Annotated in this window: 52 protein-coding genes (1 of these 52 only partly in view); 11 read left to right on the top strand and 41 right to left on the bottom strand. The window is 70.1% G+C overall.

The annotated features are described in order from the left end of the window. Positions 1-317: the 3' portion of a YbjN domain-containing protein gene (locus ACT3UL_RS00245; protein ID WP_444575991.1), read on the top strand. It extends 169 nt beyond the left edge of the window; 317 of the gene's 486 nt are visible here — the last part of the coding sequence; its start codon lies off the left edge, out of view; the stop codon is at positions 315-317. Between the two features lie 85 nt (positions 318-402). On the opposite strand, the gene miaB is transcribed toward ACT3UL_RS00245, so the two are convergent. Continuing rightward, positions 403-1995, bottom strand: a complete 1593-nt coding sequence (miaB, locus tag ACT3UL_RS00250) for a tRNA (N6-isopentenyl adenosine(37)-C2)-methylthiotransferase MiaB (RefSeq protein WP_444575992.1) — start codon at positions 1993-1995, stop codon at positions 403-405. Positions 1996-2075: 80 nt separating this feature from the next. Here miaB and ACT3UL_RS00255 point away from each other — a divergent pair, with 80 nt between their 5' ends. The 4 genes from ACT3UL_RS00255 (at position 2076) to ACT3UL_RS00270 (ending at position 5426) form a co-directional block, all read left to right on the top strand. Continuing rightward, positions 2076-2795, top strand: coding sequence for an amino acid ABC transporter ATP-binding protein (locus ACT3UL_RS00255; RefSeq protein WP_444576543.1), 720 nt, complete (start codon positions 2076-2078; stop codon positions 2793-2795). A gap of 95 nt (positions 2796-2890) precedes the next feature. Continuing rightward, positions 2891-3778 (top strand): glutamate ABC transporter substrate-binding protein, encoded by an 888-nt coding sequence (locus ACT3UL_RS00260; RefSeq protein WP_444575993.1) that lies wholly within the window; start codon positions 2891-2893, stop codon positions 3776-3778. A gap of 156 nt (positions 3779-3934) precedes the next feature. After that, entirely contained in the window at positions 3935-4555 is a 621-nt protein-coding gene (locus ACT3UL_RS00265; protein ID WP_444576544.1) for an amino acid ABC transporter permease, read from the top strand. 67 nt (positions 4556-4622) lie between these two features. After that, positions 4623-5426: an amino acid ABC transporter permease gene (locus ACT3UL_RS00270; protein WP_444575994.1), complete on the top strand. Its 804-nt coding sequence runs from the start codon at positions 4623-4625 to the stop codon at positions 5424-5426. Positions 5427-5545: 119 nt separating this feature from the next. Here the strand turns inward: ACT3UL_RS00270 and ACT3UL_RS00275 are convergent, their stop codons facing one another. The 10 genes from ACT3UL_RS00275 to ACT3UL_RS00320 all read right to left on the bottom strand — a co-directional run bounded on the left by ACT3UL_RS00275 (position 5546) and on the right by ACT3UL_RS00320 (position 17255). Beyond that, a complete protein-coding gene (locus ACT3UL_RS00275; RefSeq protein ID WP_444575995.1) occupies positions 5546-6229 on the bottom strand; it encodes a regulatory protein RecX in 684 nt (227 codons plus the stop codon). A gap of 3 nt (positions 6230-6232) precedes the next feature. Beyond that, positions 6233-7369 (bottom strand): recombinase RecA, encoded by a 1137-nt coding sequence (gene recA / locus ACT3UL_RS00280; protein WP_444575996.1) that lies wholly within the window; start codon positions 7367-7369, stop codon positions 6233-6235. Between the two features lie 266 nt (positions 7370-7635). Beyond that, complete coding sequence (locus ACT3UL_RS00285; RefSeq protein WP_444576545.1) at positions 7636-7860, bottom strand: DUF3046 domain-containing protein; 225 nt, start codon at positions 7858-7860, stop codon at positions 7636-7638. Between the two features lies 1 nt (position 7861). Further along, complete coding sequence (locus ACT3UL_RS00290; RefSeq protein ID WP_193116355.1) at positions 7862-8167, bottom strand: helix-turn-helix domain-containing protein; 306 nt, start codon at positions 8165-8167, stop codon at positions 7862-7864. 205 nt (positions 8168-8372) lie between these two features. Beyond that, complete coding sequence (locus tag ACT3UL_RS00295) at positions 8373-8849, bottom strand: CinA family protein (RefSeq protein ID WP_444575997.1); 477 nt, start codon at positions 8847-8849, stop codon at positions 8373-8375. After that, positions 8846-9439: a CDP-diacylglycerol--glycerol-3-phosphate 3-phosphatidyltransferase gene (gene pgsA / locus ACT3UL_RS00300; protein WP_444575998.1), complete on the bottom strand. Its 594-nt coding sequence runs from the start codon at positions 9437-9439 to the stop codon at positions 8846-8848. The genes ACT3UL_RS00295 and pgsA overlap by 4 nt, the downstream gene beginning before the upstream one ends. Before the next feature lie 85 nt (positions 9440-9524). Next, positions 9525-12329 (bottom strand): DNA translocase FtsK 4TM domain-containing protein, encoded by a 2805-nt coding sequence (locus ACT3UL_RS00305; RefSeq protein WP_444575999.1) that lies wholly within the window; start codon positions 12327-12329, stop codon positions 9525-9527. 263 nt (positions 12330-12592) lie between these two features. Then, on the bottom strand, positions 12593-13534 hold the full coding sequence (dapA, locus tag ACT3UL_RS00310) for a 4-hydroxy-tetrahydrodipicolinate synthase (protein ID WP_444576000.1): 942 nt from the start codon (positions 13532-13534) through the stop codon (positions 12593-12595). Positions 13535-13589: 55 nt separating this feature from the next. After that, complete coding sequence (gene asnB / locus ACT3UL_RS00315) at positions 13590-16361, bottom strand: asparagine synthase (glutamine-hydrolyzing) (RefSeq protein ID WP_444576001.1); 2772 nt, start codon at positions 16359-16361, stop codon at positions 13590-13592. A gap of 165 nt (positions 16362-16526) precedes the next feature. Further along, positions 16527-17255 carry an HAD-IA family hydrolase gene (locus tag ACT3UL_RS00320; protein ID WP_444576002.1) on the bottom strand — a complete coding sequence of 243 codons (729 nt, stop codon included), beginning with the start codon at positions 17253-17255 and terminating at the stop codon, positions 16527-16529. A gap of 74 nt (positions 17256-17329) precedes the next feature. On the opposite strand from ACT3UL_RS00320, the gene ACT3UL_RS00325 reads away from it, so the two are divergent. Continuing rightward, positions 17330-18163: an AzlC family ABC transporter permease gene (locus ACT3UL_RS00325; RefSeq protein WP_444576003.1), complete on the top strand. Its 834-nt coding sequence runs from the start codon at positions 17330-17332 to the stop codon at positions 18161-18163. Beyond that, the gene (locus ACT3UL_RS00330; RefSeq protein ID WP_444576004.1) at positions 18160-18474 is read left to right on the top strand and encodes an AzlD domain-containing protein; all 315 of its coding nucleotides are present in this window, start codon (positions 18160-18162) and stop codon (positions 18472-18474) included. Before ACT3UL_RS00325 ends, ACT3UL_RS00330 begins: the two co-directional genes overlap by 4 nt. Before the next feature lie 22 nt (positions 18475-18496). Here ACT3UL_RS00330 and ACT3UL_RS00335 read toward each other — a convergent pair whose 3' ends face one another. From ACT3UL_RS00335 to ACT3UL_RS00360, 6 genes are all read right to left on the bottom strand, one after another. After that, a complete protein-coding gene (locus ACT3UL_RS00335) occupies positions 18497-19027 on the bottom strand; it encodes a hypothetical protein (protein WP_444576005.1) in 531 nt (176 codons plus the stop codon). A gap of 12 nt (positions 19028-19039) precedes the next feature. Then, positions 19040-19810, bottom strand: a complete 771-nt coding sequence (dapB, locus tag ACT3UL_RS00340) for a 4-hydroxy-tetrahydrodipicolinate reductase (protein ID WP_444576007.1) — start codon at positions 19808-19810, stop codon at positions 19040-19042. A 92-nt stretch (positions 19811-19902) separates the two neighbouring features. Next, entirely contained in the window at positions 19903-21240 is a 1338-nt protein-coding gene (locus ACT3UL_RS00345; protein WP_444576009.1) for a M16 family metallopeptidase, read from the bottom strand. A gap of 246 nt (positions 21241-21486) precedes the next feature. Further along, entirely contained in the window at positions 21487-23727 is a 2241-nt protein-coding gene (locus ACT3UL_RS00350; RefSeq protein ID WP_444576010.1) for a polyribonucleotide nucleotidyltransferase, read from the bottom strand. A 209-nt stretch (positions 23728-23936) separates the two neighbouring features. Next, positions 23937-24206 carry a 30S ribosomal protein S15 gene (gene rpsO, locus ACT3UL_RS00355; protein WP_444576012.1) on the bottom strand — a complete coding sequence of 90 codons (270 nt, stop codon included), beginning with the start codon at positions 24204-24206 and terminating at the stop codon, positions 23937-23939. Positions 24207-24373: 167 nt separating this feature from the next. Then, positions 24374-25390 (bottom strand): bifunctional riboflavin kinase/FAD synthetase, encoded by a 1017-nt coding sequence (locus tag ACT3UL_RS00360; protein WP_444576014.1) that lies wholly within the window; start codon positions 25388-25390, stop codon positions 24374-24376. A 336-nt stretch (positions 25391-25726) separates the two neighbouring features. Between ACT3UL_RS00360 and ACT3UL_RS00365 the strand changes: the two genes are divergently transcribed. Continuing rightward, positions 25727-27319, top strand: coding sequence for a L,D-transpeptidase (locus ACT3UL_RS00365; RefSeq protein ID WP_444576015.1), 1593 nt, complete (start codon positions 25727-25729; stop codon positions 27317-27319). A gap of 294 nt (positions 27320-27613) precedes the next feature. On the opposite strand, the gene ACT3UL_RS00370 is transcribed toward ACT3UL_RS00365, so the two are convergent. From ACT3UL_RS00370 to rimP, 7 genes are all read right to left on the bottom strand, one after another. Then, positions 27614-28720: an IS110 family transposase gene (locus tag ACT3UL_RS00370; RefSeq protein WP_444576017.1), complete on the bottom strand. Its 1107-nt coding sequence runs from the start codon at positions 28718-28720 to the stop codon at positions 27614-27616. A gap of 283 nt (positions 28721-29003) precedes the next feature. After that, positions 29004-29966 carry a tRNA pseudouridine(55) synthase TruB gene (gene truB / locus ACT3UL_RS00375; RefSeq protein ID WP_444576019.1) on the bottom strand — a complete coding sequence of 321 codons (963 nt, stop codon included), beginning with the start codon at positions 29964-29966 and terminating at the stop codon, positions 29004-29006. After that, positions 29963-30514, bottom strand: a complete 552-nt coding sequence (gene rbfA, locus ACT3UL_RS00380; RefSeq protein WP_444576021.1) for a 30S ribosome-binding factor RbfA — start codon at positions 30512-30514, stop codon at positions 29963-29965. Before rbfA ends, truB begins: the two co-directional genes overlap by 4 nt. A gap of 220 nt (positions 30515-30734) precedes the next feature. Then, complete coding sequence (infB, locus tag ACT3UL_RS00385) at positions 30735-33698, bottom strand: translation initiation factor IF-2 (RefSeq protein ID WP_444576023.1); 2964 nt, start codon at positions 33696-33698, stop codon at positions 30735-30737. A 95-nt stretch (positions 33699-33793) separates the two neighbouring features. Beyond that, positions 33794-34099, bottom strand: coding sequence for a YlxR family protein (locus ACT3UL_RS00390; RefSeq protein ID WP_444576024.1), 306 nt, complete (start codon positions 34097-34099; stop codon positions 33794-33796). Between the two features lie 163 nt (positions 34100-34262). Next, the gene (gene nusA / locus ACT3UL_RS00395; RefSeq protein WP_444576025.1) at positions 34263-35369 is read right to left on the bottom strand and encodes a transcription termination factor NusA; all 1107 of its coding nucleotides are present in this window, start codon (positions 35367-35369) and stop codon (positions 34263-34265) included. 1 nt (position 35370) lies between these two features. Next, positions 35371-35958 carry a ribosome maturation factor RimP gene (rimP, locus tag ACT3UL_RS00400; protein WP_444576027.1) on the bottom strand — a complete coding sequence of 196 codons (588 nt, stop codon included), beginning with the start codon at positions 35956-35958 and terminating at the stop codon, positions 35371-35373. A gap of 132 nt (positions 35959-36090) precedes the next feature. Between rimP and ACT3UL_RS00405 the strand changes: the two genes are divergently transcribed. Next, positions 36091-37191 carry a DUF4439 domain-containing protein gene (locus ACT3UL_RS00405; RefSeq protein WP_444576029.1) on the top strand — a complete coding sequence of 367 codons (1101 nt, stop codon included), beginning with the start codon at positions 36091-36093 and terminating at the stop codon, positions 37189-37191. Between the two features lie 4 nt (positions 37192-37195). On the opposite strand, the gene ACT3UL_RS00410 is transcribed toward ACT3UL_RS00405, so the two are convergent. After that, on the bottom strand, positions 37196-38980 hold the full coding sequence (locus ACT3UL_RS00410; RefSeq protein WP_444576031.1) for a proline--tRNA ligase: 1785 nt from the start codon (positions 38978-38980) through the stop codon (positions 37196-37198). A 99-nt stretch (positions 38981-39079) separates the two neighbouring features. Here ACT3UL_RS00410 and ACT3UL_RS00415 point away from each other — a divergent pair, with 99 nt between their 5' ends. After that, positions 39080-40456, top strand: coding sequence for a hypothetical protein (locus tag ACT3UL_RS00415; RefSeq protein WP_444576033.1), 1377 nt, complete (start codon positions 39080-39082; stop codon positions 40454-40456). 29 nt (positions 40457-40485) lie between these two features. On the opposite strand, the gene ACT3UL_RS00420 is transcribed toward ACT3UL_RS00415, so the two are convergent. From ACT3UL_RS00420 to rpsB, 12 genes are all read right to left on the bottom strand, one after another. Continuing rightward, positions 40486-41211, bottom strand: a complete 726-nt coding sequence (locus ACT3UL_RS00420; RefSeq protein ID WP_444576035.1) for a GNAT family N-acetyltransferase — start codon at positions 41209-41211, stop codon at positions 40486-40488. Positions 41212-41334: 123 nt separating this feature from the next. Next, positions 41335-42498: a flavodoxin-dependent (E)-4-hydroxy-3-methylbut-2-enyl-diphosphate synthase gene (ispG, locus tag ACT3UL_RS00425; protein ID WP_444576036.1), complete on the bottom strand. Its 1164-nt coding sequence runs from the start codon at positions 42496-42498 to the stop codon at positions 41335-41337. Positions 42499-42615: 117 nt separating this feature from the next. Further along, positions 42616-43965 carry a M50 family metallopeptidase gene (locus tag ACT3UL_RS00430; protein ID WP_444576038.1) on the bottom strand — a complete coding sequence of 450 codons (1350 nt, stop codon included), beginning with the start codon at positions 43963-43965 and terminating at the stop codon, positions 42616-42618. Further along, entirely contained in the window at positions 43962-45200 is a 1239-nt protein-coding gene (gene dxr / locus ACT3UL_RS00435; RefSeq protein ID WP_444576039.1) for a 1-deoxy-D-xylulose-5-phosphate reductoisomerase, read from the bottom strand. Before dxr ends, ACT3UL_RS00430 begins: the two co-directional genes overlap by 4 nt. Continuing rightward, on the bottom strand, positions 45197-45745 hold the full coding sequence (locus tag ACT3UL_RS00440; RefSeq protein WP_444576041.1) for a DivIVA domain-containing protein: 549 nt from the start codon (positions 45743-45745) through the stop codon (positions 45197-45199). The genes dxr and ACT3UL_RS00440 overlap by 4 nt, the downstream gene beginning before the upstream one ends. 123 nt (positions 45746-45868) lie before the next feature. Continuing rightward, positions 45869-46252, bottom strand: a complete 384-nt coding sequence (locus ACT3UL_RS00445; RefSeq protein WP_444576043.1) for a DivIVA domain-containing protein — start codon at positions 46250-46252, stop codon at positions 45869-45871. 10 nt (positions 46253-46262) lie between these two features. Beyond that, a complete protein-coding gene (gene rlmN, locus ACT3UL_RS00450; protein ID WP_444576044.1) occupies positions 46263-47543 on the bottom strand; it encodes a 23S rRNA (adenine(2503)-C(2))-methyltransferase RlmN in 1281 nt (426 codons plus the stop codon). After that, entirely contained in the window at positions 47540-48289 is a 750-nt protein-coding gene (locus ACT3UL_RS00455) for a phosphatidate cytidylyltransferase (RefSeq protein WP_444576046.1), read from the bottom strand. Before ACT3UL_RS00455 ends, rlmN begins: the two co-directional genes overlap by 4 nt. 132 nt (positions 48290-48421) lie before the next feature. Next, entirely contained in the window at positions 48422-48988 is a 567-nt protein-coding gene (frr, locus tag ACT3UL_RS00460) for a ribosome recycling factor (RefSeq protein ID WP_444576048.1), read from the bottom strand. Positions 48989-49142: 154 nt separating this feature from the next. Then, on the bottom strand, positions 49143-49898 hold the full coding sequence (gene pyrH, locus ACT3UL_RS00465; protein WP_193116323.1) for a UMP kinase: 756 nt from the start codon (positions 49896-49898) through the stop codon (positions 49143-49145). Positions 49899-50032: 134 nt separating this feature from the next. Next, positions 50033-50857, bottom strand: coding sequence for a translation elongation factor Ts (tsf, locus tag ACT3UL_RS00470; RefSeq protein ID WP_444576050.1), 825 nt, complete (start codon positions 50855-50857; stop codon positions 50033-50035). Between the two features lie 105 nt (positions 50858-50962). Then, positions 50963-51904, bottom strand: a complete 942-nt coding sequence (gene rpsB, locus ACT3UL_RS00475) for a 30S ribosomal protein S2 (RefSeq protein WP_444576052.1) — start codon at positions 51902-51904, stop codon at positions 50963-50965. A 386-nt stretch (positions 51905-52290) separates the two neighbouring features. Between rpsB and ACT3UL_RS00480 the strand changes: the two genes are divergently transcribed. Continuing rightward, a complete protein-coding gene (locus tag ACT3UL_RS00480; protein ID WP_444576054.1) occupies positions 52291-53001 on the top strand; it encodes a murein hydrolase activator EnvC family protein in 711 nt (236 codons plus the stop codon). A 4-nt stretch (positions 53002-53005) separates the two neighbouring features. Here the strand turns inward: ACT3UL_RS00480 and ACT3UL_RS00485 are convergent, their stop codons facing one another. The 4 genes from ACT3UL_RS00485 to ACT3UL_RS00500 are packed head-to-tail and all read right to left on the bottom strand — an operon-like array spanning position 53006 to position 57249. After that, entirely contained in the window at positions 53006-54112 is a 1107-nt protein-coding gene (locus tag ACT3UL_RS00485; protein ID WP_444576055.1) for a tyrosine recombinase XerC, read from the bottom strand. Positions 54113-54149: 37 nt separating this feature from the next. Next, positions 54150-55355, bottom strand: coding sequence for a DNA-processing protein DprA (gene dprA / locus ACT3UL_RS00490; RefSeq protein ID WP_444576057.1), 1206 nt, complete (start codon positions 55353-55355; stop codon positions 54150-54152). Then, positions 55352-56896 (bottom strand): YifB family Mg chelatase-like AAA ATPase, encoded by a 1545-nt coding sequence (locus ACT3UL_RS00495; RefSeq protein WP_444576059.1) that lies wholly within the window; start codon positions 56894-56896, stop codon positions 55352-55354. Before ACT3UL_RS00495 ends, dprA begins: the two co-directional genes overlap by 4 nt. A gap of 2 nt (positions 56897-56898) precedes the next feature. After that, positions 56899-57249, bottom strand: a complete 351-nt coding sequence (locus tag ACT3UL_RS00500) for a YraN family protein (RefSeq protein ID WP_444576060.1) — start codon at positions 57247-57249, stop codon at positions 56899-56901. Between the last annotated feature and the right edge of the window lie 422 nt (positions 57250-57671).

Raw genomic sequence — 57671 nt, forward strand, 5'->3', positions numbered from 1 at the left:
TCATGCTGTCCGGCGAGGAGCAGGCTGTTCTGCAGACCCGTGGCCGCTGGAGCCATTCGGTGGACTTCTCCCGCAAGGTCGAGATGGTCAAGCTCTGCAACGAGTGGAACATGAACCGGATCTGGCCCAAGGTCTACGTGCGTCGTGAGTCCGAGGGGCTCCTCGGCGTCTACGGCGAGCTCGCAGCGGACTTCCGCGCGGGCGCTCTGGACTCCCAGGTCGACAGCGCGATCAAGTGCGGGCTGAGCACCGTGATCGCGTTCTTCCACAGCCTCGAGGAGCGGCTCGGCGCCGAGCTGGACGAGCTCGACGTCTGAGCCTGCGGTCCGCGGTTCCCACGGGCTCCGCACGCACACGAACGGCCGACGCCCTGCGGGGCGCCGGCCGTTCGTGTGCGTGGGCTCAGGGACGACGCAGGCTCGGCATGCCCAGGGTGATGGGCCCGGATGCCACGACGGCGCCACCCGTCCCGCATGAGGATCCGCCGCCCGCTCCGTCCGTCCCGGACTCCCAGGCATCCCCGGAGCGGGTCCGACGCACCGAGAACTGCTCCGGACCGGGCGATCCGCCCTCGGCGGCGAGCGCGCTGTCCGCGATGAGGTAGTAGGGCGCTGCGCGGGTGACCGTGGCGGTGACGAGATCCCCCGGGCGCGGCCTGTCCGCAGCGGGCAGATCGGGCGGGAGCGCGAGGTGGACCAGTCGATGATCGCGGGAGCGGCCGGAGAGGCGATGGGTCGTGCGATCCCGCTCCCCCTCCCCCTCGGCGACGAGCACCTCGACCACGCTGCCCTCGAGGCGGGAGTTCTCCTCGTAGGTGATCCGGTCCTGCAGCGCGGTGAGTCGCTCGTAGCGCTCCTGGACGACCTCCTTGGGGATCTGGTCCTCCATGGTCGCGGCAGGGGTGCCGGGGCGGATCGAGTACTGGAAGGTGAAGGCGCTGGAGAAGCGTGACGCCTCGACGACCTCGAGCGTGCGCTGGAAATCGTCCTCCGTCTCCCCGGGGAAGCCGACGATGATGTCGGTCGTGATCGCGGCCTCGGGGATCCGCTCGCGCACGCGCTCGAGGATGCCGAGGAACTTCCGGCTGCGATAGGAGCGCTTCATCTGGCGCAGCACGTCGTCGGATCCGGACTGGAGCGGCATGTGCAGCTGGGGCATGACGGTCGGGGTCTCGGCCATGGCGTCGATGACGTCGTCGGTGAACATGGCCGGATGAGGGGACGTGAAGCGCACCCGCTCGAGCCCGTCGACCTCCCCGCACGCCCGCAGCAGCTTCGCGAAGGCCCCGCGGTCGCCGAACTCGACGCCGTAGGAGTTCACGTTCTGCCCGAGCAGCGTGACCTCCAGGGCGCCGGAGGCCACCACGTCGCGCACCTCGGCGAGGATCTCCCCCGGCCTGCGATCCTTCTCCTTCCCGCGCAGCGAGGGCACGATGCAGAAGGTGCAGGTGTTGTTGCAGCCGACGCTGATCGAGACCCACGCCGCGTAGGAGGACTCCCGACGGGTGGGCAGCGTGGACGGGAACACCTCGAGGGATTCGAGGATCTCCACCTGCGCCTCGGTATTGTGGCGGGCGCGGTCCAGCAGGACGGGGAGCGAGCCGAGGTTGTGGGTGCCGAAGACGACGTCGACCCAGGGGGCGCGCTCGACGATCGCGGCGCGATCCTTCTGTGCCAGGCAGCCTCCGACCGCGATCTGCATCCCCGGGTTCGCATCCTTCGCCGGGCGCAGCGAGCCGAGGGTCCCGTAGAGCTTCTTGTCGGCGTTCTCGCGCACCGCACAGGTGTTGAAGACGATCACGTCGACCTCGCCGCGGCGGGCGTCGGCGCCCGGAGGTGCCGCCACGAACCCGGACTCCTCGAGCATCCCGGTGAGGCGCTCGGAGTCGTGGACGTTCATCTGGCAGCCGAACGTGCGCACCTGGTACGTGCCCCGCGGGGCACTGCGGGGGCCGACGGGCACGGCGGGGTCGAAGGCGAGGGAGCTGAGGGGCATAGTGCATCCAGGATACGGCGCATGCTCATGCCGATGAGGTCGACGCCTCCGGCGGCGCCCTCGTCACGCCGCTCGTCTCCCTGTCCGGCGTCCAGAAGCATTTCGGTGATCTGCATGCCCTCCAGGACATCGATCTCGAGGTGGCGGCCGGAGAAGTCGTGGTCGTGCTGGGCCCGTCCGGTTCCGGGAAGTCCACGCTGTGCCGCACCATCAACCGGCTCGAGACCACCGACGCGGGCGAGATCCGGATCGATGGCGAGCTCCTGCCCACGTCCGGGCCCGGGCTCGCGCGGCTGCGCTCCGAGGTCGGCATGGTGTTCCAGTCCTTCAACCTCTTCGCCCACAAGACCGTGCTGCAGAACATCACCGTGGCCCCCATCAAGGTCAAGGGGATCGGCCGCAAGGAGGCCGAGCGCACCGGCATGGAGCTGCTGGAGCGGGTGGGCGTCGCCGATCAGGCCGACAAGCTCCCCGCGCAGCTCTCCGGCGTGCAGCAGCAGCGCGTCGCGATCGCTCGCTCCCTGGCCATGGCTCCGAAGTTGATGCTCTTCGACGAGCCGACGTCCGCCCTGGATCCCGAGATGATCAGCGAGGTCATCGAGGTGATGACCGGGCTCGCGAAGGACGGCATGACGATGATCGTCGTCACGCACGAGATGGGCTTCGCTCGCCGCACCGCGGATCGTGTCGTGCTCATGGACGCCGGCCGCATCGTCGAAGTGCGCTCTCCCGGGGCGTTCTTCTCCGCTCCCGAGACGGAGCGCGCCAGGAACTTCCTCGGCAAGATCCTCGACCACTGACCCCTCGTCGGCCGCTCCCGCTCCCGTCCTCGTTCCCGCTCCACAGCACCAGCCACAGCACCCGCACCCGCACTGACCCTACGAAGGAGAACATCATGAGCAGGTCCCTGAACCGTCGTCTCTTCCTGACCGGCACCGTCGGCACCGTCGCTGCGGCCACCCTCGCCGCCTGTGGCGGCAGCGAGAAGGACGACGTCTCCGTCGCCGACGTCGAGGCCGGCGACTTCCCGGAGGGTTCGACCATGGCGAAGCTCAACGAGGCCGGCAGCATCAAGATCGGCACCAAGTACGATCAGCCGCTCTTCGGCCAGGCCGGCCCCGACGGCAAGCCGCTCGGCTTCGACGTCGAGATGGGCAAGATCATCGCCGGCGCGCTCGGCATCGACCCGGAGAAGATCGAATGGTCCGAGACCGTCTCCGCGAACCGCGAGCCGTTCCTCGAGGGCGGCCAGGTCGACATCGTCGTGGCGACCTATTCGATCACCGACACCCGCAAGGAGGTCGTGGACTTCGCCGGGCCGTACTACGTGGCAGGCCAGGCGCTCCTGGTGCTCGCGGACAACGAGGACGTCACCGGCGAGGACTCACTCGCCGGGAAGAAGGTCGCCTCCGTGGACGGGTCCACCCCGGCCCAGTACATCCTGGACAACCACCCCGACGCCGAGCTGGTCCCCTTCGACACCTACTCCAAGTGCGTCGCGGCGCTGACCAACGGCCAGGTCGACGTCGTCACCACCGACAACGTCATCCTCGCGGGGTTCAAGGAGGCGGATCCTGACAAGCTCAAGCTCGTCAACGACGGCGAGACCTTCACCGAGGAGCCGTACGGCATCGGCCTGGCGAAGGGCGACGACGACTTCCGAGCCTTCCTCAACGACACCATCCAGGCGGCCTACGACGACAGGTCCTGGGCGAAGGCCTGGGAGGGCACCGCCGGTTCCGTGCTCCCGACCCCGGAGCCGCCGGAGCTCGACCGCTACTGACCGCTGCTGACCGGTCCGTCCCTGTCCCCTCCCGCCCTGTTCCTTCCTTTTCCCATCCCCATCCCAACCCATCCCCATCCCATCGGGCCGGCCTTCTGAGCCGGCCCGACGACCTGCCAGGAGTCGCCCGTGGGTACCTTCGTCATCGAGCACGAGATGCTGTGGACCGCGTTCACCACGACGCTGACCCTCGCCGCGCTCTCCGGCGTCATCTCGTTGGTGGCCGGAACGCTGATCGCCGGGACGCGGGTCTCGCCGTATGCCCCGCTGCGGGCACTTGCGACCGGCTACACGGAGCTCCTGCGGAACACACCGCTGACGATCGTGTTCTTCTTCTACGTGTTCGTGACCCCGTCGATGGGGTTCACCGTGGGCTACAAGGTGGCGGCGGTGATCGCACTGTCCTGCTACACCACGGCGTTCGTCGCCGAGGCAGTGCGCTCGGGCATCAACTCGGTCGCGGTGGGTCAGGCGGAGGCGGCCCGCTCCCTGGGCATGTCGTTCCGGCAGAACCTGACCATCGTGGTGCTCCCCCAGGCCCTCCGGACCGCGATCCCGCCACTGATCAGCGTCTTCATCGCACTGGTGAAGAACACCTCGGTGGCAGGCGCCTTCAGCGTCTTCGAGCTGTTCGCGATGTCACGCCGCCTGACCAACGTGTACTCCGCCGATGTCCTCGCGATCCTGCTCGGGGTGGCCCTGTGCTACCTCGTCATCTGCATCCCGCTGGGCCAGCTGGCCGGGCACCTCGAGCGGAAGGTGGCGTTCGCCCGATGAGCACCAGCGGACCTGTTCTCTATGACTCGCCGGTCCCGAGGAGCGGGCGCGTGAGCGCCGCATCTCCGTGGTCCTGACCATCGTGCTGGTGGCGATCGCCGTCGCGATCATCGTCCTCTTCGCCCGCAACGGCGTGTTCGATGACCGGTGGATGGTGCTGGTCGACGTCCCCACGAACTTCGCAGGGTTCGAGACCCGGCACGTGTGGCAGGCGATCTTCCGCGGCCTGGGCAACACGCTGCTGGCAGCGGTCATCGCCCTTCCGCTGGCTGCGCTGCTGGCGGTGGCGCTCGTGTCCGTGCGCGCCTCGAGGTTCGCCCCGCTGCGCTGGACGGCCACGGGGATCATCGAGGTGTTCCGTGGCCTGCCCGTCATCCTGGTGATGTTCTTCGGGATCCTGGTGCTCCCCGGGGCGAGCCCGTTGATGGCGGTGGTGTTCGGCCTGGTCCTGTACAACAGCGCGGTGTTCGCGGAGATCCTCCGTGCCGGAATCACGGCCCTGCCCGCAGGGCAGACCGAAGCCGCGCAGTCCGTGGGGATGGGCTCGTTCCTGATCTATCGCGACATCCAGCTCCCGCAGGCCGTGCGCATGATGCTCCCGTCGCTGATCGCCCAGGGAGTCGTGCTGGTCAAGGACTCCTCGCTCGGCTACATCGTGGGCTATGCAGAGCTGCTGCGTGGGGTGAGCCGGGTCTCGGACGCCCTGACGAATGCGGCCTACCTGCTCCCGTTGCTGGCGGTCGGTGCGGCGGTGTACATCGCGCTGAACATCTCCCTCTCGCGCCTCGCGGTGTGGGTGCAGCGTCGCAGCAGCCTCGCCCGCAGGGCTCCGGCCCGAGCCGCCGTCGTCGGCGCGCCGCCCGTGCCGTGAGTCCGGCACCTGCGGCGATGGGACCAGTCGCCGGCAGGATCAGTCGCCAGCAGAGTCAGTCGCCAGCAGGATCAGTCGCCGGCAGGGCCAGTCGCCAGCAGGACCAGACGCCAGCAGAGTCAGTCGCCGGCGGGGTCTGCTGCCGCTCGCAGCTCCGCGGCGATGACCTGCACCGCCAGGGAGCCTGGGTAGCCCTTCCGGGTGAGCAGCGCATCGAGGCGGCGGGAGAGCCGCCGACGATGGCTGCCGTCGCGTTCGCTGCGCAGCTGCTCGCGATCGCGGTACCCGATCCGCGAGCGCACCAGGTCCCGGCAACGCATCTCCTCGTCGTCCTCCCCGCTGCCCAGGGCGTCCTCGATGAGGTCGGACTCCACACGCCTCCGGGCGAGCTCCCGGCGCAGCGCCTCGTCCCCCAGGGCGCGCACAGAGCGCCGCTGTGTCACCCACTCGCGGGCGAAGGCGGCATCGTCGATGAGATCTGCTCGCTCGATGCGCGCCATGACCTCGTGGGCGATGTCTGCGGGGACCTCGCGCTGGACGAGCCGGTCACGCATCTCCCCGGCAGACCGCTTGCGCAGCGACAGCAGGCGCATGAGATATCGGCACTCGTGGACGATCGCCTTCTCCCGCGCGGCATCGTACGGGTCGGGCGCCTGCCGCGGGGCGTCGAGGATCTGCCGCGTCCGCTGGGAGAGATCGCCGCGGATCTCCGAGGCGGTCTGCATCTCACCAGGATCGGCAGCGGTGGGAGTCATGCCCTTCTGAGCACGACTCCCGCCGACGTCGACCTGCGAGTACGCCATGGATCAGATCGTGGCGGGGACGTCTTCGTCAAGGAACTCGTCCTCGGCGAGGGGCGCGTCGATCGGGTCGATCGCGTCGTCCTCGGGCGCCGCCTGCTCGGCCGCGTACTTGCCGACGCCGAGGGTGCGCAGGATCTTCTCCTCGATCTCCACGGCCAGGTCCGTGTTGTCCTTGAGGAACTGGCGGGAGTTCTCCTTGCCCTGACCCAGCTGGTCACCCTCATAGGTGAACCATGCACCGGACTTGCGCACGATGCCATGCTCGACGCCGAGGTCGATCAGACCGCCCTCGCGGGAGATGCCCTCGCCGTACAGGATGTCGAACTCGGCCTGCTTGAAGGGCGGGGCCATCTTGTTCTTGACGACCTTGACCCGGGTGCGGTTGCCCACGGAATCGGTGCCGGTCTTCAGGGTCTCGATCCGACGGATGTCCATGCGCACGGACGCGTAGAACTTCAGCGCCTTGCCACCGGTGGTGGTCTCGGGGCTGCCGAAGAAGACACCGATCTTCTCGCGCAGCTGGTTGATGAAGATCGCGGTGGTCCCGGAGGCGGACAGCGCGCCGGTGAGCTTGCGCAGCGCCTGCGACATGAGACGGGCCTGCAGGCCGACGTGGGAGTCGCCCATCTCGCCCTCGATCTCCGCCTTCGGGACCAGGGCGGCCACCGAGTCGATGACCACGACGTCCAGAGCACCGGAACGGATCAGCATGTCGGTGATCTCGAGCGCCTGCTCACCGGTATCCGGCTGGGAGACGAGCAGCGCGTCGGTGTCGACACCGAGCTTCTTCGCGTACTCGGGGTCCATCGCGTGCTCGGCATCGATGAAAGCAGCGATGCCTCCGTTGCGCTGGGCGTTGGCCACCGCGTGCAGCGCGAGCGTGGTCTTACCGGACGACTCCGGTCCGTAGATCTCGACGATGCGGCCGCGGGGCAGGCCGCCGATGCCGAGTGCGGCGTCCAGCGCGACGGACCCGGTGGGGATGACCTCGACCGGCGGCCGGGTGTCGTCTCCCAGGCGCATGATCGAGCCCTTGCCGAACTGGCGGTCGATCTGTGCGAGCGCGTTGTCCAGCGAGGAGCCACGATCCTTCGCGGTGGACCTCGTGACGGCGGGCTTCGAAGACTTCGGTGCAGCCATGTGCTTGGTTCCTTCCAGGGGGCCGGTGGGCCGACGTATTGACCGTACGGCCACAGTAAGCGGGGCCCCCGACATTCGCCGCCGCCCTGCACCCCCTGTGGAAGACCGGGGTGTGGGGAGGAAAGGCGAGTTCGCGGATGTCGTGCCGGGTGACCGTCGAGAACCACTGTACCGAACAGGCGTTCGAATGCGCGACCTCATCGCCCGTGTCGCGGCGTGTCGGTCACGGTGGCGCGCGCACCCGTCCAGCGGCGTGCCCGCAACGGTCAGCGTTGGCGCTGCTCCAACGGCACTTCCCAGCGACGGGACTCGGGGATCTCCATCGCATCGCACAGCGTCACCCAGACCCGGCGCACGGGAACCCCGTGCTCGAGCGCCTGCTCGGCGGTCATGCCGCCGGCTCCCTCGAGCACGAGGTCCCGGACATACGTTCCTGCGAGGACCGGGCCGAACACGTGGTCGGCCAGTTCCGTGAACTCGCTGCGACGCACCTCAGTGGGCACCGACCAGCGGGCTCGCATCGTCGGCGAGACCCTCGGGCACGGTGTCGGGGATGCTCACGTTCTCGGAGACGGCGATCCGGTCGGACACCTCGCGCAGCACGAAGGACAGCGGGAGACCCAGGGCATCGGTCACGGAGACCAGCAGCTCGCTGGAGGCCTCCTTCTGGCCGCGCTCGATCTCGCTGAGGTAACCCAGGGACACGCGGGCATCGGAGGACACCTGACGCAGCGTGCGTCCCTGGTTGCGGCGCGCATCGCGCAGGACGTCGCCGAGCTCCTGACGGAACAGGACCATGGCCTTGCCTCCCTTCCTCTGGTTGAACTGGTGGAACACCTCGGGGGTGCGGTGCAGAGAAGTCATCACGTCCAGAACAACGCCCGACACCTCAAGAGTGTTCCCCAGAGTGTAGTGGCCTCGATCCCAGGGATCCCTGAGAGGTCTGCACAGCGGGACCGTCCGCGCGGGTCCCGACGCAGAACGCGTTGACCTGCACGGGGTCTCAGCTCGGGAGCTCCTCGGCGAGCATCTGGATCGCGAGGTCGACGGTCGTGGCCCGGATCCGCGCCCTGCCTCCGCTGAGATGCAGTTCACGGCTGGAGGCCGGGCCGTCTCGTCGGGCCAGTCCCAACCAGACGGTGCCCTCCGCCGCGCCGCGGTCATCAGGACCGGGCCCGGCCACGCCCGTCGTGGCGATCGCGAGGTCGGCGTCATACAGCGCGAGCGCTCCCTCCGCCATGGCCTCGGCGACCTCGGCATTGACGGCGCCGCGCTCCTGGAGCAGCCCCTCGTCCACGCCCAGCACACGGGTCTTCGCCGAGTACGAGTAGCAGGCGGCGCCGCCCGCGATCACCGCGCTCGCCCCGGGGACGTCCACCAGGCGGGCCACCACGGCACCTGCCGTGAGCGACTCGGCCGTGGCGATCATCAGCCCGCGCTCCGCGGCCCGGGCGATGACCGCCTCCGGGCCGATGCTCACGACGCGCCGCCCGCGAGGGCCTCACGGCGCAGACGAAGGCCGTCCTTGAGGTTCACGAGACCGGACCAGACGGTCAGCACCACGGCGAGCAGCACCAGGGCCAGTCCGATCCACCGGGCCGGCTCCCACCACAGCTCGAAGGGGATCAGGCAGAAGGTGATCGCGATGGTCTGGACCATCGTCTTCGCCTTGCCGGCCATGTTCGCCGGCAGGGCGCCGTACTTGAGGATCGTGAAGCGCATGACGGTGATGCCGATCTCGCGCACCAGGATCAGGATCGTCATCCACCACGGCACGTACTCCCAGATCGAGAGCATGATGAGCGCCGCGCCCGTCATCGCCTTGTCGGCGATGGGGTCGACGATCTTGCCGAAGTCGGTGATGAGGTTCCGGCTCCGCGCCAGATATCCATCGAGGAAGTCCGTGATCATCGCGACCACGAAGACGGCCGCCACCAGCAGACGGCCGGGGACGGTGTCCGGGTACATGACCGCGAGCACCACCAGCAGCGGAACCATCGCGCACCGCACCATCGTGAGGATGTTGGCGATGTTCCACAGCGGCACCGGCTCCGTGCGGGGTGTGGTCATGATGCTCCTGTGCTCGCGGGGTGGAATAGGGCCGGACGGTCGAGGAACTCGCGCTCCGGGTCGGGTGACGGGACGGGACGGGAGCTCAGCGCCCGGTGAGGCTCCAGGCGTCCTCGCTGTCCTCGCCGCCCTCGTCGTCGTAGTAATCGGTCGCGGGCACGGAGCCGTCGTCGGCCAGCGGATCGGAGCCGTACCGGTCCTCCGTGCCGGCGGCCGTGGCGCCCTCGGGATCCGGCGCGTCCTGTGCGTCGGACTCCTCGAGGTCCACCGCCTGATCCGCGCCGTACGGCTGATCGGCGTCCTCCTCGGGGACGTCCTCTCCGCGGATGCGGGCGATCGCGGAGGCGAGGTCGTCCGGGTGGATCATCACGTCGCGCGCCTTGGACCCCTCCGAGGGGCCGACGATCTCGCGGGACTCCAGCAGGTCCATCAGGCGACCCGCCTTGGCGAAGCCCACACGCAGCTTGCGCTGGAGCATCGAGGTGGAGCCGAACTGCGTGGTGACCACGAGCTCCGCGGCCTGCAGCAGCACGTCGAGATCGTCGCCGATGTCGTCGTCGATCTGCTTCTTGGCCGCGACGACCTGGACGTCCTCGCGGTAGTTCGGCTTCATCTGGGTCTTCACGTGGTCGACGACCTTGTGGATCTCCGACTCGTTGACCCAGGCGCCCTGCACGCGCATCGGCTTCGCCTTGCCCATCGGGTGGAACAGGGCATCGCCCTGGCCGATCAGCTTCTCGGCGCCGACGGAGTCCAGGATGACGCGCGAGTCCTGCAGCGACGAGGTCGAGAACGCGAGGCGGCTGGGCACGTTGGCCTTGATGATGCCGGTGACGACGTCGACCGACGGGCGCTGGGTGGCCAGGATCAGGTGGATCCCGGCGGCACGCGCGAGCTGGGTGATGCGCTGGATCGAGGCCTCGACGTCGCGCGGGGCGACCATCATGAGGTCGGCGAGCTCGTCGACCACGACCAGCAGGTACGGGTAGGGGGCGAGCCGTCGCTCGCTGCCCGCGGGCAGCTTCACCTCGCCGGCCCGCACCGCCTTGTTGAAGTCGTCGACGTGCTTGTACCCGAAGGCGGCGAGGTCGTCGTACCGGGCGTCCATCTCCTTCACCACCCACTCGAGGGCCTCGGCGGCCTTCTTCGGGTTGGTGATGATCGGCGTGATCAGGTGAGGGATGCCCTCGTAGATGCTCAGCTCGACGCGCTTGGGATCGACCAGCACCATGCGCACCTCCTCCGGCGTGGCGCGCATGAGGATCGACGTGATCATCGAGTTCACGAAGACCGACTTGCCGGCGCCGGTGGCGCCCGCGACCAGGAGGTGGGGCATCTTGGCGAGGTTCGCGATGACGTATCCGCCCTCGACGTCCTTGCCCACGCCCATCACGAGGGGGTGCTCGGTGCGGCGCGCGACCGAGCTGCGCAGCACGTCGCCGAGGACGACGGTCTCGCGGTCGGTGTTGGGGATCTCGATGCCGATGGCCTTCTTGCCCGGGATCGGCGAGAGGATGCGCACGTCGGAGCTCGCCACGGCGTACGAGATGTTCTTGTCCAGGGCCGTGACCTTCTCGACCTTGGTGCCCGGAGCGAGCTCGACCTCGTAGCGCGTGACCGTCGGTCCGCGGGAGAAGTCGACCACCTTGGCGTTGACGTTGAACTGCTCGAATACCTCCTCGAGCGCAGCGACCACCTGGTCGTTGGCCTCCGAGCGGGTCTTGTGCGGTGCGCCCTCCAGGAGGAAGGACGAGTCCGGCAGCGTGTACACGACGTCGCCGGCCAGTTCGAGCTGCTCGCCGGCGCGCGGCAGATCGCCCATCGGCGGGTGCACGAGATCCGGCTTCTCCTCCGCCGCGGGCTTGGTGGGCACGGCCTTGGTCGCAGCGGGTGGGCTCGCGACCGGCGCCTTCGCAGCAGCGGTCGGCATCGGGGTGGTCGCGCCGGCAGCAGCAGGGTCGCCCTTGCCGGGGAAGGTCTTGGCCCGGTTGTTCTCGTCCTCGACCACGTCGAAGACCTCCGCGGAGTCGGCCTTCGCAGCCCGCTTCGCGCGGGAGCCCCGGCCCTTCTTCGCCTCGGCCGCGGCGGCCGCCTCGGCACTGACGCCCTGCTCGAAGGCTTCGTCGCCCGCGTAACCGAAGTTCTCGTGGTCACGGGCGGCCTCGTCCTCGGCCTTCTCCCGGCGGCTGCGGCGACGCGGCCGGCCGGCGGACTGGGCCTGGGTGGCCTGCTCGTGGACCGCGGGGTCGACGCGGCGGGGGCGCAGACCGAGGGCGACGCGCTCGGCGTCCTCCTCCTCGCTGCTGCCCACCATCACGTCGTACACGCCGCGCAGGCGCGATGGGATCGACTCCACGGGCGTCGCGGTGAGCACCAGAACGCCGAAGGCGATCACCACGGAGTGGATGACGATCACGGCGACCGGCGGGAGCAGGGCCTCGAGCGGGGCCGCGGCGAGATAGCCGAGCACCCCTCCCCCGCGCGCCAGGGCGTCGATGCCGTCCGCCGGAGCGGGGAGCCGGGCCGAGACGGAGGCGATCGCCGAGATCGCGGTGAGGAGCAGGAGGATCCCGATCGCGATGCGGCTGTTGGCGCGCACCTGGTCGGGACGGCGGAACATGCGCATCGCCCATCCGGCCGCGAGCAGCGGGATCACCATGGAGGAGATGCCGAAGGTCCCGGCCACCACGGTGTGCACGGCGCCGAACACGGGGCCGGTGGACTGCCACCACTCGACGACGGCCACCAGGGCCGCGAGGAGGAGGAGGAACAGCGCATAGCCGTCCCGTCGCTGGTCGGGCGCGACCTCCCAGCGTGCGACGCCGATCGAGCGGACCAGGCCGCCGATCATCCGGGCGATCGCCAGATAGCCGGAGCGCACTGCGCGCACCGGCAGAGGGAGCGTCGACGGATCGTGGGCAGCGGAACCGGCGGTACGCGAGGTACCGGCGGACGAGCTCCGGGACGAGCCTTTCGACGCACGTGCGGGGGAAGACGTACGTGTCGCCATGCCACCCAGGGTACCGCTCGGTCCCTGTTCGACCCGGGAGGCGGCGCGGCGGCCCGTCGCACCGGGCGTATCTCACCCCGAATTCACACCGTTCTCACGCTGTCTGCGGGAGGTCGCGGCGTGGAACGGAGCTCACCGCGAGGTCACAAGGGGCGGCGGGACGGATCGCACGGCGGGATGCCGTCGGCCGCATCGAGCGCGGCAGCGAGGGCGCGCAGCTGGTCCGCGTCGGCCGGGACGTGCGGGCCGCGCATCGCGGCATGGGGCAGGACCCCCTGCAGGGCGAGCGCCGCCTTGGCCGCGACGGCGCCGGGGAGCCGGCTCATGATCGCCTCGACCAGCGGGACCAGGCGGCGATGCGCCTCGAGCGCGCCCGCGAGGTCGGAGCGGTCCACGGCGTAGACCATCTGCTTCTCGAACTCGGCCGCCACCTGGCCGACGACCGACACCACGCCGGAGGCGCCGATCGAGAGCCACGGGAGGTTCAGGGCGTCCTCGCCGGAGTAATACGCCAGCCCGGTCTCGGCCATCACCCTGCTGGCCTGCTGCAGATCGCCCTTGGCGTCCTTGACCGCGAGGATGCGTTCGTGCTCGCCCAGACGCAGGAGGGTCTCGTAGGCGAGCGGGATGCCCGTGCGCCCCGGGATGTCGTAGAGCATGACCGGGAGGTCGGTCGCGTCGGCGATCGCAGTGGTGTGGGCGATCACCCCTGCCTGGCTGGGCTTGGAGTAGTAGGGCGTGACGACGAGCAGGCCGTCGAGCCCTTCGAGCTCGGCATGGGCCCGCGCCAGATCGATCGAATGGGCGGTGTCGTACGTGCCCACCCCGGCGACGACCTTGACCTCGGGCCCGACGGCGGCGCGCACGGCGCGCGCCAGCTCGAGCTTCTCGACGTCGGTGAGCGCGGGCGCCTCACCCGTGGTGCCCGAGACGACGATGAGGTCGTTGCCATGCTCGCTGATGTGCACCGCGAGCTTCTGGGCGGCGTCGAGGTCGATCCCGTGGCCGTCCTGCGTCAACGGCGTGACCACAGCGGTCCCCACCGCGCCGAAGGGCCTCGCGGGGCGCGTGTCGGTGCTGGTCATGATCTCCTCCCAGAGATGTCCTGATCCCAGGAGCCTAATGCAGGCCCTGTCCTGCTCAGCGCCGTGACGCGACTCCGAGATCCACGAGGATCGCCAGCGGGGTGCGCTGACGGCCCTGGCCGAGGGGGTTGTCCGCGAAGGTCGCCTCGAGGCGTTCGTTCGGGGTGTCGACATCCGATCCCAGCACGTTGCGGCCGATGTCGTTGGCGTCCATGACCACGGTGCCCACGAAGCTGTCGCGCAGCGCCGCCGGGATGTCCGCTCCGCGGATCGCCGCGGAGATCTTCGCCGAGACGGCGTCCGGATCCTTCGGGGGCAGCTTCGCGGAGACGTTGGACGGGAAGGCGGAGTACGGCGTGGGGCCGTCGATCGCCCGCACGTTCGCGCCGACGACCTCGTAGAACAGGCCGCGCTTGCCGATGACCTTGCCGGCCGCGCCGGCGGCCGAGGCCGCCACGACGCGGGGCAGGCCGACCTCGCGGATCGCGAGCTCCATCGTGGTGGGGTCGCCCAGGCCGATGCCGGCGGGGGTGCGGGTGACGAAGCGGCTGAGGACCTTCGCCGACCGACGGGGTTTGATCTCCCAGGTGAACCACGAGCGGCCCTGCGTGATGGCGATGATCTTCTCGCTGATCACGAAGTACCACGGGGACCCGTCGGGCACGACGTCCGCGGGCAGGGACGCCGCGAAGCTCTCGACCCGCTCCCGCGCGAGCGACTCGACATCGTCCCCGCGGGCAACCAGAGCGGTCTGCAGAGGCAGACGGCGCCAGGTGCGGCCGTCGGACTCGGAGAGGAGGTCGAGTTCCTTGCCCGGGTTGGCGACGTAGTCGCTCTTGGGCTCCTCCTCGACCTCGGGCTGCTTGTCAACGGCGACGGGGGCGACGGCGGCCGCGGAGGCCAGCGCCGACTGCTCGTCGGCGGCGGCCCGATCACCCAGGGCTCGCATGGAGCCCTCGGTGTCGTCGAAGAAGGTGCGCATCCACAGCTCGACGTTCAGCAGGCGCCAGAACATCATCGTGCCGTGGTTGCCGGGGTTCGCGATGTAGTCCTCGAACAGGGCGACGACGCTGGGGGCGTCGAAGTAGGGGCGGCTCGCGAAGGACTCGGAGGCGAAGATGTCCATCAGTTCCGGGGCGATCGTGCGGAACCACTCCCCCTCCGGGGTGGTGAAGCCGATCTTGTTGCGGCGCTTGGAGATCATGTCGGGCAGGATCCCGTCCATGGCCTCGCGCAGGATCCGCTTGTTCCATCCGTCGTGGATGATCGCGGACTCGTCGAGCGAGAACAGGAACTTCAGCAGCTCCTTGTCGACGAAGGGGACACGTCCCTCGATGCTGAAGCGCATCGTGTTCTTGTCCTCGTAGCGCAGCAGCGAGGGCAGCGAGGAGCGGAAGGTGTCCTCGAGCAGGCGCTCCTTGATGTCGTCCTGCACGGAGGTGACCTTCTCGGAGCTGTGCTCGGAGACGAAGCCGGAGTTCAGCAGCGCCTCGATCGGCACCGAGGTGCGCCCGGAGTACTTGGTGCGCGCGAGCTTGCGGAGGATGTCGCGCGAGCCGACGATCTCGCTCGCGAGCTCCTTGAAACGCTTCTGCCGACGCAGCTGACGCAGGTAGACGTAGAAGTACGGGTTGTACCCGGCCATCATCTCGTCGGCGCCCTGACCGTCCAGGAGCACGGTCACGTGCTGGCTGGCCTCGCGCATCACCGCGTACTGGGCGTACGGCCCAGTGGAGATGATCGGCTCCTCCTGGGTGCGCACGAAGTCGCGCAGGTCCTCGAGGAAGGCGTCCGGCTGGGGGTGGATCTTGTGCGCCGTGATCTGGCCCGCGTTGTCGCTGAGCAGCTTGTCGACGTAGGCCTCCTCGTCGTTCGAGGAGTTCGGGAAGACGGCCGAGAAGGTGTTCTGACGGCTGCCGACGGCGCTGAAGTTCTCGTCCTGGGGCTGCTCGCGCAGGTGACGGGCGATCACGGCGGCGACCGCGGAGGAGTCCAGCCCACCGGAGAGGGACGTGCCGACGGGGACCTCGGACTGCAGACGCAGCCGGACCGACTCCTGGAAGCGCTCGCGGTACTCGTCGACGACCTCCTGGCTGTACGGGCGGCTGGGTCGCTCGGCGATCTCGCGCAGCTCCTCCTGGAGCCGGGTGAAGGAGCTGACCGAGGTGCCGTCGGCGCGGATCTCGAGGACCTCGCCCGCCATGAGGCGGCGCACGCCGCGGAAGAAGGTCTGCGAGTCGTCGTCCTGGACGCGGAACTTCAGGTACCGGTACACGGCGCGGTCGTCCGGTGCGGCCTCGAAGCGCTGCGCCGCGAGCAGTGCACGGATCTCGGAGCCGAACAGGACCTGGGGGCGTCCCCCGGTGCCCACGGTGCTCTCGTCGACCCAGTAGTAGAGGGGCTTGATGCCGAAGTGGTCCCGCGCCACGGTGACCGTGCCGGTCTGCGCGTCGTGGATCGCGAAGGCGAACATGCCGTTGAACCGGTCGTAGGCAGCGGTGCCCCATTCGGCGTGCGCCTCCAGGAGCACCTCGGTGTCCGAGTCGGTGCGGAAGGTGTGGCCCAGCTCCTCGAGCTCGGCACGCAGCGGCAGGTAGTTGTAGGTCTCGCCGTTGTACACGATCGTGTAGCGACCATCGGCGGTGGTCATCGGCTGCGCGCCGCCGGCGACGTCGATGATCGAGAGCCGTCGGTGGGCCAGACCGGTCTCACCGTCGACGAAGAGGCCTTCGCCGTCCGGCCCGCGGTGGGCCAGGGCGCTGTTCATCCGTCGGGCGATGCCCTCGGTGTCGGCACCGAATCCGTAGCTTCCGGAGATTCCGCACATGGGAGGGGTCCTTTCGAAGGGGACGGCTCCGATCCGCGGCGGCGTCGCGTCGGGGCGACGCGGACACCGGATCCGCCCGGCACCCGTGGACGGCGTGCGGACCGGGATCGGCCGCCTGAGCCTATCAACGCCGGAGACCTGCACAGAGCAGGCGCGGCGTGACGTTCAGCTACCGCGTCGGGCCAGCACCAGGTCGTCGCCCTCGGCCCGGATCTCCAGGTCGTCCAGCGAGGTGACCAGGGCGTCCGCGAGCGGCGACAGCTCGGCGGCCGGGGTGGTGCTCGTCACGGCGACCGTGCGCGCACCGGCCTCGGTGCCGGAGAGCAGCCCGCCCACGGAGTCCTCGAGCACGATGCTCTGCGCGGGGTCGACCGCGAGGCGTCGTGCACCGAGCTGGTACGGCTCCGGATCCGGCTTCCCTCGGCTCACCTGGTCCGCGGTGACCATCTTCGCGGGCACCGGCAGTCCGGTGGTGGACCATCGCGCCTCGAACAGCGGGGCGGTGCACGAGGTCACGATCGTCCAGGTGGGGCGACCGAGCACTCGTGCCGCCTCATCGAGCTCGCCCAGCAGACGCTCGGTGCCCGGCAGCGTCACGATCGATCCGACGTCGGCGATCTCGAGCGCCTCGACCCGGGCATGGGCCGCGGCGAGCTGATCGGCGTCGAGCTCCGGCAGCAGCTCGGTGAGGACCTGACGGGCGGGCTTCCCGTGCTGGGCGTGACCGAACTCGAGGTCCGTCCCGAGCTCGCGCAGCAAGGTGTTCCAAGCGCGCTCCACCGCGGGCCCGGAGTCGATGAGGGTGCCGTCCATGTCGAGCAGGAGGACCTTCGCGCGCAGCGGGAGCGCGTCGCCGGGCGTGGTCTGGGCGAGGGGGTCCGAGGTGGCCGTCATGGCGTCACGATCTCACATCGAGGACCGGACACGAAAGCAACGTCCGCCCAGGTGACCGTACAGTGAACACCATCATGACCACTGCTTCACCCGGCACTGCCCCGGAGAGTCCCGGCGCCGCGCTCCCGGTGCGCAGGATCCGTCGCACAGGGCTCTCGATCGGCCTCGCCACCGGGCTGTACGGGATCTCCTTCGGTGCCCTGGCCACCTCCTCCGGGCTCGACGTCTGGCAGGCGATGGTGCTCTCCGCCGTGATGTTCACCGGCGGCAGCCAGTTCGCCTTCATCGGGGTGATCGGAGGCGGCGGATCCGCTCTCGGCGCCGCTGCGGCCTCGGTGCTGCTGGGCGTGCGCAACACCCTCTACGGCCTGATCCTCGCCCGCTCCCTCCCCCGCCACGGATGGAAGGGACTGGCCCGGGTGCAGCTGACGATCGACGAGTCCGCGGCCCTGGCCGCCTCCGGCAGCGATGAGCAGGAGAGACGGGCAGGGTTCTGGGCGGCCGGGGTGTGGGTCTATGTCTTCTGGAACCTGTTCTCCCTGATCGGGGCGTTCGCCGGGCAGTACGTCGCCGACCCCCGCGCCTGGGGGCTGGATGCTGCGGCCGCCGCGGCGTTCCTCGCCCTGCTGTGGCCACGACTGCGATCGCTCGACGCGGTCGCGATCGCCGTCGCCGCCGCCTTCCTCGCGCTCGTGACCACGCCGTCGCTGCCTGCGGGGCTCCCGGTCCTGGCCGCGGCCCTGGTCGCCGTGCTCGCGGGGCTGCTGCCCACGCGCCGCTCCGGAGGACCCGAGGGGCACAGGATGCCTTCCACGTCTCCCGAGGCGTCCGCGGCTCCCGAGGCTTCTGCGCCTCCCGAGGCGTCCGTGTCTCCCGACCCGCAGCCCCGAGCGGAGGACAGGCGATGACCATGCTCTGGATCGCGGTGATCGCCGCGTCCGTGCTGTCCTTCGGGCAGAAGTGGCTGGGCTACCAGGCACCGCCCGACGTCCTGGACCGGCCGCGGGTCGCCCGGATCACCACGCTGCTGCCGATCGCCCTGCTGGGCGCTCTGGTCGCCACGCAGACGGCCACCAGCGGCACCGAGATCGTGCTCGATGCCCGCCTGGTCGCGATCGCCGTGGCGGCGGTGCTCCTGCTCGCGCGAGCCCCGTTCCTCGTGGTCGTGATCGCCGCGGCGGTCGCGGCCGCCGGCCTGCGCGCCCTCGGCTGGGCCTGATCAGGCCCTCGGCTGGGCCAGATCAGCGACCGGATCCCGCCCCGCGAGCACCAGTCTTCCGAACGCCGGCCGTCCGAGCATCCGCCCGACGGGCATCCGCTCGACGGGCATCGATGGCTTGCCGGGTCGCCATGCGGGCGGCCTTGCGGTCATGCAGCGCGTCGTACGCCAGAGCGAGACGGAACCATGCGGTCCACTCCTGCTCGCCAGCGGCCCGACGACCGCTGTCCTCTGCGCCCGTGTCCTGGCCCGTGTCCTGCGGGCCGCCGTCCTGCAATGCCGCCCTGGCGGCCTCGAACTCGGCACGCGGATCCTCGGCGTCGGCGTCCGCCGGGGGCTCATAGCGGCGGGCCAGGTCACCAGCAGCGATCCCGAAGAGCACCTCCCGCCAGGTCACCCAGACGGTCAGCCCCAGCAGGATGACGATCCCCAGGGCGAGGCCATAGCCCAGTGCGCTCCCGGCGCGCACGAAGCCCCACGCGATCCAGCCCAGCCCCCAGCAGTACGCCGCGGTGATCAGCAGGAGCGCGACGACGACGATCTTCTGACGCATCGAGGTCCCCGCTCAGCCGAGCTCGAGGTAGCCGTCCAGGCCCACCGTGAGGCCCGGGTGCGCAGCGACCTCGCGCACACCCAGGAGCACACCGGGCATGAAGCTGGCGCGGTCGAAGGAGTCGTGGCGGAGCTGGAACTGCTCCCCCGGGCCGCCGAACTGGACCACCTCATGGGCGACCAGGCCGCGCTGGCGCACCGCATGCACGTGGATCCCGTCCACGACCGCACCGCGAGCGCCGTCCGGATCCTTCTGGGTCGCATCGGGCACGGGACCGAGACCGGCGGCCCCTCGCCCGCGGGCGATCGCTGCAGCGGTGTGGCGCGCGGTCCCCGAGGGGGCGTCGAGCTTGTCCGGGTGGTGCATCTCGATGATCTCGGCGCTGTCGTAGTAGCGCGCGGCGACCTCGGCGAAGCGCATGGCGAGCACGGCCCCGATCGCGAAGTTGGGGGCGATCAGCACGCCCACCTCATCGTCGGCACTCTCGAGCTGCGCGCGCAGGTCCCCGAGGGCCTCCTCGGTCCAGCCGGTGGTGCCGACCACGGCATGGATGCCGTGGTCCACGAGCCACCGCACGTTCTGGGCGGTGACGGCCGGGACGGTGAGGTCCACGGCGACCTGCGCGCCGACGTCGGTGAGGGTGGAGAGCTCGTCGTCGCGGCCGAGCGCGGCGACCAGCTCGAGGTCCGACGCCTCGTCGACGGCGCGGCAGGCCTCGGAACCCATGCGACCGCCGGCGCCGATCACGGCGACGCGCAGGGGGGTCTTGTCAGTGCTGGTCATGAGGTGCTCCTCGACGGATCGGAGTAGGTGGAGGGTCGGAGTAGCTGGAGTAGCTGGTGGTCGGGCTTCCCGGGCACTGCGCGGAGGACTGCTCAGGACTCCGGGCCGACCTCGACACGGGTGCTGAAGGAGCTGGCCAGGCGTGCGGCGAGCTCCTGCACGGCCGGGGCGTCGACCCGGCCGATCTTCTCGAGCGTCTCGTCGACGCTCGTGTACGTCCCGTGGACCAGTTCGATCGTGCCGAGGCGGCCCATCCTGCTGCTGGTGTCCTCGAGCCCGAGGGCGAACGACCCGGTGATCTGGCCCTTGGCCCGGGACAGCTCCTCCTGCTCGATGCCGCTGGCACCCATCCGATCGAGCTCCTCGGCGAGCAGCTCGACGACCTGCGCGGTGCGGGAGGGGCGGCAAGCGGCGTACATCCCGAACAGGCCGGCGTCGCGGTAGCCGCCGCTGAAGGAGTAGACCGAGTAGGCCAGGCCGCGCTGTTCGCGGATGTTCTGGAACAGGCGCGAGGACATGCCGCCGCCGAGCACCGACATGAGCACGGAGAGCGTGTGGCGGTCCTCGCTGACGGCGGAGAGCCCCTGGCCGCCGAGATAGATGTGATTCTGCTCCGCGGGGCGGATCAGACGGTGCGAGGCGATCGCGGAGACGTCGTGGACCGAGGCGTTCGCCGAGTCCCCGGCAGGAGACTCGGCACGCGGCCGACGGCGGGGCAGCGCCCCGTCCTCGAGCGTCCAGCCACCACCGCGAAGACCCGTCCCCAGCAGCGCGGCGAGCTCGTCGTGGTCGATGTCCCCGACCGCGGTGACGACCAGGTTGTCGGGACGGTAGTGGGCATCCCAGTGGCTTCGCACGTCCTCGATGCTCAGAGCGTTCACGCTCTGCTCGGTGCCGCCGACCGGGCGACCCAGCGACGTGTCGGCCCCGAGCACGTCGGCGAGGAACGTCTCGTAGCCGACGTCGGTGGGATCGTCCTCGGCCATGGCGAGCTCCTCGAGGATGACCTCGCGCTCGGTGGCCAGGGCCTCCTGCTCGAGCAGGCTCGCCGTGATCATGTCCGTGAGGACGTCCACGGCCATCGGCACGTCCGCGGAGCGGACCCGCCCGTAGTAGAGCGTGTGCTCCTTCGCCGTGATCGCGTTGGAGTCGCCCCCGACCTCGTCGAAGGCGGTGGCGATATCCATCGCGGAGCGCCTCCGGGTTCCCTTGAACAGCAGGTGCTCGAGCACGTGCGTCGACCCGGCGTGCTCGGGGAGCTCGTCGCGCGACCCGACGGGCAGCCACAGCCCGATGGACGCGCTGCGCACGCTGCGGTCGGTCTGCGTCAGCAGGCGCACACCGCCGGGCAGGATGCTCCGCCGCACACCGGTGGCGGCATCGAGCATCACGTCTGAGGCGGGATCATCGAAAATGAGGTCGGAAGGCATCGATCGATTGTTCCACGACCTGGCCGCCCTCGGGACGAGAGGTCGCCCTCCCTCCCGGGTCGCGGCGAAGGTCACTCCACTGCTCCCGGCGGCCTGCGCCGGGGCAGCCCGTGCCGGGAGCCTCCGTGCCAGGGCGGCGTGTTCCCGAACAGCCCGTACCCGGACAGCAGGACGGGGAGGCACCAGATGGTGCCTCCCCGTCCTGGGAGCTGCGGCCTCAGGAGGCCGAGCAGATCACTGTGTGGATCAGCTCTCGTCGGAGGAGCTCTCCTCGGAGGGCTTCTCATCATCCTCGGAGACCGCCAGGGAGATCTTGCCGCGGGCGTCGACCTCGCGGATCTCCACCTCGATCTTCTGACCGACCTTGGCGACGTCCTCGACGTTCTCGACCCGCTTGCCGTCGTTCAGCTTGCGCAGCTGGGTGACGTGGAGCAGACCGTCCTTGCCCGGGGTGAGCGAGACGAAGGCGCCGAAGTCGACCACGCGCACCACGGTGCCGAGGTAGCGCTCGCCGACCTCGGGGACCTGCGGGTTGGCGATCGCGTTGACTGCGGAGCGGGCCGCCTCGGCCGAGGGGCCGTCGGTCGCACCGATGTAGACGGTGCCGTCGTCCTCGATCGTGATGTCCGCGCCCGTGTCGTCCTGGATCTGGTTGATCATCTGGCCCTTCGGGCCGATGACCGCACCGATCTTGTCGACGGGGACGGTGACCGCGATGACGCGAGGAGCATGGGGGCTCATCTCGTCCGGCGCGTCGATCGCCTCGTTCAGCACGCCGAGGATCGCCAGGCGCGCCTCGTGAGCCTGCGACAGGGCGCCGCCGAGCACGGAGGCCGGGAGGCCGTCGAGCTTGGTGTCGAGCTGGATCGCGGTGATGAACTCGCTGGTTCCGGCGACCTTGAAGTCCATGTCGCCGAAGGCGTCCTCCGCACCGAGGATGTCGGTGAGCGCCGCATAGCGGGTCTCGCCCTCCACGGTGTCGGAGATCAGGCCCATGGCGATGCCGGCGACCGGGGCGCGCAGCGGCACACCGGCGTTGAGCAGTGCCAGGGTCGAGGCGCACACGGAGCCCATCGAGGTGGAGCCGTTGGACCCGAGGGCCTCGGACACCTGACGGATCGCATAGGGGAACTCCTCGCGGGTCGGCAGGACCGGCACCAGGGCGCGCTCGGCGAGCATGCCATGGCCGACCTCACGGCGCTTCGGGGAGCCGACGCGACCGGTCTCGCCGGTGGAGTACGGCGGGAAGTTGTAGTGGTGCACGTAGCGCTTGCGCGTGACCGGCCCGAGGGAGTCGATCTGCTGCTCCATCTTGAGCATGTTCAGCGTGGTGACACCCATGATCTGGGTCTCGCCGCGCTGGAACAGTGCCGAGCCGTGCACCCGCGGGAGCACCTCGACCTCGGCGGAGAGGGCACGGATGTCGCGGAGGCCGCGACCGTCGATGCGGACGCCGTCGGTGAGCACCTTCTGGCGCACGACCTGCTTGGTCAGCGCACGCATCGCACCGCTGACCTCCTTCTCGCGACCCTCGAGCTGCTTGCCCTCGCCAGCGAGCTCCTCGGTCATCTCGCCGATGAGCTGCTCGGTGCGCTCTTCGCGCTCCGTCTTCGCAGCGATCGACATGACCTCGGCCAGACGCTCGGTGGCGGCGGCCTCGACGACGGCGTAGGCGTCGTCCTGGAAGTCGAGGAAGAGCGGGAACTCGCGCACCGGCTTGGCGGCGGTGGAGGCGAGCTCCTGCTGGGCGACGCACAGGCTGCGGATGAAGACCTTCGCGGCCTCCAGGCCCTCGGCCACGACGGGCTCGGTGGGAGCGATCGCGCCCTGCTCCTTGATGAGCGTCCAGGCGTTGTCGGTGGCCTCAGCCTCGACCATCATGATCGCCACATCGTCCTCGACGATGCGACCGGCGACGACCATCGAGAAGACGGCCTCGTCGAGCTGCGAGAAGGTCGGGAAGGCGACCCACTGGCCGCCCTGGGCGGTCGGGATGAGCGCGATGCGCACGGCGCCGATCGGGCCCGAGAAGGGCAGCCCGGAGATCTGGGTGGACGCGGAGGCGCCGTTGATGCCGACGACGTCGTACGCGTCGTCCGGGTTGTTGGCCATGACGGTCAGCACGACCTGGACCTCGTTGCGCAGGCCCTTGACGAAGGCCGGGCGCAGCGGGCGGTCGGTGAGACGGGCGGCGAGGATCGCGTCGGTGCCGGGACGGCCCTCGCGACGGAAGAACGAGCCGGGGATGCGACCCGCGGCGTACATCCGCTCCTCGACGTCGATCGTCAGGGGGAAGAAGTCGAAGTGGTCCTTGGGACGGTTCGAGACGGCGGTGGCCGACAGGATCATCGTGTCGTCGTCGAGGTAGACGGCGACGGCGCCGGCGGCCTGCTGGGCGAGACGTCCGGTCTCGAACCGGACTTCACGACGGCCGAACGAGCCGTTGTCGATGACCGCGGTCGTCGCGGTGATTTCAGGGCCTTCCATGGCCATGTGAATCTCCTCTGGTAGGGGGTTGCCCTGCCGGTGCGGCCTTCGTCAGTCATCTGCGGCGCACGATCCCGGGACGGGGACTGCGTGCTCCGAAGGTCACTGCCGAGGACCGAACCTGGTCGGGGCGAGGGGTCGGAGGGGTGCCCGCGTGAGCGGACAGACGGAACCGCCGCCCGCCTCAGGAGGCGAGCGGCGGACAGCGATCAGCGGCGGATGCCGAGGCGCTTGATCAGCGAGCGGTAGCGCTCGATGTCGGCGGCCTGGAGGTACTTCATCAGGCGCTTGCGCTGACCGACCAGCAGCATCAGACCGCGGCGCGAGTGGTGATCGTGCTTGTGGGTCTTCAGGTGCTCGGTCAGGTAGGTGATGCGATGCGTGAGGAGCGCGGCCTGGACCTCGGGCGAACCGGTGTCACCCTCGGCGGTCGCGTACTCCTTGATGATCTCCTGCTTGGTGGCGGTGTCGAAGGCCATGGTTCTCCTGTGGTCGTTGCGCGGCGCTCCGGGACCTGCTGTCCCGGGCTCTCTGGGCGAGCCTCGCCCCGTCTCCCCCAGCAGGCGCACGTCGAGGACGTGCACTGCAGACGTCAGGGTGGGGCAGACTGGCTCTCCGCGGCCGAATTCACGGCTCGAGCAGGATATCAGTCCTCGGCTGCCTGACGGGAGGGACCGGGATCGAGAGTGCGGCGGGTCACCTCGACGTCCCGCTGCATCTGCTCGACCAGGGTCTCGACCGCATCGAACTTCAAGGTCGGGCGTTGGAAGGCCACGAACTCGAGCCGCACGGTGTCGCCGTAGAGATCCAGGTCGTGGGCGCCGTGAACATACGCCTCGACGGTGCGGCGGGGAGCGCCGTCGACCTCGAAGGTCGGATTGGTGCCGATAGAGATGGTCGCCGCCGCTCCTGCCAGTGGTTCGGTGTCGGCGTGAGCGCTGTCCTGCTCGAGCACCGTGAGGTAGCCGGCGTAGACGCCGTCGGCCGGGATGAGCCCGGCCGGGTCCGGCCCCAGGTTCGCGGTCGGGAAGCCGAGCTCGCGACCGCGCTGGAAGCCGTGACGGACGGTGTCCGTCACCGTGTGCAGCCGCCCCAGGCCCTCCGTCGCGACCTCGATATCACCGGTCAGGAGAGCCGCACGGATCCCCGAGGAGGAGATGCGCCCGCTCTCCTCTCCCTCGGGGCCGAGGTCGGAGACCGTGACGACCTCGAAGCCGTATTTCCTGCCCAGCTCGCGCATGGTGTCGATGTTCCCCGCGTTCGCCCGACCGAACAGGGCGTCCTCGCCCAGCACGACGCACTTCATGCCGAGTCCCTCGACGAGGAACACCCGCACGAAGGCCTCCGGCGAGTAGAGGGCGAAGTCTCGGGTGAACTCGAGGTCCAGCACCCCGTGCACACCGGCGAGGAGCAGCAGGCGGTCGCGGTCCTCGTGCCCGGTCAGCAGCGGCGGCTCGCCGGGCGTGCCCATGACATGTCGCGGATGCGGCCAGAAGGTGAGCGCGACCGGAGAGAGCCCGCGGGATTCAGCATGGTGGACGAGCTGGTCGAGCACGTAGCGATGGCCGCGATGGATCCCGTCATAGTTCCCGATGGAGACCGCTGTGGCCCCGAGATCAGCGGGCACGTCCTGCACGGAGTGCCAGATGGGGGTGCGGGTCACGGCGCGGTCAGATCCTTCCGGGGCCGGGTGCTCGGACGCACCCACGGGGGTTCCACCCAGGGGCGGAGCATCTCGGGCGGGAGCACCGAGCAACGGGGAACACTGTAACGCCCGCGGGTTCCACCGCGGGAGTTCAGCCGCGGGCGAGGGGCGAGTACGTCGGCCGCGGGCTCCGCCGTGTCGGAGCTGTGACGAAGCTCCGCGGCGCAGATATGTCGCGAAGCCTGCCTGCTCCGTTAGTCTGAAGGGCAATGCGGCACCGGGGAGGGACCCCTGTGCCCTCCGGAATTTCCAGCGGGGGCAGACACGATGGCCGCGGAGAACGGATCAGAATCCATGACGAACGTGACCGAATCGGCGGCGCTGGGCGGCCCGTCCCGACCCACCGGACGCCACGGCCGTCGCCGTACCCTCCTCATCGTGATCGCCATCCTCGCGGTGATCGCCATCGCCCTGACCGGCGGCGCGATGGCCTACGCCAAGCAGTACGACGACCGCGCGCTCCCGGGGACCACCATCCTCGGCCAGGACGTCTCCGGCAAGTCCGCCGAGGAGATCTCCGCGCTCGTCGCGAAGAAGGGTGAGGACGTCACCGTCTCCGTGACCGCCGGCGATCAGAAGTCCGAGGTCCCGCTCGCCGACCTCGGAGTGACCGTGGATGCCGACGCCACCGGCAAGGCCGCGCTGGATCGCGACAACTCCCTGACCGAGGTCATCTCCTCGACCTGGTCCGGTGAGCACCCGGTCGCCCCGGTCGTCTCCGTCGACGACGCCGCGGTCGCCGCCTTCGCCGAAGGCCTCGTCCCCAAGGACAAGACCGTCCCGGTCGACGCCGAGGTCGTCTTCGACGAGGACGCCCAGACGTGGAACGCCGTCCCCGGCCGCGACGGCCAGGGAGTGGACCCGAAGGTCCTGGTGGACACGGTGACGCAGAAGGCCCCCGCGCTCGAGAGCTTCAGCGTGGAGCAGCCCGTCGAGAAGATCGCCCCGGCGATCACCACCGAGGACGCCGAGGAGATCGTCGGCACGATCTCCTCCCTGCTCGAGCAGCCGATGTCGATCAAGGGCGCCGACGACTCGACCCACGAGGTCTCCGCCGAGAAGCGCTCCGGATGGCTCTCGGTGGGTCCGGACAAGTCCGGCGAAGCCCTGAAGATCAGCGTGGACGAGGACGCCGTGCGCGAGTGGGTCTCGAGCCGCGCCTCGGACGACGCCGTGGAGGCCAAGGACGGCATCGAGCAGGTCGACGAGGACGGCAAGGTCGTCAAGGTGGTCGCCGAGAAGAAGGACGGCCTCAAGATCACCAACACCGATGCTGTCGCCGACGAGCTGATCGCCGCCCTGCAGGGCACCACGCCCCTGGAGGCCGCCTTCGAGACCCAGAAGATCAAGGCTGAGGTCAACGAGGTCGACGCGCCGAAGGATGCGGAGAAGGACAAGGACAAGAAGGACGAGGACAAGGACGCCGCGAAGGACGAGAAGTCCAAGGACGAGAAGGACAAGGCGAAGGATTCCGACGAGAAGGCTCCCGCCGACAAGCCCACCGGCGAGAAGTGGATCGACGTGAACCTGAGCAACAAAACGGTCACCGCCTACGTCGGCGACACCCCGGTGTGGGGTCCGCGCTCCATCGTCGACGGCAAGGAGGGCAACGAGACCGTCACCGGCTCCTTCGAGATCTACCAGCGGCACGACCGTCAGGACATGACCAATGCCGCGTACTACCCCAAGGGGCACGAGAAGTACTACCTCACCCCGGATGTGCCGTGGGTGCAGTACTTCCACAACGGCTACGGCTTCCATGGAGCACCGTGGCGCTCGTCCTTCGGGTACTCCGGGTCGCACGGCTGCATCAACATGACCGTGTCCGACGCGAAGTGGCTCTACGACTGGGCGTCGATCGGCACTCGCGTCGAGTCCCACTACTGATATGTAGGGTTTTCTGTCAAGTGTGCAGGGTGAAGCGGGGGCATCCACTGGCCGGTGGGTGCCCCCGCTTCGGCGTTCGCGGGGTGCTTCTCGGGGTTCGCGTGTCTGTTCGACGCGTGGTCAGTCTGATATTCGCGGGTTGGTTACCGCATGACGCTGTTTTCGGTGGGAGGGGCGTTGCTGGTCTGAGGTCGAGCGTCACCCGCTCGGGCTGCTCACAGTAGATTCGCTGGTCTCCTCCTCACGCTGCGCCCCGAGATGCTCTGGGTCGTCCGTGAACGCGGTCTATGGGGGTTATGCCTCCATCGTCGCCAGAAACCAGCACCAGCCGGCCAGTTCCCGGGCGAACGCGGTGGTCGCGACGGTGCGGGGCTTGTGGTGGGCATCCATCGTCATCCACCGTCGGTGCAGGCGCCGGTTGCCCTGGTCGGCCCGCTGGGCGATGACCGCGGGGACGTTCGCCCAGTTCATCTGCAGTGTCGGGCCAGGCCGGTAGTCCTTCTTGTGCTGCCAGGCGGACTCGACCAGCAGGCGGCGGGCGTGGGAGTTGCCGGTGCGGGTGATGCCGCCCAGTTTGCGGCTGGATCCGGAGGAGTGCTCAGAGGGGACCAGTCCCAGGAACGCGGCGAGCTTCTTGCCGGTGAAGCGCTCCCAGTCCCCGATTTCCACAGCCAGACCGAAGGCGGTCAGGGTCGAGATGCCACGCAGGCAGACCAGCCGATGGGTGATCTCGGTGAACTCGCTGCCCTCTGCCAGCTCGGTGATCGCCACGTCCAGCCGGTCTCGCCGGGCCAGGCCGTGGTGGACCGTGTCGCAGGCGTCGTCGAACGCGGCCAGCGTCCCGGTCCCGGCGCTGGTGAGGTCGTCCCGGCGGATCCCACGCATCCACACGTCATGGGGACGGCCCCAGGCAGTCTTGCCGGGAAACACATAGCCGTGGCGCAGCAGCAGCTTCCCCAGTCGGTGCCTGGAGGTCATCAGGTCCCGGCGGGCATCATCTCTGGACCGGACCAGGTCGCGGGCAGATTCCTCACTCCTGGTCGGGATGCGGACCGGGACGATGTCTCCGGCCCGGTCCAGGCGGGCCAGGAGCATCGCATCGTTGCGGTCGGTCTTGACCCGGTCACCGGGTGGCCGGATCAGCTTCGAGGGCGCCGCGACCTGCACGAAATACCCCGCCTCGAGCATGGTCCGGGCGAGTCCGAAACCGGTGGGGCCGGCCTCGTAAGTGATACGTAGCGGTCCGTGTTCGCGGGCCAGATCGGTGACGAACTCGCTGATCACGACCGGGTCGTTGGGCAGCTTCTTCCGGATCAACTCACCAGTGGAGCCGTCGATCGCGGCGGCAACCACACTGCGGGCATGGACATCCAATCCCAGGCTTGTACTCTCGGTAAACACCAGGGCCTCCTATGAATGCATGCACCCCGGTTGCCCATCGACCGCGGTGATCTACGAGTCTTCATAGCGGGGCCCTGGGCCACAAGACCCGACCCGGCGACTCCGCCACCCTCATAGCGTCTGAGCGGATTCCCGCGCACGTACGACGAAGCCTCCTCCCGGATTCCGGGAGAAGGCTTCGTCGTACGTGGCGGCTTCGAAGTACGGGGAGGCTTCGTCGCGCGGGGAGGCTTCGTCGTGCGGGGAGGCTTCGTCGCGCGAGGGGGCCGCTGGCGTCCGTCGGTCAGCAGCGTGCGTCGAGCGGGATCACCAGGGCGGGTCGCCAGCTCGTGCCGTCAGGCCGGAGCACGGCGCAGAGCGCTCCGTCGGCGTCGAGAGCGGCGACCAGGTCCGACAGGTCCGCGTCGTCTCCCCCACCCCTCGGCGCGCTCCGCGGTGCCACGGGCGCTGCGGACGGCTCCTCGGCACGGGGGATGCGCCGACCGTCGGCCAGATCCCGGGCATCCTCGGCCGACACGGTCAGGGCGGGCAGAACAGTCCCCGCGCTGCGACCCAGTCCCCGCAACGGCAGGTCCACGTCATCCCCCTCGCCCCGGGCCGGCACCTGCACGGCGTCGGCCACCGTGAACGGGCCGATGCTGGTACGGCGCAGCGCCGTGAGATGACCTCCCACGCCCAACGCGGCGCCCAGGTCACGGGCCAGAGCCCGTACATAGGTTCCCGAGGAGCAGGTGACCACGGCGTCGAGGTCCACATAGCCGTCGCTCTCGCGGCGCGCTGTGATCTCGAAATGGGAGATCCGCACCGCGCGCGCGGCGAGCTCTACCTGCTCCCCCGCTCTGGCGCGGGCATAGGCACGCTTGCCGTCGACCTTGATGGCGCTGACGGTCGAGGGCACCTGCTGGATGTCCCCGCGGAGGAGCTCGAGCTGCTCGTGGATCGCGGCATCCGTGATCCCGCCGGTAGCGCTCGGGGTGCCGATCGGCTCGCCCTCACGGTCGTCGGTGGTCGTGGCCAGACCGAGGCGGATCGTGGCCTCATAGGTCTTGTCCAGCCCCACCAGGTGGGTCAGCAGCCGGGTGCCCTGGCCGATGCCCAGGATCAGCAGGCCGGTGGCCATGGGATCCAGGGTGCCGGCGTGGCCGACCTTCTTGGTCCCCAGCAGCCAGCGGACCCGCGCCACGACGTCATGGCTCGTCCGTTCCGGGGCCTTGTCGACCAGCAGGATGCCGTGGGGGGCGCTCACGCGCCCTCGCGCCCGCTGACGCCGGTCGACGGATCCTGCTCCGCTGCGCCGACGGCGTCGGCCCCGTCAGCGTCGTCGGAGTCGTCGGCGTCGGCGTCGGCGTCGTCGATGTCGTCGTCATCCTCGGCCTCACGGGGGACGCGGTAGGGATCGGCGTCGCCGGCATAGGCCGCGCCCTCCTTCGACTTCGCGAGCTCGGCGTCGCGCCCGCGGGCCTCGGACAGGAGGTCCTCGATGACACGGGCGTTCTCGGGGATCGCGTCGGCGATGAACTCGAGGGTCGGGGTCAGGCGCACGCCGGTCTGCCGGCCCACTTCACGACGCAGCATGCCGGTGGCGCTCGCGAGCGCGGCAGCGGTGCCTTCGCGCTCCTCGTCCGTGCCGAAGACGGTGTAGAAGAGCGTCGCGTGCTGGAGGTCTCCGCTGACACGCACATCGGTGATGGTCACGAAACCGAGGCGCGGGTCCTTGACCCGGGTGTCGAGCATGGTCGCCACGATCACCTTGATGCGGTCGGCGAGCTTGAGGGCGCGGGGGCTGTCGTTCATGATCGGTCATTCTCCTGATCGGGGTGAGGATCTGCGAGGGGTGAGGAGGGATGTCGGCAGCAGGATCGTCGCCGGGCAGGGTGTCTCTCGGCCCCGGAGGAGGCGTCCGTCCGGGAGCGCCCGGGAGGACAGGTGCAGGGGAGGAGAGTCGCGACGGACATGCGGCTCTCCTCCCCTGCGGATGCGGCGGGGCGCCGCGGGGCGCCCGGCCGGTATCGGATCAGCTGCGGGGCTTCTCCTGCATCTCGTACGTCGTGACGACGTCACCGATCTGCAGGTCGTTGAAGGATCCCAGGTTGATGCCGCATTCGTAGCCCTCGCGGACCTCGGTGACATCGTCCTTGTAGCGACGCAGCCCGGCGATCTCGAGGCTCTCCGTGATGACCACACCGTTACGCGTGATGCGCGCCTTGCCGCCTCGCTTGATGAGGCCGCCGCGGACGATCGAGCCGGCGATGTTGCCGAACTTGGAGGAGCGGAAGATCTCGCGGATCTCCGCCGAGCCCAGCTCGACCTCCTCGTACTCCGGCTTGAGCATGCCCTTGAGAGCCTGCTCGACCTCGTCGATGGCGTTGTAGATGACCGAGTAGTACTTGATCTCCACGCCCTCACGGTCGGCGTACTCCGCGTTGAGGCCCTCGGCCCGCACGTTGTAGCCGATGATGATGGCGTCCGACGCGACGGCGAGGTTGATGTTGTTCATCGTGATCGCACCGACACCGCGGTCGATGATCCGCAGATCGACGCCGTCCCCGACCTCGATCCCGAGCAGCGACTCCTCCAGCGCCTCGACGGCACCGGCGGCGTCACCCTTGAGGATGAGGTTGAGGGTCTCGACCTTGCCGTCGGCCATCGACTTGGTGATGTCCTCGAGGCTGATGCGCTTGCGGGCCTTGGACAGCGACGCGGCACGCTTGGCGGCCTCGCGCTTCTCGGCGATCTGGCGGGCGGTGCGCTCGTCCTGGGCGACCAGGAAGGAGTCACCGGCGCCGGGCACCGAGGTGAGACCGAGGACCTGCACCGGACGGGACGGACCCGCCTCGGTGACGTTGTCGCCGTTCTCGTCGAGCATGGCACGCACGCGGCCGTGGCCGGTGCCGCAGACGATCGCGTCGCCGACCCGCAGGGTTCCCTGCTGGACGAGGACCGTGGCGACCGGGCCGCGACCGCGGTCCAGGTTCGCCTCGATGGACACGCCACGGGCGTCCTTGTCGGCGTTCGCGGTCAGCTCGAGCGCGGCGTCCGCGGTGAGCAGGACGGCCTCGAGCAGCGCATCGATGTTCTGGTTCTCCCGAGCGGAGACGTCGACGAACATCGTCTCGCCGCCGTACTCCTCGGCCACCAGGTTGTACTCGGTGAGCTGCTGGCGGATCTTCTGCGGGTTCGAATCCGGCTTGTCGATCTTGTTGACCGCGACCACGATCGGCACGTTGGCCGCCTGGGCGTGGTTGAGCGCCTCGATGGTCTGCGGCATGACGCCGTCATCGGCGGCGACCACGAGGATCGCGATGTCGGTGACGTCGGCGCCACGGGCACGCATGGCGGTGAACGCCTCGTGGCCCGGGGTGTCGATGAAGGTCAGCGCGCGGTCGACGCCCTCGTGCTCCACCGGGACCTGGTAGGCACCGATGTGCTGGGTGATGCCGCCGGCCTCTCCTGCGCCGACGGTCGCCTTGCGGATCGTGTCGAGCAGGCGGGTCTTGCCGTGGTCGACGTGACCCATGACGGTGACGACGGGGGGACGCGGCACGCGGTCCTCGTCGTCCTCCTCGGCGAGCTCGGCATCGAGATCGATGTCGAACTGTCCGAGCAGCTCGCGCTCCTCGTCCTCCGGGGAGACGATCTCGATCTTGTAGCCCAGCTCCTCGCCGAGCAGATCGAAGGTGTCCTCGTTCAGCGACTGCGTGGCCGTAGCCATCTCGCCCATCGCGAAGAGCACCGTGATCAGCGATGCGGGATTCACATCGATGCGGTCGGCGAAGTCGGAGAGCGATGCTCCCCGGCGAAGACGGATCGGGGTGTTGCCGTCGCCGCGCGGGATCGAGACGCCGCCCGGTGCGGGCGCCGACATCTGCTCGAATTCTGCGCGCTTCGCACGCTTCGACTTGCGCGAGCGAGCGGGCTTGCCGCCACGGCCGAAGGCACCCTGGGTGCTGCCACGACCACCGCGACCGCGGGGACCGCCGCCACCTGCGGGACCACCGGGGCCGCCGCCGGGACGAGCCCCGGGACCGCCGCCGGAACGTCCACCGCGACCACGGCTGTCGCCGCCGCCGGGACGGGCGTCGGCCAGACCACCGGAGGAGTGCTGACGCATGATCCCGGGAGTGGGCATCCCGGGACGGGGCGGACGGGGAGCCGCACCCTCACGGGCTGCGGGGCGACCGGCACCGGCCTGATCGCCGCTGCGACCCTGACCCTGGCCCTGGGGGCGGGAGCCGGGACGGGGCATGCCCTGCGAGCTCGCGAAGGGGTTGTTGCCGGGACGGGGGCCGCCCGGACGCGGGGCGCCCTCGCGCGGAGCGCCGTCACGCGCGGGACGGCCGCCGCCCTGGCCCGGCTTGCGGGAGCCGGGGCGGGGCATGCCCTGCGAGCTGGCGAAGGGGTTGTTGCCGGGACGAGCAGCGCCGGGACGGGGCGCGGGACGCTCTCCACCGGGCTTCGGGGCAGACGCCGGGCGTGCGGCACCGGGCTTCGGGGCGCTGCCCGTGGACGCGGCATCATCGCTGGCCGGCTTCGCGGCAGGCTCCGACGTCTCCGCGCTCGCGGACTGCGCGGAGGTCTCGGCAGCCGGCTCGGACTTCTCGGTGCTCTGGGACTTCTCCACCGGGGCGGAGGGGGCAGAGGCCGGTTCGGGGGTCGACGCCGCAGGCTGCTCCGGAGCGGCCGGGGCGGGCTTCGCACCGGGCTTGGGAGCGCTGCCGGGCTTGGGGGCGCCGGAGGGCTTGGATGCTGCACCGGGCTTGCGCTCTGCGCCACCTGCGGGGGCTGCGGAGCCGCTCTTCTCGGACGAGCTGTCCCCACCCTTGGCGGGGAGCTCCTCACGCAGCCGACGGGCGACGGGCGCCTCGATGGTCGAGGATGCGGAGCGAACGAATTCGCCCATGTCCTGCAGCTTCTGCAGAACGGCCTTGCTGGGATGTCCGAGCTCCTTGGCGAGCTCGTGGACGCGGACCTTAGCCACATTTCTCCTGTCTCGGTCCGGCCGACAAGAGGGCGCGGACCATTAATTCCTGAGGGTGCTCATTGGTGAGTACTCATCGGATATCCATGGTTCTTCTACCTGTTCCACGTTCGGGTGAAATCGGAGTTCTCGAGGTCCTGGGCGAGATGCCCGGTGTCGACGCCGCCCCGGAAGGACCGGGCGAAGCCGCCTCGCTTCACAGCGAGCTCGAGACATGATGCCTCGGGATGCAGCCACGCACCGCGACCCAGGGCCGATCCGGTGGGATCGACGCGGACTCGCGGGGTGGCGCCTCCGGGAGCGGACTCCCGGACCAGACGCACCAGTTGGTCGCGCGGGGCCACCTGATGGCAGCCGACGCACGTCCGTTCGGGACGATGGGGTGCAGAGTGGGCGACCACGCCTCCACCTCCGTTCCGAACGCTTCCGTCGACCCATGATCCAGACCGCGTGCAGTCTGCGTCATACCTCGACGAACAGCCTCCCCAGTGTAGCGGACCGGCCGGGGCGGGCGCTCACCCGGGAGGCGTGGACCACACCTCACTGCCTCAGCCCAGTCCCAGCTCAGTCCTCGGGAACTGCCTCTGCGGCAGCAGGTTCCCGATCCGCTTGGGCAGGCGCCTCATCCGTCGGGGCGGCGGTGTGGGCCACCGGGACGGATGCGCCCTCCTCCGATGCCTCCTCAGCGGCAGCGGGGTACGCGTTCGGATCGTCGTCCGGGCGGATGTCGATCTTCCACCCGGTGAGCTTGGCGGCCAGGCGCGCATTCTGCCCGTCCTTGCCGATGGCGAGCGAGAACTGCCCGGCGGGGACGACGGCGCGGACCGCACGGCCCACCTCGTCGATGACCGTGACGCTGGTGACCTTCGACGGCGAGAGCGCGTTGGCGACGAACGTGGCGGGGTCCTCGTGGAAGTCGACGATGTCGATCTTCTCGCCGGCCAGCTCGTTCATCACCGAGCGCACGCGTGCCCCCATGGGGCCGATGCAGGCGCCCTTGGCGTTGATCCCGGGCACGGTGGCGTGCACCGCCATCTTGGTGCGGTGACCGGCCTCGCGGGCGAGCCCGGTGATCTCGACGCTGCCGTCGGCCACCTCGGGGACCTCGAGCGCGAACAGCCGGCGCACCAGGTTCGGGTGGGAGCGCGACAGGGTGATCTGAGGACCCTTCGGTCCGCGTCGAGCCTCCGTGACATAGGCGCGCAGGCGCTTGCCATGGGAGTAGTCCTCCCCCGGCACCCGCTCGTGCGGGGGCAGCACGGCCTCGACCGTGCCGAGGTCCACCAGCACCATCCGCGGGTCGCGGCCCTGCTGGATGATCCCGGAGACGATGTCGTCGGCCCGTTCGGCGTACTCGCCGAGCACCGCTTCGTCCTCGAGGTCGCGGATGCGCTGGAAGATCACCTGTCGCGCCGTCGAGGCGGCGACCCGCCCGAAGTTCTCCGGGGTGTCGTCCCATTCCTCCAGGAGGGTCCCCTCCGAGTCGCGCTCGCGTGCCATCACGGCGACCTGGCCGGTGCGCTCGTCGATGATCACCTCGGAATCCCGCACCGGGCGGTCGGTGTGCAGGTAGGCGGCGTGCAGAGCGGAACGGATCGCGTCCAGCAGGACGGGCAGGCGGATATCCCGCTCCCGTTCGAGGGCCCGCAGGGCACCCATGTCGATGTCCATCTCAGCTCTCCTTCGATGCGGTGGGGTCGGCGTCAGCGATCAGCTGCGCAAGATCAGCGGGCGGGTCGAACTCGACCTGCACCTGGGCGGAGGAGACGTCGGCGACGGGGAGCTCCAGCCGCTCGGAGGTTCCCTGGGGCATGCGGAGCGGGCGGCCGCGGTCGTCCCGGCCGGGCTCCTGACGCAGGATCAGGACGTCACCGGCGGTGACGGCGAGCAGCCGCGCCCGGTACAGCGTGCCGTCGGCGGTCAGGGAGAGGAGACGACCCCGCGAGCGTCGGAAGTGGCGCACCGCGGTGAGTTCACGGTCGACACCGGGGGTGGTGATCTCCAGGACCACCGGATCGGGGCCCAGCAGGGCGTCGTCGGCGTCGATCCGGTCGGAGAGCTCGCGAGAGGCCGTCGCGACGGTGTCCAGATCCGCGCTGCCCAGCTGGTCCTCGGGCAGATCCACGATCAGCCGCACCTCGGGCATCGAGCGTGGGCCCGTCACCACGATCTCCTCGAGCACGAGGTCATGGTTCTCCAGGACCTGGGATGCTGCCTCCCGCAGGGCGGTGTGGGCCGTCTGGCCGTCGAGGTCGCTCATCGCTCGCTCACCTCCTCCTGCATATAGGTACCTGTGCCCACCGGTGACGCATCACCCGGCGGGGTCGATCCCAGGATAGTGCGCGCGCGGCGCGGATGCCTCCCGGAAGGGCCTCGATGCGAGAATCCTCCTGTGCTCCTTCCCACCGACCCCCTTCCCGCAGCCCGACTCCCGTCGCGGCGCCGAGTGCTGGCGTCGGGCGCCCTGGGCGTCCTCGCCCTCGCCGGAGTGCCCGGATGCGGGCGGATCGCCCTGGGCGGCCCCGCGGACTACACACCTCCTCCGCCCGGGATCGATGATCTGTACCGGACCGATCTGCTCGCCGTCCTGGACCGCGCGATCGCCGGCACGCAGACCCTCGCGGACTCGGCCGACGGGTCGACGGGCACCGAGCTCGCCGACGTGCTGGCGATGCTCTCCGCCGCGCTGCCCGAGCAGCGCTCTGCCCTGCTGACCGGCGCCGAAGCCGAGCGGGAGGAGACCGCCGCATCCGATCCCGTCGCCTCCGACCCGGCCGCGTCCCCGATACCGACTCCCTCCGACACACCGACGGACGCCGCCGGGCTCGTCGCCGTCCTGGTCGAGCTGCGGGAGCTCACGGCCGACGCGGCCCGACAGGTCTCCGGATCCCTCGCCCGCCCCATCGCGGCGATCGCGGCACATGCGGCATGGAGCGCGCGACGTCTCCACGACGCCGCCGCGGCGGGCGACGTGCCCGCGCTGCGCTCGTCCGAGGAGATCGTGCCCTCGCGCGAGGTGCCGGCGACGGACCCGCCGTCGGTGGGCGCCGAGGTGGACTATCACTCCACGATCGAGCAGGCGCAGCAGGAGGAGTGGTACGCCGGGTACCTCTACGAGGTGCTCGCGGCCCGGACCACGGACGACGGCGAACGCGACGCGGACCTCGCCCGCAGTGATCTCCATCGGGCACGAGCGGAGTCGCTGGCGGCGATCGCGGAGGAGGACGGCGCCCCGGTCGTGCCCCGCCAGGCCGTCTACGCACTGCCGGGCGGGACGCTCGATGACCGGATGGCCGCAGAGCTCCCGCGGATGCTCGCCGAGGGTCTGCTCGTCGATCATGTCGCGCTCGTCGGGGCCGCCCCGTTCGACCGCCGTCCGCTGTCGATCGTCGCCGCGATGCAGGAAGGGGAGCTGCTGGCTCCTCTCACGGTCGCGATGCAGCCCCTGCCGGGCCTCGAGATCGAGGATCCCGCGCCGAGCGACGGCGGCTGAGGACTCAGGCCCCGCGCACCGCCGAGACCAGGGCCTCGACGACCCCTTCGGGGGCGACCTCCTCGATGGACCCGCTCGCGCGGTCCCGGATCTCGACGACACCTGTCGCCAGGCCCTTGCCGACCACCACGGAGGTGGGAATGCCCAGCAGCTCGGCGTCCTTGAACTTCACGCCCGGGGAGACCTTGGGCCGATCGTCGTAGAGCACCTCGAGACCGCGGGCCTCGAGCTCGGTGCCGATCCGTTCGGCCTCCTCGAAGATCTCCGGGGTCTTGCCGGTGGCCATGATGTGCACGTCGGCCGGGGCGACCTGGCGGGGCCACACCAGGCCCTTGTCGTCGTGGTGGAGCTCGGCGATGGCGGCGACCGCGCGGGTCACGCCGATGCCGTAGGAGCCCATCGTCACCACGACCGCCTTGCCGTTGACGTCGAGCACCTTGAGGTCGAGCGCCTCGGCGTACTTGCGGCCCAGCTGGAAGATGTGTCCCATCTCCATGCCACGGGTCAGCCGCATCGGGCCCGAGCCGTCGGGCGCAGGATCCCCGTCCCGCACCTCGGCGGCCTCGATGGTGCCGTCGGCGGTGAAGTCGCGGCCGGCGACGAGGTCGTAGACGTGCTTGTCCTTCTCGCCGGCGCCGGCGACCCAGGAGGTGCCGGGTGCCACGCGGGGATCCACGAGGTAGCGGATCTCCGAGGCGGAATCCAGGCCCAGGCCCTCCGGGCCGATGTAGCCCTTCATGAGCACCGGGTGCGCGGCGAAGTCGGCATCGGTGAACGGTGCGGCGGTGGCGGGTGCGACCGCGGACTCGAGGCGCTTCTCGTCGACCTCGCGGTCGCCGGGCAACGCGATCACCAGCGGCTCGGTGCTGCCATCGGGGTAGGTGAGCAGGTAGACGAGGTGCTTGAGCATCTCGTAGCGGGTCCACTCCCCCGACTCCGCGACGGGGCCCTTGCCGGGGAAGGCCTCGTTGGAGAAGTCGGTGAGCGCGGCGATGGTGCTCGCGCCCGGGGTGTCCTCGACGTGCATCGCCGGCCGCGCGGCGATCGCGGCCTCGTCCAGCGCCGGCGGGGCGACGGTGGTGACCGCCTCGACGTTGGCCGCGTAGCCGCCGTCGGAGACCACGAAGGTGTCCTCACCCACGGGCGTGGGGTGGAGGAACTCCTCGGAGCGGGAGCCGCCCATCGCGCCGGCGTCGGCGCGGCAGATCACCGTGGGCAGGCCGAGGCGATCGAAGGTGCGCTGGTAGGCGCCGCGCTGATTCTCGTAGCTGACGTCCAGGCCGGCATCGTCGATATCGAAGGAGTAGGCGTCCTTCATGATGAACTCGCGGGTGCGCAGCAGCCCCGCGCGGGGGCGCGCCTCGTCGCGGAACTTGGTCTGCACCTGGTAGAGCATCGCCGGGAGGTCCTTGTACGAGTTGTACAGGTCCTTCACCGTGAGGGTGAACATCTCCTCGTGGGTGGGCGCGAGCAGGTAGTCGTTCTCGCGGCGGTCCTTCAGGCGGAAGAGCTGGGGGCCGTACTCCTCCCAGCGTCCGGTGGCCTCGTACGGCTCGCGCGGCTGGAGCGCGGAGAACACGAGCTCCTGGCCGCCGATCGCGTCCTGCTCCTCGCGCACGATCGCCTCGACCTTGCGCAGCACCTTCAGCCCGAGCGGCAGCCAGGTGTAGACGCCCGGCGCGCTGCGGCGGATGTATCCGGCGCGCACGAGCAGCTTGTGGCTGGCGACCTCGGCGTCGGCCGGGTCCTCCCGCAGGGTGCGGACGAACGACGACGACAGACGGATCATGGGGCAGGCCTTTCACAGCAGGGACTGGGCGCTACCGCCACCGGCGGCGGACGCGGGGTCCATCGTACTGGCCGCGACGGGCCGACGTATCCTGGCAGGATGCACCCGCGAGCACGGGAGGACCCCGGATCCGCACCGACGTCGCGCCGGCAGGCCCTGCGCGCGGCCGGCACGGTCGGCGCCCTCGGCGTCCTGGGCGCCGGCGGGTACGTGGCCTCGCGATGGGCCGGTCCCGCCGCGGACCCGCGCACCGTCATCTCCCTGTACTCGCAGACCGTCGCCTATGACGCGGATCAGTCACGCGTGCTCGTGAGGACCCCCGAGTCCGTGTCCGAACTGCTCCCGGGAACCCGTCTGCACTCCGATCTCGCCGCGTCCTCCCCCGCTGTCCGGCGGGCGCACGAGTTCTGGGACGGGACCTCCTCGTGGAGATCACGGGTGGCCACGGCGCAGGAGGAGCACGAGGTGCACTCGGACCTCTCGGACCTCCCGGACCTCGCAGACCTCGCGGGATCCGCCCTCCGCGACCTGTGGGTGCTCGCGGACGACCTGCCCGCCCCGGTCGCCGGCTGGAGCACGAGCTGGCGGTACATCTGGCCGCGGGATGCCGCGTTCTGCGCGGTCGCCCTCGCCCGCGTAGGACACGTGGACCGCGCGATCGCCGTCCTGACCCACCTGCAGTCGATCCAGTCGGACGACGGCTGGTTCGAGGCACGCTACGCACCAGGGACCGACCGGGCACCGGACGACCGTGATCGCCAGTTCGATGGCACCGGCCTGGTGCTCTGGGCCCTTTCGGAGGTCGCGCAGACCGTGCCCGACGCTGATCGCCCCCAGCTGCTCGACGACCTCGCGCCGCTGATCGGCACCACTCGCGACGCGCTGCTGAGGGAGACCCATGACGGGGCCGAGATGCCGCCGGTCTCCCCCGACTACTGGGAGGTGCGCGAGCGCTCGGTGACGCTCGGCCTCATGACCAGCACCCTCGCAGGCCTGCGAGCGAGCGGTGAGCTGACCGGGGCGGACCGGGACCGGGCCGCCGCCCGCTCCTTCTCCTCGATGCTGACGGAGACCTTCGGCGCCCACGGCTTCCAGCGCTACCGGCGCCGCGGAGGATCGGACTCGGCACTCGCCGTCCTCGACGCGACTGGATGCCACGGTGTCGCGTCAGCGCAGCAGCTGCTGGCCCTGCGCCAGGAGCTCGCCCGTCCGGGCGGCGGCATCGCTCCGGGCGCGTCCTGGCGCGAGGACGGCGTGAGCTGGACCCCGTCGACCAGTCTGCTCGCCCTCGCCCTCGCCCGCGCCGGAGAGTCCGACGCCGCCCTCGAGATCCTCGGCTGGCTCGCCGCGCACCGCACCGACGCGGGCTCACTGCCCGAGAAGGTCCTCTTCGACGGCCGCCCGGCGGCGGTCGCCCCGCTCGCCTGGACCGCGGCGAACGTGCTGCTGACGCTCGATGCGCTGGCGTCGACCTGACCCCATCGGCGTCGGCGAGCGTGCTGCGCTCAAAACAGGATCGTGGTGAGCTCACCGATCTGGTGGAAGCCGGCGGCGGCGTAGGCGCGGCGAGCCGGCTCGTTGAAGTCGTTGACATACAGGGTGACCTGCGGGGCGTGGTCTCGGCGTACCTGTCGCACGAGGTCCGCCATGGCCGCACGGCCCACGCCGCGGCCGCGCTGATCCGGCCGCACCCACACGCCGTGGATCTGGGCGACCGGGCCGAACAGGGCCCCGACGTCGGCCTTGAACAGCACCTCGCCGTCCTCGATGATCACGTAGGTGCGGCGCAGATGGATCAGGTCCTCGATCCGGGTCCGGTACGAACGTCCGCCGTCGCCGAGCAGAGGATCGACACCGACCTCCTCGCGGAACATCGCCACGGCGGCCGGGAACACCGCTCGCTCCTCACCCGGCAGCGCGGCCCGCAGCCGGGAGTCACCAGGTGCGACCATCTCCTGGGCACTGAGCAGCGGCTGGCTCCACCGGTACTCGCGCACGTCAGGGCCCCAGCCCGGTGCGAGGTGCTGCCACATCGCCTCGACCGCGGCGCGATCACCGACCACAGAGCTGGCCCGACGGCTCCGAGCCGCGAGGAAGCGCCCGAACTCCCCCAGGGCGAGACCGGTCGCCGACATCGGAGACAGGTTCACGCCGTGCCACAGCAGGCCATCGGGCCGGGCCTCGTCCCCGGCCACCGAGAACTCCTGCCCCACGGAGGGGCTGCGTCCCACATCGCGCAGACGCGCACCCGCGAGGGCGTTGGTCGCCGGGTCCCTCAGGGCATGCGCGATCGCGACGTCCAGCCCAGCGGGGCGAACTGCTCGAACCCGCCCTCCGCGACGGAACACGCGCGATCAGCTCACAGAGACCGACGGGGCACCGGACGCTTCGGCGGCCTCGCCCTCCATCTCGGCGGCGATACGGTTCGCCTCGGCCAGCAGGGTCGGGACGATGTCCGACTCGGGCACGGTCTTGATGACCTTGCCCTTGACGAAGATCTGGCCCTTGCCGTTGCCGGAGGCGACACCGAGATCAGCCTCGCGGGCTTCGCCCGGACCGTTGACGACGCAACCCATGACGGCGACGCGCAGCGGCACCTCGAGGTGCTTGAGGCCCTCGGTGACCTCGTCGGCGAGCTTGTAGACGTCCACCTGGGCGCGACCGCACGAGGGGCACGAGACGATGTCGAGCTTGCGGTCCTTGAGGTTGAGCGACTGCAGGATCTGGATGCCGACCTTGACCTCCTCGACCGGCGGGGCCGACAGCGACACACGGATGGTGTCGCCGATCCCCTCGCCCAGCAGGATGCCGAAGGCGACGGAGGACTTGATGGTGCCCTGGAACGCCGGGCCCGCCTCGGTGACGCCGAGGTGCAGGGGCCAGTCGCCCTCCGCGGAGAGCTGGCGGTACGCCTCGACCATGATCACGGGATCGTTGTGCTTCACCGAGATGCCGAAGTCGTGGAAGTCGTGCTCCTCGAACAGCGACGCCTCCCACTTCGCAGACGCCACGAGAGCCTCCGGGGTGACCCGGTCGCCCTTCATCATCCGCTGGTCGATGCTGCCGGCGTTGACGCCGATGCGCAGCGCGGTGCCGTGGTCCTTGGCGGCCTTCGCGATGTCCTTGATCTGGTCGTCGAAGCGACGGATGTTGCCCGGGTTCACGCGGACCCCCGCACAGCCGGCCTCGATCGCCGCAAAGACGTACTTCGGCTGGAAGTGGATATCGGCGATCACCGGGATCGGTGACTTCGCCGCGATCGCCGCGAGGGCGTCGGCGTCCTCCTGCCGTGGACAGGCCACGCGGACGATGTCGCAGCCCGCGGCGGTCAGCTCCGCGATCTGCTGGAGGGTCGCGTTGATGTCGTGCGTCGGGGTGGTGGTCATCGACTGCACCGTGATGGGTGCGTCGCCGCCGACGTAGAGATCGCCGAGCTTGACCTTGCGGGTCGTCCGCCGCGGTGCGAGGACCGGTGGCGGCGTCTTGACGGAGGGGATGCCGAGGCTCACTGAAGTCACCCCTCCATTATGGACTCGTCCCGGGGCTCTGGAGGGTCAGGTGCGACACCTCCACCGCTCCTGCACGCCCGGCGTGGCGCGCCGCACATGATTGCGGGCCCCGGGTCCCTGTGGATGTCAGGGGAACAGAGTGATGGGTTTGACGATGTCGGCGTAGAGCAGGAGCACCGTCATGAGGATGAAGACGATCGCGACCGCGTTGGTCAGCGGCAGCAGCCGCGACATGTCCACCGGTCCGGGGTCGGGCCGTCCTCGCCAGCGGGCGATCTGCCGCCGGACGCCCTCGATCAGCGCCCCCAGCACGTGCCCGCCGTCCAGAGGCAGCAGCGGCACCAGGTTGAAGACGAACAGCGCCATGTTCAGCGACGCCAGCATCGAGACCAGGGTCGCGACCTTCTCCTTGAGCTCGAAGCCCGGCTGGTCCGCGGAGGCGACCTCTCCAGCCAGACGCGACACGCCGACGACGCCGAGCGGACCGTTGGGGTCCCGCTCCTCGCTGCCGAAGGCCGCCTGCGCCACGTCGTACAGCCGCAGCGGCAGCGTCACGATGATCCGCCCGGTCTGCGTGAACGCGGACCACGCCATCTCCGGCACGAGCGCCGGCGACTGCGGCACCAGGTCCGGGGTGCCCGAGACACCGAGGAAGCCGACCTGCTCGGTCTGCAGTTCGCCGCTGGAGTCGTAGACGGCCGCGCCATCCGCATCGAGCACGGGACGGGCGTCCACGATCGGAGTGGCCTCGAGCTCGAGGGTCTCGCCGTCCCGTTCGACGACGACGGGGACGGTGCGATCCCCGCTCGCCCGGATCGCCACCGTCACGTCGGACCAGGTGTCGATTTCGTGGCCGTCGATCTCCTGCAGCGTGTCCCCGGGGCGGATCCCCGCCGCGAGGGCAGGGGCCTCCTGCTCGCCCTCGCAGCCGGCGTCGGCGGGGGCCTCGGCCGGGAGGACGCACTTCGACACGGACTGCACCGTAGGAGTCACGGCAGGCAGTCCGATGCCGCTGACCATCACCGTCATCAGCACGATCGAGATCAGCAGATTCATGGTGGGCCCGCCCAGCATCACCACGAGCTTCTTCGGCACGGACAGCGCGACGAACGTCCGATGCGCGTCCTCCTGCCCGTACTGGGAGGACTCGAACTCCTTGGCGTCCTCGGACATCTGCGACATCTGCTGGAGGAACCCGGTGGAGTCCTCACGGATGGTGCCCGCCGGTTCCCCCTTGTGCGGCGGGAACATGCCGATCATGCGGATGTATCCGCCCAGCGGGATCGCCTTGAGCCCGTATTCGGTCTCGCCACGGGTGCGCGAGAGCACCGTCGGCCCGAAGCCGATCATGTACTGGGTGACACGGACGCCGAACAGCTTCGCCGGGAGGAGATGACCGACCTCGTGCAGGGCGATCGAGAGCGCGAGCCCGAGGCCGACGACGAGCACCCCGAGCACGAACAGCGCGATGCTCATCGCCCGGTCTCGGAGCTCATGGAGATCAGGGTGCGGGCGGTCTCCCGGGCCCAGGTCTCCACGGCGAGCACACCCTCGACGCCGTCGGTGAGCTCGGCACGGGGACGCCCCGGATGCTCGAGGACCGTGCGGATCATCTCGACGATGCCGAGGAAGCTGAGGTCGCCGGCGAAGAACGCCTCGACGGCCTCCTCGTTCGCGGCGTTGTACGCGGCCATCGCTCCCCCGCCTTCGCGGTGCGCCGCGCGGGCGATCGAGATCGCCGGGAAGGTCACCTCGTCGACCGGTTCGAAGGTCCAGGACTGGGCGGTGGAGAAGTCGAGCGCCGCGGCGAGACCGGGCAGCTTCTTGGGGTGGGCGAGCGCCCAGCCGATGGCATGGCGCATATCCGGCGGGCTCGCCTGCGCGATGGTGGAGCCGTCGACGAGGGTGGCCATGGAGTGCACGATCGACTGCGGATGGACGACCACGTCGACGCGGTCCTCGGGCAGATCGAACTGGAAGCAGGCCTCGATGACCTCGAGGGCCTTGTTGACCAGGGTCGCCGAGTTCGTGGTGATCACGCGGCCCATGGCCCAGGTGGGATGGGCGAGCGCCTGCTCCGGCGTGACGGCGCCGAGCTCGGCGCGGGCCAGGCCCCGGAAGGGCCCTCCGGAGGCGGTCACGACCAGGCGCTCGACCTGGTCCGGACGCACCCCGGCGAGGGCCTGGGCGATCGCGGTGTGCTCGGAATCGACCGGGAGGATCTGTCCCTGCGCGGCGGCGTCGGTGACCAGATGGCCGCCGACCACGAGGGACTCCTTGTTGGCCAGGGCCAGGCGGGCACCGCTGGCGAGAGCGGAGAGCGTGGGCAGCAGGCCGACGGATCCCGTGATCGCGTTGAGCACGACGTCCTGCTCCCCGAGGCTGCCGGCGAGATCGACGACCGCCTGCTGGCCGGCCTCGATCTGCGGTGCGGCGATGCCGGCCGCCCTGCAGGCGAGGGCCACGGCGCGCTCGACGGTCTCGGCACGCTCGGGATCGGCGACGACGAGGCGCTCGGGGTGATGCCGGGCCACCTGCTCGGCGACGATCTCCGGGCGCGATCCTCCCACGGCGAGGCCGTGCAGCCGGGCGACGTCCGGGTACCTGGCGAGGACCTCGAGGGTCTGGGCGCCGATCGAACCGGTCGCCCCCAACAGCACCAGCCGTCGCGCGGACGGGGCACCGGTCGTGATGCTCGGCGCCGTGATCACGGCACGGAGGCCATCACGTCCGCGACATGGTCGAGGTAGACGTCGACGACGGCCTCGCGGTAGCCCTCGGATCCCCGGCGACGACGGAAGGCGGCGCGACGCACGTCGTCGACGCTCATCGGCAGCCCGTCGGTGAAGTAGGAGACCAGCTGATCGCACAGGGCGTCGACGTCCGTCCGGTCGTAGGACGGCTCCCCCTGCTCGGCCGGGGCGAAGCGCTCGCCCGCAGGGCGCTCGAGACGCTCCTTGAGGGACTCCGCCCGCTCGGTGAGCTGGGCGACCCAGACGTCCTCACCCTTCTCGGCGATGGAATCGTCACGGGACTGCAGGGCGAAGGCGTCGGAGAGGCGGTCCAGCGCCTCGTCGACGACGCGCATGTCATAGCCGCCGCGTTCGGTGCCGAAGCTCGCCGAGGTGATGTCGCCACCGCTGAACGCGGGGTCACGACCTTCATAGGCGGTGCGGGCGCGGGCGAGGAACTCGTCGACCTCCCGCATGTTGTATCCGACGCTGAAGCGAGAGACGCGCTCGAACGATGTGCTCACCAGTGGATCCTTCCTCGGTGCTGTCGGTGTCCCACTGTAGCGGCGTGGGAGGTGCGGTTCGGGGAGGTGCGGTTCGGGGAGGTGCGGTTCATGGGCCGCGGTTGCCCGGGTCGGGCAGGGCGCTCAGCGACCGCCGCCGAGCAGCCGGGCGAAGAACCCGCCTCGCTCGGCGGGGTGGCCCCCTCGGGGCCCGGACCGCGGTTCGGGATCCTGCTCGGTCTGCTGCGGCACTCCCCCACGGGACTGCCGGGAGTAGTCATGCTCCGGGTCGTACGCGATCCTGCCCTCGAGGAGCGGGATCGCCACCTCGTCGAGGAAATCGTCAACCTCCTCCATGTCATAACCGGCCTGGAACCGGACGGGCGCGAAGACGACCGCATGGACGTCCTCCGTGGAGACGGAGCCGTCGCCGCGCAGGATCGCCTGCTCCAGGCGGTCGATGAAGTCGTCGACGGCAGGCATCTCATAGGCCTCCGCGAACTTCCGAGAGGTGAAGCTGATCTTCATCGGTGGCCCCTCACTCGCCGGCGGCGACGGCCTCGACGCGCGCGATCCGCGCCTCGCGGTCCTCGCGGTGCGCGTCGGTCTCGATGACCTCGGCGGCGAGCTGCCCGCAGGCGCCATCGATGTCGCTGCCGCGCGTGTCGCGGATGGTCGCGGAGATGCCGTTGTCCCGCAGGGTCTGCACGAACTGCTTCTCCACGAACGGGTCCGAGGCGGTCCACTTCGAGCCCTTCACCGGGTTCAACGGGATCGGGTTGACGTGGATCCAGTGCGCACCGCCCTTGGCGATCAGCCGATCGGCGAGCAGCTGGGCGCGGTGCGCCTGGTCGTTGATGTCGCGGATCAGGGCGTATTCGATGCTCACCCGTCGGCCGGTGGTCTCGAAGTACTCGTAGGCTGCGTCGAGGATCTCATCGATGTCGAAGCGGGTGTTGATCGGGACCAGCTCGTTGCGCAGCTCGTCGTCTGGAGCGTGCAGCGACACCGCGAGGGTGAGCGGGATCTTCTCCTTGGTCAGCTTCCGCACCGCGGGGGCCAGGCCCACCGTGGAGACCGTGATGTGGCGCGCACCCATCCCGAAGCCCTCTGGCGTCGGGGTGTTCAGCCGGCGGCACACGGTCGCCACGGGACGGTAGTTCGCCAGCGGCTCCCCCATGCCCATGAAGACGATGTTCGAGACCCGCCCGGTGCCGCCGGGCAGTTCCCCGTCGGCCAGCATCTTGTTGGCGATGCGCACCTGCTCGAGGATCTCGGAGGTGGACAGGTTGCGGGTCAGACCCATCTGCCCGGTCGCGCAGAACGGGCAGTTCATGCCGCAGCCCGCCTCGGAGGAGATGCACAGGGTGACCCGGTCGCTGTAGCGCATCAGGACGGATTCGACCATCGAGCCGTCGAACAGCTTCCACAGGAACTTCTGGGTGGCGCCGTGATCGGCGGACTGCCGGGAGACCTCGGTCAGCAGCTGCGGGAAGAAGCGCTCGACGAGCGCATCCCGGCCGTCCTTGGGGAGATCCGTGAGGTCCTCGGGAGCGGTCGTGAAGTGCTCGAAGTAGTGCACGGAGAGCTGCTTCGCCCGGAAGCCCGGCAGGCCCATCTCCTTGACCGCCTCGATCCGCTCCTCCATCGTGAGGTCCGCGAGATGCGCCGGCGGCTTGCCCCGACGCGCGGGACGCAGCTGCAGCTGGCCCGGGGCGAGGGCGATCTTCTGTCCGGGGACCGCCTCTCGGGAGAGGTCGGGGAGGTCCGCGTTCTTGGTGGACGCGGCCTTGTCGGTTCGTTCGTCGGCGCTGTTCATGGCAGCAGGACCTCCAGCATGATGTAGGTGGTGGGGGCGGCGAGCAGGATGGAATCCACCCTGTCCAGCACGCCTCCGTGGCCAGGGAGCAGGTGCCCCATGTCCTTGATTCCGAGGTCGCGCTTCAGCAGCGACTCGGACAGATCCCCACAGGTGGAGACGACCACGAGCACGATGCCCAGGATCGCCGCCGCCCACCAGGGGACGTCGAGCGCGAGCACCCCGAAGGCGATCACCGAGGCGACACCCAGGATCAGCGAGCCGGCGAAGCCTTCCCAGCTCTTCTTGGGGCTGATGCCCGGCGCCATCGGATGAGACCCGAACAGCACCCCGGCCACGTAGCCGCCGATGTCGTTGCCCACCGGGCCGAGCACCGCCAGCATCACGAGCAGCGGGCCCTGCTCCATCCCGAAGAGGAGCAGGGTGAAACTGCCCAGGAATGCCACCCAGGACAGGGCGAACACTCCCCCGGCCACGTCGCGCAGTGCCGTGAGGCCCATCGATTCCGAGACCCGCCACAGGATGAGCACGCAGACCGCGACCGCGGTCGCGATCAGGAGTCCCAGCACGTCGAACACCACGGTCGAGACCGCCATCCCGATCACGCCGACGAGCAGCGGGACGGCCGGGATCCGCAGGCCGCCGTGCGCGAGCGCGCGGGTCAGCTCGAGCACGGCGAGCACGACGATGATCGCGACGAGCACCGGGAACGCCTGCGGGACCACGAACAGCGAGCAGAGCAGCACGCCGCCGAGCGCCGCACCGACGGCGATCGCGGCGGGCAGGTTCCGGCCCGGCCCCCGCCGTTTCGCGTGCTCGGGCGCGGGGCGAGATCCGAGTCTGTGTTCACTGAGGGGGCCGAGTTGTCGCGGGAGACCTCAGATGGTCTCGAGCTCGGTTTCCTTGAGGCCGAGGGCCTCGTCGATCTGGTCGATGAACGACTTCGTCAGGGTCTCGAGCTCCTTCTCGGCGCGCGAGCCGTCGTCCTCGCCGATCTCCTTGTCCTTGACCAGCTTCTCGATGGCCTTCTTCGCGTTGCCGCGAGAGCCGCGCACGGCCACTCGGCCGTCCTCCGCCTTGGTCTTGGCGAGCTTGACGTACTCCTTGCGGCGCTCCTCGGTGAGGGCGGGCAGCACGACGCGCAGGTTGTCGCCGTTGTTGGTCGGGTTCACGCCCAGATCCGACTCGCGCAGAGCCGTCTCCACACCGGTCGTCGCGGACTTGTCGTACGGGGTCACGATGACGGTGCGAGCCTCGGGGAACTGCAGCGACGCGAGCTGGTTCAGCGGGGTCGGTGCACCGTAGTACTCGACCGTGATGCCCTGGAACATCGCGGCATTGGCGCGGCCCGTACGGATGGCGGTGAACTCATCCTTGGTGACGTCGACGGTCTTGGACATCTTGGACTTCGCGTCCTTCAGGATGCTGGCGGTGTCGTCGCTCACGACTGCTCCTCGGTTCTCGGTGGGTGGTGATGGCGTCCATTGTCCCGCATCGTCGCGGCGGGATGGCAGATCAGGCGGGGTGCGGGCGCGCCGCACCGGTCCGGCACGACCGGAGGGGAGCTCTGCGATCCTCGATCTCCCCGCCGCGGTCGGCTCAGTCGTGGGTGACGACCGTGCCGATCCGGTCCCCGCGCATCGCGCGGGTGATGTTGCCCGGGGCGTCGAGCCCGAACACCATCATCTGCTGCGCATTGTCCATGCACAGGCTGAAGGCGGTCGAGTCGACGACCTTCAGGCCGCGCTGGAGCGCGTCGTTGTAGGTGATGTGCTCGAGCTTCACCGCGTCCGGGTTGGTGCGGGGATCGGAGTCGTACACGCCGTCCACGCCGTTCTTGGCCATGAGCACCTCTTCACAGCCGATCTCGAGCGCACGCTGCACGGCGACGGTATCGGTGGAGAAGTACGGCATGCCGGCGCCGGCGCCGAAGATGACGACGCGACCCTTCTCCAGGTGGCGCACGGCGCGCAGAGGGATGTAGGGCTCGGCGACCTGGCCCATCTCGATCGCGGTCTGCACGCGGGTGGAGACCCCACGCTGCTCCAGGAAGTCCTGCAGGGCGAGGCAGTTCATCACGGTGCCGAGCATCCCCATGTAGTCGGCGCGGCGGCGATCCATGCCGCGCTGGGACAGCTCGGCGCCGCGGAAGAAGTTGCCTCCGCCGACGACGATGGCGCACTCGACGCCCTGGGCAACTCCTTCGGCGATCTCTCCCGCGACGCGGGAGACCACATCGGGGTCGACGCCGACGGCGCCTCCGCCGAAAGCTTCACCGGAGAGCTTCAGGAGGACACGACGTCCGTCCTCTCTCTTCGGGAGAACAGGTATCGGTGACGTGAACGTCTGGGTCATGTCGGTCCTTCCGCGCTGGGTCCTCGGCGATGATACCGGTGCGGCCCCGCACCGATGGTGCGGGGCCGCAGGGCGGTGGCGACGCTCACGCGCCGCAGGTGGGATCGGGCCCGTGAGGTTCCGTTCCCGGCGTGTCAGCCGCCGACGCGGAAACGGACGAAGCCGGTGAGCTTGCCGCCGGCGTTCTCGACGATCTGACCGACGGTCTGCTTCGGGTCCTTGGCGAACGCCTGATCGAGCAGGACGTTCTCCTTGAAGTAGCCCTTGAGACGGCCCTCGACGATCTTGGTGATCGCCTTCTCGGGCTTGCCCTCGTTCTTGGCGGTCTCCTCGGCGATGCGGCGCTCGTTGGCGACGATCTCCTCGGGGACCTCCTCGCGGGTCAGGTAGGCCGGGGAGAACGCGGCGATGTGCATCGCGACGTCGCGCCCGACCTCGGCGCCTGCCTTGTCGGAGGCGACGAGGACGCCGACCTGCGGGGGCAGGTCCTTGTTGGTGCGGTGCATGTACGAGGAGACGACCTCGCCGGAGACACGACCGATGCGACGCACCAGGATCTTCTCACCCATGGTGGCGCCGGCGTTGGTCAGCGCCTCGCCGAACGACGTGTCGGCGAGATCCTCGGGCTCGTTCGCGCCGGACTCGACGGCCGCGGCCACGGCCTCGTCGCCCAGGGCGACGAACTTGTCGTTCTTGGCGACGAAGTCGGTCTCGGAGTTGAGCTCGACCAGGGTGCCGGTCTGGCCACCCTCGCCGTCGCGCACGTCGACGGCGATGAGGCCCTCGGAGGCGGTGCGGCCCTCGCGCTTGGCGATGCCCTTGAGACCCTTGACGCGGATCAGTTCGACGGCCTTCGCCTTGTCGCCGTCCGACTCGTCGAGAGCCTTCTTGACGTCGAGCATGCCCGCGCCGGTGGTCTCGCGGATCTCCTTGATGTCTGCTGCCGTGTAGTTGGCCATGTTCCTCTTCCTTCTACGAGCTGATGTCTGGAGGGAGGGGCGGCGGCGGGCGCCGTCCCGTGGAGGGGCCCGGGGACGCCGACGGCGTTCCCGGGCCCGCTATGGTCACTCGGCGGCGGGGGCCTCGGTGGACTCCGCAGCGGCGGACTCGGTGGACTCCGCAGCGGGGGTCTCCTCGGCCGGCTTCTCCTCGGCGGGGGTCTCCGCAGCAGCGGTCTCCTCGGCGGCGGCGACCGACTCCTCGGCCGGTGCGTCCTCCTGCTGGACCTCGGACTGCTTGAGGAGCTCCTGCTCCCACTCCGCCAGCGGCTCTGCGGCGACGGCGGAGACGTTCTTCTCGCCACCGGTCGACTTGGCGTGACGCTCCTGCAGACCAGCGGCCACCGCGTCGGCGATGACCCGGGTCAGCAGGGCGACGGAGCGGATCGCGTCGTCGTTGCCCGGGATCGGGTAGGTGACCTCGTCGGGATCGCAGTTGGTGTCCAGGATCGCGACGACGGGGATGCTGAGCTTCTGCGCCTCGTCGACGGCCAGGTGCTCCTTGTTGGTGTCCACGATCCACACGGCGGAGGGAGCCTTCGCCATGTCGCGGATGCCGCCCAGGGTCTTGGCCAGCTTGTCCTTCTCGCGACGCATCATCAGCAGCTCCTTCTTGGTGCGACCGGAAGCGGCCACATCCTCGAAGTCGATCTGCTCGAGCTCCTTAAGGCGGTTCACGCGCTGCGAGACCGTCTGCAGGTTGGTGAGCATGCCGCCCAGCCAACGCTGGTTCACGTAGGGCATGCCCACGCGGGTCGCCTGCTCCTGGATGGGCTCCTGAGCCTGCTTCTTGGTGCCGACGAAGAGAACGCTTCCACCGTGGGAAACGGTCTGCTTGACGAAGTCGTACGCCTTGTCGATGTACGTCAGCGTCTGCATGAGGTCGACGATGTAGATGCCGTTGCGCTCGGTGAAGATGAAGCGACGGACCTTCGGGTTCCAACGACGGGTCTGGTGACCGAAGTGGACGCCGCTCTCCAGGAGCTGGCGCATGGTGACGACTGCCATGATGGTGTCCTCTGTTCTCAGGCCTGGGCTCGCACGACTCGCTCGTAGGCGTCCGTGGTCATCGCGCAGGACCTGCATTCTCGGTTGTTCCCCGACACCGGACGGTGCGAGGCCTGGTGCCCGGGAGAGCCGATCGCCCCGACAGTGCTCCGCACCATGGTGCGGAGCGGCCGAGGACCGCTGATCGGCGGACCCTGATGGGCACGCGAAGTCATCCGGACGGACCGGATGCTCACAGAAGTCTATCCGACGTCCCACCACGGTCGAGCGCGGGATGCATCACCTTCGTGTCGTGCTGGTCCGGACCGTTCCTCCCCAGAGGGCCCTCATCCACCATCCCTCCGCAGGACGGGACACCGCACGGCGAGGCCGCGAGGATGCGGAGCATGACACCTCGTCCCATCCCCTCCCGACCGCCCGCCTGCCCGCGTCCAGTGCTGCGGCTGCTGCGTGTCCTCCTGGTGCTGCTGTGCCTTCTGGCCACTTTGTCCCTCGCTGGCCCGGCCCGTTCCGTGCCTGCGAGCCGCTGGCAGTGGCCCACCTCGGCGCCGCACGAGGTGGCCGCGCCGTTCGAGGCTCCCCCGCATCGCTACGGTCCGGGGCACCGCGGCATCGATGTCCGTGTGGCGGGGGACGGGGCCGAGATCCGGGCGGTGGACGCCGGGACCGTGCGGTTCTCCGGGATGGTGGCCGGTCGAGGGGTCGTCTCCGTGCAGCATGCCGACGGGCTGATCTCCACCTATGAGCCGGTCGCCGGCGCGGTCGAGGAGTCCCAGGCGGTCGAGGCCGGCGATGTGCTGGGCACCATCGCCGACCCAGAAGCCTCCCATTGCTCCTCGGAGGTATGCCTTCACCTGGGTGCCCGGCGCGGCCAGGACTACATCGACCCGCTCCTGCTGCTCGGGGGCAGAGGCCCCAGCGTGCTGCTCCCCTGGGGCGGTCAGGCGGATCCGAGTGGTGCGGTGGTCCCGGCCGGGGCTCGGACCGCCCGCGCGGCCCCGTCGATGCCGGGCGGTGCGTCGTCGGCCGGCGCCCGGGTGCATGGCCATGGTCCAGCCGACATCTCCGGGAGGTCACGCCCGATTCTGGCGGCCTGAACGGTCAGGCGCGGGGGTGGGCCTGGTCGACGGTCCGCCGCAGCCGGTCGGCGCTGACGTGGGTGTAGATCTGGGTGGTCGCCAACGAGGAGTGGCCCAGGAAGTCCTGGACGCTGCGCAGATCCGCTCCCCCTTCGACGAGATGCGTTGCCGCGCTGTGGCGCAGGGTGTGGGGTGAGATGTGCTTGGCGATGCCGGCCTGCGCCGCGTAGCGATCGATCATGGTCCGCACCGCTCTGTCCCCGAGGCGGCCTCCGCGCACTCCGAGGAACAGCGCCTGCTCCTCGTGGCTCTCCGGCCGGGCGTGCTGGACCAGGTGGGGCCGCCCGTCACGCTCCCATCTCGCCACCGCGTCCAGGGCTGGCCGCCCGACGGGGACGATCCGCTCCTTGCTGCCCTTGCCCAGGACCCGGACGGTGCCCTGGGCTTGGTCGACGCCTCGACGGTCCAGTCCGACCAGCTCGGAGACGCGCAGTCCCGAGGAGTAGAGGAGCTCGAGCACCGCGATGTCCCGCAGCAGGACGGCCTGCTGCAGCGGGTCCTCGACCGGCATCACCACGCCGTCGGCCCCGGCACTTTCAGCATCAGTTCCAGCACCGGTTCCAGCGTCCGTTTCAGCACCGGTTCCAGCGTCCGTTTCAGCACCGGTTCCAGCGTCCGTTTCAGCACCGGTTCCAGCGCCAGCGCCGGCTGCGTCCCGGCCTGCGCCACCTTCCTCGGCGCCGTCGAGCAGGGTGGCGGCCTGCTGACCCGAGAGCACCGTGGGCAGGTGACGGCCGCGACGCGGTGCCCTCAGCCTGCCGCCGACGTCGTGCGGGATGCGTCCGGTGGCTGCGAGCCAGGTGGTGAAGGTGCGTGCGGCGGCGGCGGAGCGGGCCAGCGTGCTCGCTCCGGCGCCGGTCTCCGACCGCGCGGCCAGCCAGGACCGGAGCGCCGCGACGTCGAGCTCTGCGAGCTCGATCCGCTCGACGTCACGCAGATGCGCGAGGAGGTCGTCGGCCTCCCGTCGATAGGCACGGACGGTGTGCTCGGACCGGCCGCGCTCGAGCCGGAGGTGCTCGGCGAAAGTCTCCGCGAGCACGTCGTCGGGGCCCTCCTCGGCGCGTTTCATAGGTATCAGTGTCTCGCACGCCCGGGAGGGGCGGGGTTCAGCGCGGCGTGCGGGCGCGTCGTGTCCGCTCCCCCGTGGTCTCCACGAGCCCCAGCAGCGTCAGCCGGGCCAGCGCCGCCGTCACCTCGTCGGGCTCGAACCCGATCTCCTGAGCGATTCGGCTGATGGGGAGGCTCGAGCGCGGAGGGACCGCATCCAGCACCCGGCGGTCCGCCGGGCTGAGCAGATCCAGCTCGTCCTGAGCGGCGAAGCGGCCCTCGCCAGCCGCAGGACCGCCCGGCAGCAGATCCAGCACCTCCCCGGGTTCGGTGATCAGCACCGCCCCGCGCTCCCGGATCAGCCGATGGCACCCTGCACTGGCGGCCGAGGTGATCGGACCCGGAACGGCACCCACCGGTCGTGAGAGCTGATCGGCCAGGCGGGCCGTGGACAGCGCCCCGGACCGCCATGACGCCTCCACCACGACGACGGCCTGGGACAGCGCAGCGATCAGACGGTTCCTGGCGAGGAACCGCCAGCGCGTGGGCGCCGTCCCGGGCGGCGCCTCGCTCACCAGCAGGTGCTGCTCCCGGATGCGTTCGAGCAGCTGCGTGTTCCCACGCGGATACAGCCGATCCAGGCCACCGGCGAGGACAGCGATCGTCGCCCCGTCCGGAGCCGCGAGAGCTCCGCGATGAGCTGCGGCATCGATCCCGTACGCCCCGCCGGAGACGACCGTGCCGCCACGTGCCGCGAAGTCCGCTCCGAGGGTCCCCGCCGCATCCTCTCCGTAGGCCGTCGACGCACGCGAGCCCACGAGTGCCAGGGAGCGCCTGCCCACGAGATCGTCGAGACGACCTGGTCCGTGCAGCCACATGCAGTGCGGTGCGGTCTCGTGCAGGTCCTCGAGCAGATCGGGCCATTCCTGGTCCTCAGGGGTGATGATGCGAATGCCTCGACTCTGCGCGTCCTCGATGATCGCGTCGACGTCGACCATGGACAGCCGAGCCCGCCAGCGTGCCAGCGCTCGGTCTGCTCGCAGACGGTGCGTACCGCTCCCGGGTTCGGCGGCATCGCTCGGCAGCTCCCCGCCCAGCCTGCCCAGCAGATCCGCTGCGGTTCCCTGTCGGGCGAGGTCGAGAGCCTGCGCCGGCCCGCACCGGGTCCGGGCGAGCAGGGCGATCGCGTCGCTGGGCTCCGCGATCACCGACCAGGTGATACGGGCGATCCTGTCCTGCGTTCCGAGGTCGTGCGGGGGCATCATCGTGCTTCTCCTTCGCGCAGGGTGAGGGCGAGTCCGATCTGCTCGGCGCCGGGGCGATCCACACCGTCGAGATCGGCGAGGGTCCATGCCAGGCGCAGGACCCGGTCGTGGCCGCGGAGGGTGAGGCGACCTTGTCCCACGGCGTGGTCGAGGAGCCGACGTTCCGACGCCTCGGGGGCGAAATCTCGCCGCAGCCGGGGACCGGGGAGCTGAGAGTTCAGGGTCCAGGGAAGTCCGGCGAACCGGTGACGCTGTCGCTCCCGAGCTGCACGGACCCGACGTGCGATGGTCTCGCTGGACTCGTTCTCCAGCGCTCCCGCTCGGTGGACGTCGACCGGGCCGACGAGTATCTGCATGTCCACGCGGTCCAGCACCGGGCCTGAGAGGCGCGCCAGGTACCGGCGTCGTTGATACGGGGAGCAGGTGCAGCCGTCCCCCTTTCCGTAGGACTTGCCGCAGGGGCACGGATTGGCCGCCATGACGAGCTGGAACCGCGCCGGATATCGCGTCACGGCCCGAGCCCGATGCAGGGTGATGTCTCCGGTCTCGAGAGGCTCACGCAGCGCCTCGAGCACGCGCGCCGGGAACTCCGGAGCTTCGTCGAGGAAGAGCACTCCGGCATGGGCTCGGGAGATCGCCCCGGGCAGAGCGAGGCCCGCGCCACCGCCCACCACCGCAGCGGTCGTCGCGGTGTGATGAGGGTTCTCGAAGGGCACGGTGCGGCGCAGTCCCTCCTGCGCGTCGAACCGTCCTGCGAGGGAATGGATCGCCGAGACCGCGAGCGAGTCATCGATCTCCAGCTCCGGGAGAATGCCGGGAAGGCGTGAGGCGATCATCGTCTTCCCGGCGCCCGGTGGACCGATCAGGAGCAGATGGTGACCGCCCGCCGCGGCGACCTCTGCAGCGCGCCTGGCCTGGGCCTGGCCGACCACGTCGGCGAAGTCCCCGGGCGGGGCGGAGGGATGCTCTGCCGGGGCTGTCCCATCGCCACTCAGATCCAGCACCTGCCTCACCGGCGACGGCGGGACATCCGCGCCGAACCGATGCAGCAGGCTGGTCAGGTCGGCGGCGCCGTCCACCTCCAGACCCTCCACGAGCCGCGCCTCCAGGAGATTCTGCTCGGGCACGATCGCTCGGCTGATCCCCAGGGAACGGGCGGCAAGCAGCGCCGGGAGCACGCCCGGAATGGGGCGCAGCCGACCATCCAGGCCGAGCTCGCCCAGCAGCACGGTGTCGCCGGGGACATGGACGCCGAGGTCGCCCTGCGCGTCGACCACCGCCATGGCGATCGCGAGGTCGAACCCGGAGCCCTGCTTGCGCCGCCAGGCCGGAGTCATGTTCACCGTGATCCGCCGCGCCGCCAGTCGGACACCGCTGCGGGCGGCGGCGGCACGCACCCTCTCCCGCGCCTGGAGCATCGAGGAGTCCGGCAGCCCGACGAGGGAGAACGCCGGGAGCCCGGCGGAGACGTCGGCCTCGACCTCCACCAGGGTGCCGTCGAGCCCGACGAGGCTGATCGAGAGCGTGCGCGCCTGCCCCATGCTCAGACCGCCTCGAGGTGCTCGAGGGAGAAGGTGCCGTCGAGGTGGGCGTGGACGCCGACGACGTCGATGCGCACGTCCCGGTGCGGGGTCGAACGCTCCATGAGGTACTCCCCGGCGAGGCGCCGCAGCCGACGCAGCTTCGCCGCGGTCACGGCGGCCTGTGGGACCCCGGTGACGAAGGTGCGCCGGGTCTTCACCTCGACGAAGACCAACGTGGTGTGCGCGAGGGCGACGATGTCCAGCTCCCCCTGGCTCAGGCGCAGGTTGCGTTCGACGATCTGCCAGCCGCAGGCCATCAGGTGCTCGGCGACGAGGTCCTCCCCCGCTCGGCCGAGCTCCGCCGTGGACATCTCGGCGACTCTGCGCCGTCGGGGCGGCACCGACGGGCCGAGGACAGGGGGCTCCGCCGCGGGGCCGATGACGCGGGAGGTGCCGCCGCCCGGCCGAGCAGGGTCAGCGGCGGGCAGGTCACGCTCGGACTGGGGGTGTGAGCTCCGGGCACGAGGTGTCATCGGCCGCGGGAGGGGTGAGAGGCGTGTCATGCAGCTCAGCCTGGCGCGGCCCCGTCGGCCGCACGTGCGGGGCGAGGCTTTTGGGGACAGACACGCTCTGTGGAGGAAAGAACGCCTGCGCGCCGTGCCGCGCACCGAGAACGCCGCCGGCGTGGATCGTCCTGGGCTCGGAGCTCAACCGCTCATGGCGCGGGGCTCCCTGGCTCGCGAACGCTGTGGCCCCCGTGGCTACGGCCCCGTGCTTCGTGGCTCAGTGCCCC

Source organism: Brachybacterium sp. 107 (genome assembly GCF_052379725.1).
In the GTDB taxonomy this organism is placed as follows: domain Bacteria; phylum Actinomycetota; class Actinomycetes; order Actinomycetales; family Dermabacteraceae; genus Brachybacterium.

Excerpts from the sequence above, each read along its gene's own strand:
- ACT3UL_RS00445 (WP_444576043.1), bottom strand. The coding sequence starts at position 46,252 with ATGAAGATCAGCTTCACCTCTCGGAAGTTCGCGGAGGCCTATGAGATG.
- ACT3UL_RS00485 (WP_444576055.1), bottom strand. The coding sequence starts at position 54,112 with ATGAAACGCGCCGAGGAGGGCCCCGACGACGTGCTCGCGGAGACTTTC.
- ACT3UL_RS00320 (WP_444576002.1), bottom strand. The coding sequence starts at position 17,255 with ATGACGGCCACCTCGGACCCCCTCGCCCAGACCACGCCCGGCGACGCG.
- rlmN (WP_444576044.1), bottom strand. The coding sequence starts at position 47,543 with ATGAACAGCGCCGACGAACGAACCGACAAGGCCGCGTCCACCAAGAAC.
- asnB (WP_444576001.1), bottom strand. The coding sequence starts at position 16,361 with ATGTGCGGAATCTCCGGAAGCTACGGATTCGGTGCCGACACCGAGGGC.
- ACT3UL_RS00500 (WP_444576060.1), bottom strand. The coding sequence starts at position 57,249 with ATGTCCACGGCGGAGCTCGGCCGAGCGGGGGAGGACCTCGTCGCCGAG.
- ACT3UL_RS00265 (WP_444576544.1), top strand. The coding sequence starts at position 3,935 with ATGCTGTGGACCGCGTTCACCACGACGCTGACCCTCGCCGCGCTCTCC.
- ACT3UL_RS00495 (WP_444576059.1), bottom strand. The coding sequence starts at position 56,896 with ATGGGGCAGGCGCGCACGCTCTCGATCAGCCTCGTCGGGCTCGACGGC.
- ACT3UL_RS00260 (WP_444575993.1), top strand. The coding sequence starts at position 2,891 with ATGAGCAGGTCCCTGAACCGTCGTCTCTTCCTGACCGGCACCGTCGGC.
- rpsB (WP_444576052.1), bottom strand. The coding sequence starts at position 51,904 with ATGGCAGTCGTCACCATGCGCCAGCTCCTGGAGAGCGGCGTCCACTTC.
- ACT3UL_RS00290 (WP_193116355.1), bottom strand. The coding sequence starts at position 8,167 with ATGGTCCTGTTCCGTCAGGAGCTCGGCGACGTCCTGCGCGATGCGCGC.
- rbfA (WP_444576021.1), bottom strand. The coding sequence starts at position 30,514 with ATGAACGACAGCCCCCGCGCCCTCAAGCTCGCCGACCGCATCAAGGTG.
- pyrH (WP_193116323.1), bottom strand. The coding sequence starts at position 49,898 with ATGACCCAGACGTTCACGTCACCGATACCTGTTCTCCCGAAGAGAGAG.
- recA (WP_444575996.1), bottom strand. The coding sequence starts at position 7,369 with ATGGCTGCACCGAAGTCTTCGAAGCCCGCCGTCACGAGGTCCACCGCG.
- ACT3UL_RS00365 (WP_444576015.1), top strand. The coding sequence starts at position 25,727 with ATGACGAACGTGACCGAATCGGCGGCGCTGGGCGGCCCGTCCCGACCC.
- ACT3UL_RS00350 (WP_444576010.1), bottom strand. The coding sequence starts at position 23,727 with ATGGAAGGCCCTGAAATCACCGCGACGACCGCGGTCATCGACAACGGC.
- ACT3UL_RS00330 (WP_444576004.1), top strand. The coding sequence starts at position 18,160 with ATGACCATGCTCTGGATCGCGGTGATCGCCGCGTCCGTGCTGTCCTTC.
- pgsA (WP_444575998.1), bottom strand. The coding sequence starts at position 9,439 with ATGACCACACCCCGCACGGAGCCGGTGCCGCTGTGGAACATCGCCAAC.
- ACT3UL_RS00410 (WP_444576031.1), bottom strand. The coding sequence starts at position 38,980 with ATGATCCGTCTGTCGTCGTCGTTCGTCCGCACCCTGCGGGAGGACCCG.
- ACT3UL_RS00275 (WP_444575995.1), bottom strand. The coding sequence starts at position 6,229 with ATGGCGTACTCGCAGGTCGACGTCGGCGGGAGTCGTGCTCAGAAGGGC.
- ACT3UL_RS00430 (WP_444576038.1), bottom strand. The coding sequence starts at position 43,965 with ATGAGCATCGCGCTGTTCGTGCTCGGGGTGCTCGTCGTCGGCCTCGGG.
- ACT3UL_RS00325 (WP_444576003.1), top strand. The coding sequence starts at position 17,330 with ATGACCACTGCTTCACCCGGCACTGCCCCGGAGAGTCCCGGCGCCGCG.
- rpsO (WP_444576012.1), bottom strand. The coding sequence starts at position 24,206 with ATGGCCTTCGACACCGCCACCAAGCAGGAGATCATCAAGGAGTACGCG.
- ACT3UL_RS00345 (WP_444576009.1), bottom strand. The coding sequence starts at position 21,240 with ATGCCTTCCGACCTCATTTTCGATGATCCCGCCTCAGACGTGATGCTC.
- ACT3UL_RS00415 (WP_444576033.1), top strand. The coding sequence starts at position 39,080 with ATGCACCCGCGAGCACGGGAGGACCCCGGATCCGCACCGACGTCGCGC.
- nusA (WP_444576025.1), bottom strand. The coding sequence starts at position 35,369 with ATGGACATCGACATGGGTGCCCTGCGGGCCCTCGAACGGGAGCGGGAT.
- dapB (WP_444576007.1), bottom strand. The coding sequence starts at position 19,810 with ATGACCAGCACTGACAAGACCCCCCTGCGCGTCGCCGTGATCGGCGCC.
- dprA (WP_444576057.1), bottom strand. The coding sequence starts at position 55,355 with ATGATGCCCCCGCACGACCTCGGAACGCAGGACAGGATCGCCCGTATC.
- tsf (WP_444576050.1), bottom strand. The coding sequence starts at position 50,857 with ATGGCCAACTACACGGCAGCAGACATCAAGGAGATCCGCGAGACCACC.
- ACT3UL_RS00480 (WP_444576054.1), top strand. The coding sequence starts at position 52,291 with ATGACACCTCGTCCCATCCCCTCCCGACCGCCCGCCTGCCCGCGTCCA.
- rimP (WP_444576027.1), bottom strand. The coding sequence starts at position 35,958 with ATGAGCGACCTCGACGGCCAGACGGCCCACACCGCCCTGCGGGAGGCA.
- miaB (WP_444575992.1), bottom strand. The coding sequence starts at position 1,995 with ATGCCCCTCAGCTCCCTCGCCTTCGACCCCGCCGTGCCCGTCGGCCCC.
- dapA (WP_444576000.1), bottom strand. The coding sequence starts at position 13,534 with ATGACCAGCACCGACACGCGCCCCGCGAGGCCCTTCGGCGCGGTGGGG.
- ACT3UL_RS00335 (WP_444576005.1), bottom strand. The coding sequence starts at position 19,027 with ATGCGTCAGAAGATCGTCGTCGTCGCGCTCCTGCTGATCACCGCGGCG.